We start from the raw sequence: 49,585 nt of genomic DNA, 5'->3' as shown, positions 1-49,585 counted from the left end.
GTCCTGCGGGACTACCCGAACATCCGCTGGCACTTCACGCACAGCGGCGGGGCACTGCCTTTCCTGGCCTACCGGCTCGCGACCCGGCACTCGGCCTTCCCTCCGTTCAACGAGGTGCTGCCGGAAGGCCCCCTCACCTACATCAAGCGGATGTTCTTCGACGACGCACAGGCGTTCACCGCCGCGCAGTTGGAGCCGCTGTCGTCCCTCGTGCCCGCCGACCACATCATGTTCGGCAGCGACTGGCCGGCGACCCGCCACCTCTACGCGGCCGACAACGTCGAGACGATGCCCTTCCTCAAGGGCAGCCTGCCGCATCTCAAGGCAGGCGACCCCGAACCGACCGTCGACGAGATCTACAGCCGTCGCCGGCGGATCGCTCTCGAACGAACCAACGCCCTCGAACAGTTCCCGAAGCTGAAGGCGCGCATCCGCCGCTCAGGCTCGCGCTGACCTGTGCCCAGAGCGCCGGCGGACCGGGGAGGCCGTCGACACAAGCCCCGACATCACAGTCACCGTACGCTGGCCCCTCCTCCCTCTCCCTACCTCGGCGACGGAAAGTGAGCGCGATGAGTACGCAGCGGGTTCTGGTCGTCGATGACGAGCCCAAGATCCGCATGACCGTGCGCGGTTACCTGGAGGCGGACGGGTTCCACGTCGTCGAGGCCGCGGACGGGCCCTCCGCCCTGCGGGCCCTCACCCGCGACCGGCCGGACCTCGTGGTGCTCGACGTGATGCTTCCGGGCCTGGACGGATTCCAGGTCCTGCGCCGCATCAGGGAGGCGAGCCGGATCCCGGTGATCATGCTGACCGCCCGGGACGAGGAGGTCGACCGGCTGATCGGCTTCACCACCGGCAGCGACGACTACGTCACCAAGCCGTTCAGCCCCCGCGAACTGGCACTGCGCGTACGCGCCATCCTGCGGCGCACCGACAGCCGGTCCGAGGCGGACCGCGAGGACGGCGTGCTGCGCTTCGACGGACTGACCGTCGACCCCGGGACACGGACCGTGCTGGTCGATGCCGACCGGACGGTGGAGCTGTCCGCCCTCGACTTCGATCTGCTGTTCGCGATGGCCCGTGTCCCCGGGCGGGTCTTCACCCGGCGCGGCCTGCTGGCCCGGGTGTGGGGCGATGACTTCTTCGGCGACGAGCGCGTCGTGGACGTGCACATCCGCACGCTGCGGCGCGCGCTGGGCGACGACGCGGGCGCACCCCGGTTCGTCGGGACCGTCCGCACCGTCGGCTACCGGTTCATCGGGCGCCCCGCCTAGCGGCCAGGAAGGACACCCGCCCATGTCTGCCTCCCGCTTTCCGGCCCACCACCGGTCTCGTGCGCGGCTGCGCCGGATCAAGGAGCGTCTGTCGCTGCGCAACCGGCTGGTGCTCTCGCACGTCATGGTGCTCCTGCTGGCGCTGACGGCCATGGCGGCGGTCAGCGCGCTGATCGAGGTGTGGCTCGGTTTTGCCGACATCGAAGGCGATGTGGTCCTGCAGGTCGGTCTGTTGTTCGGAGGGGCCGCGGCCTTCCTTGCGTCCGTCGCCCTGTCGCGGTTCCTGCTGCGTCCGCTCGACCGGGTGCGAGCCGCCACGCGCCGACTCGCCGAGGGACACTACGACGACATCCTCGAACTCCCCAGCGAGCCGGGCCTGGCGGCGCTGGTCAAAGACGTCAACACGCTGGCGGCCGCCCTCGCCGACACCGAGCGCCGGCGCGCCCGGCTGATCTCCGAGGTCGCCCACGAGATGCGCACCCCGATCACCATCCTTCGCGGCCAGATCGAAGGCATCGCCGACGGCATCTTCGTCCCCGACGAGGCGATGTTCGCCTCCCTCGCCGATGATCTCGACCGGCTGCAGCGTCTGGCCGGTGACCTCTCCAGCCTGTCCCGGGCGGAGGAGGGTGCCTTCGATCTTCGCCGCGAGTCCACCGACGTGGCCATGCTGGCCCGGAGCACGGCCGAGCGACTGCGCCCCCAGTACGACGACCAGAAGGTGACCCTCGCCGTTGACGCGGGTACACCCGTCGCCGCTTTCTGCGACCCGGACCGGATCACTCAGGTCCTGGTGAACCTGCTCGGCAACGCACTGGCCGCGTGCGATCGGCACGGGCATGTGGCGCTGTCCGTGCACAGCGAACCGTCGCCCGGGCACCGCGTGATCGTGCGGGTCACGGACGACGGCATCGGCATCGCCGAACACGACCTGGAGCGCATCTTCCACCGCTTCGAACGCCTTGGGCATCCCGGCCGATCCGCTGCGGCCGGCGGCAGCGGCATCGGTCTGACCATCGCCCGGGGCGTCGCCCGGGCCCACGGGGGAGACATCACCGCGGAATCCGACGGGCTGGGCAAGGGAGCGACCTTCACCTTGCGCCTACCGCAGGATGCTCACTGACAGCCGGTCCACGAGTGCGTCGGGGCGCATGGCCGTGGTGGATCGGTCCGCCCGACCCGGTCAGGGGCGTGCCCGTCCCGCCCCGCCGGGTGGCGACGATCTCCGCCGCGATGGACAGGGCCGTCTCCTCGGGTGTGCGGGCACCGAGGTCGAGTCCGATCGGCGACCGAAGCCGCGCCAACTCCCGTTCCGTCAGGCCCGCTTCGCGCAGCCGTCGGTCCCGGTCGGCGTGCGTGCGCCGTGAGCCCAGCGCGCCGACGAAGGCGGCCGGCATCCGCAGGGCCGCTTCCAGCAGGGGTACGTCGAACTTGGCGTCGTGGGTGAGCACGCACAGCACCGTGCGCGCGTCGGTCGCGGTGCCGCGCAGGTAGCGGTGCGGCCAGTCGACCACGACCTCGTCGGCCTCCGGGAAGCGGGTTGTGGTGGCGAAGACGGGGCGGGCGTCGCACACGGTCACGTGGTACCCGAGGAACTTGCCCACCCGTACGAGGGCCGCGGCGAAGTCGATCGCCCCGAAGACGATCATGCGGGGCGGCGGCACACTCGACTCGACCAGCAAGGTCACTCCGCCGGGACAGCGCGAGCCTCCCCCGGACTCCGTCCGGGGGGACCCCCATCTCGCTCCGCGCGCCGACAGTTCGACCGTGCCGGTGCGGCCGGCGTCCAGCAGCGCGCGGGCTTCACCGGCCGCCGTACGGTCCAGCTCCGCGTGCCCGCCGAGTCCGCCTTCGTACGAGCCTGCCCCGGACCCCGGCCGGGAGGGCCCCGCTCCCGCTTCGCGCGGCCGCACCAGCACGGCGTTGCCGAGGAGTTCGGCGGGGCCGCGTACGACGCGGGCGAGGGCGGCCGGCTCGTCCCGCGCCGCGGCCGACAGGGCCGACCGGAGCACCGGCCGCGCCGGCGCGTCCCTGCCGACCGGGGTGACCATGATGTCGATGATCCCGCCGCAGGTCAGCCCGACCGCAAAGGCGTCCTCGTCGCTGTATCCGAACCGTTCGACGACCGTCTCGCCGTCCCGGAGGGCCTGGACGCACAGGTCGTACACCGCTCCCTCCACGCAGCCGCCGGAGACCGAGCCGATGACCGTGCCCTCGCTGTCGACGGCGAGGGCGGCGCCGGGGCCACGCGGGGCGCTGCCGCCGACGGCCACGACGGTGGCGACGGCGAACGCGCGGCCCTCCTCGGTCCAGCGGTGCAGTTCCCCGGCGAGGTCAAGCACGGACGCCTGCCGTCAGGACGCGGTCGGGGCGGATCGGCAGGTCCCGGTGGCGTACGCCGGTCGCGTGCCAGACCGCGTTGGCTACGGCCGCGGCGGCGCCCACGATGCCGATCTCGCCGATGCCCTTGATGCCGACCGGGTCGTCGGGGTCCGGGTCGTCGATCCAGTCCGCCTCGATGGCCGGGACGTCGGCGTGGGCGGCGACGTGGTAGCCGGCGAGGTCGGCGCCGTAGTGGCTGCCCAGGGCCCGGTCGCGGACCGCCTCCTCGTGCAGGGCCATGGAGATGCCCCAGGTCATGCCGCCGACGAACTGGTTGCGGGCGGTGAGCGGGTTGACGATCCGGCCGGCCGCGAAGATGCCGAGCATGCGGCGCACGCGGACTTCACCGGTGGCGGGGTCCACGGCGACCTCGGCGAACTGGGCGCCGAAGGAGTGCCGTTCCTTCTGGGCGAGGGCGCCGATGGCCTCGGTGGTGTCCGACCGCACGGTGATCCCCTCCGGCGGGATGTCGGCGCCGAGGGCGAGCCGTTCCCGCAGTTCCCCGGCGGCGATCGTGACCGCCCAGGCCCAGGAGCGGGTGCCCATGGAGCCGCCGGCGATGAACGCGGGACCGAGGTCGCTGTCGCCGATGATTACGCGGATGTGTTCCGGTGTGGTCTCCAGGGCGTCGGCGGCGACGAGGGTGAGTGCGGTCCGGGCGCCGGTGCCGATGTCGGCGGCGTTGATCCGCACGGTGTAGGTGCCGTCCGCCTCCGCCGTCACCGCCGCCGTGGACGGGCCGGCGCCCGCCGGGAAGGAGGCCGCGGCCGTGCCGGTGCCGAGCAGCCAGCGTCCCTCGCGGCGCAGGCCGGGGAGCGGGTCGCGGTCGGCCCAGCCGAACCTGCGGGCACCTTCCCGGAAGCAGGCGATCAGATTGCGTCCGCTGAACGGCAGCCCGGACACCGGGCCCGTCTCGGGATCGTTGCGGGCGCGCAGTTCGATCGGGTCGAGGCCGCACTTCACGGCGAGTTCGTCCATCGCCGACTCCAGCGCGAACGACCCCGGTGCCTCGCCCGGCGCGCGCATCCAGGTCGGGGTCGGCACGTCGAGCCGTACCAGCCGGTTGGCGGTGTGGTGGGCGTCGGCGCCGTACATGGTCCGGGCCGGTCCGGCGGCCGACTCGATGAACTCGTGCACGGTGGAGGTGGCGCTCAGGGAACGGTGCTCCAGCGCGCGCAGCCGGCCGTCGGCGTCGGCGCCGAGCCGCAGACGCTGCCGGGTGGGGCTGCGGTAGCCGGCCAGCGAGAACATCTGCCGCCGGGTCATGACCACCCGTACCGGACGGTGCAGTTCGGTCGCGGCCATGACGGCGGCCACCTGGTGGGCGCGCACGCCCTTGCTGCCGAAGCCGCCGCCGACATGCTCGGAACGCACCCGGACCGAGGCCGGGTCGAGCGAGAACATCTTCGCGAGTTCGCTCGCGACCCAGAAGGTGCCCTGGTTGGAGTCGACCAGTTCGAGTCGGCCGCCGTCCCAGCGGGCCGTCGCCGCGTGCGGCTCCATCGGGTTGTGATGCTCTTCCGGGGTGGTGTACTCGGCGTCCACGACGACCGCGGACGCGGCGAGTTCGGCCTCCAGGTCGCCTTTCTCGATCACCGCCGGAATGTGGCTGTCGACCGTGTACGCGTCGGGGTGCTCGCCGGTGAAGTCGACGTCGTGCGGCTCCTGTTCGTAGTGCACCACCAGCGCTTCGGCGGCCTCCCGGGCCTGTTCGGAGGTCTCGGCGACGACCAGCGCCACCGGCCAGCCCGCGTGCGGCACCCGGTCGTGCTGGAAGACGGTCGCGGTCGGGTCCGGGACGCCCAGCAGACCGACGTAGCCGGTCTCGACCCGTGGGGCGTTGCCGTGGTGCAGGACGGCGATCACGCCAGGCATGGCGAGGACGTCGGCGGTGTCGATGGAGCGGATGCGGCCACGGGCGACCGTGGACAGCGCCAGCCAGCCGTACGCGAGGTCGGCGAACGGGATCTCACCTGCGTAGCGGGCGGCTCCGGTGACCTTGTCGCGGCCCTCGACGCGGGTGTGCGCGGTGCCGACGGCGTTCTCGCGTGCTGTGGGTGCGGTGGTCATCGGGCGGCCTCCTCGGCGAGTTCGGTCAGCACGGCCACGACGAGGTTGCGCATGAGGGTCACCTTGTATGCGTTGTGCAACAGCGGTTTCGCGGCGGCGAGTTCGGCGTCCGCAGCGGCGGCGAAGGTCCCGGCGTCGGCCGGCGCCCCGGTCAGGACGCGCTCGGCCTCCGATGCCCGCCAGGGCCGGGACGCGACCGCCCCGAAGGCCAGGCGCACCTCGCGTACGACGCCGTCCTGGACGTCGAGTGCAGCGGCGATCGAGCCGATGGCGAAGGCGTACGAGGCACGCTCGCGCACCTTGCGGTAGCGGGAGCGGGCGGCCACCGGAACGGGCGGCAGGGTGACGCCGGTGATCAGCGCGCCCGGCGGCAGCGCGGTCTCGCGGTGCGGAGTGTCACCGACCGGCAGGTAGAAGTCGGCGAGGGGCACCTCGCCCGGGCCGTCGGCGGTTTCGTACGAGACAACCGCGTCGAAGGCGGTCAGCGCGACGCCCATGTCCGAGGGGTGGGTCGCCACGCAGTGCTCGGAGGCGCCCAGGATGGCGTGGTTGTGGTGCTCGCCCTCGATCGCGGGGCAACCGCTGCCGGGTACACGCTTGTTGCAGGGCTTGGTCGCGTCGGTGAAGTAGCCGCAGCGGGTGCGCTGGAGCAGGTTGCCGCCGACGGTGGCCATGTTGCGCAGCTGCCCGGAGGCGCCGGCCAGGACGGCCTGGGCCAACGCCGGGTAGCGGCGGCGGACTTCGGGGTGGGCGGCGAGGTCGCTGTTGGTGACGGTCGCGCCGATGCGCAGGCCGCCGTCCGCCGTCACCTCGATGTCGTCCAGCGGGAGTTCGCGGACGTCGACCAGGCGGGCGGGCCGCTCGACGCCGGTCTTCATCAGGTCGACGAGGTTGGTGCCGCCGGCGAGGAACCGGGCGTCGGGGTCGGCGTCGAGCAGGGCCAGGGCCCCGGAGACGTCGGGGGCCCGGTCGTAGAGGAACTCCCTCACGCCGCCGCCTCCTCGGACTTCGCTTCCGCCGCCCGGGCCACAGCCTGGACGATCGAGACGTACGCGCCGCAGCGGCACAGGTTGCCGCTCATCCGTTCCCGGATCTCCTCGGCGCTCAGGGGCGGTGGTCCGGCCTCGGGGCGGACGTCGTCGGTGACGGCGCTCGGCCAGCCGGCCGCGTGTTCCTCGATCACCGCGATCGCCGAACAGATCTGGCCGGGGGTGCAGTAGCCGCACTGGTAGCCGTCCAGGTCGAGGAACGCCTGCTGCACCGGGTGCAGCCGGTCGCCCTCGGCCATGCCCTCGATGGTGGTGATCTCGCGCCCTTCGGCGGCCACGGCGAGTTGCAGACAGGACACCGCCCGGCGCCCGTCGAGCAGTACCGTGCAGGCGCCGCACTGCCCCTGGTCGCAGCCCTTCTTGGTACCGGTCAGGTCGAGGCGCTCGCGCAGGGCGTCGAGCAGGGTGGTGCGATGGTCGACGGGCAGGGTGTGCTTCTCGCCGTTGATGTTCAGGGTGATGTCGCTGGACGTGGACGGTGGGGCTGGGGCCATGTTCAGCCTTCTTTCACGTGTCCCGGACACGTCGGGGCGTCGGTCCGACGCTAGAGTGAGCTCAAGCGGACAACTGTCCGCCATCGGTCCGAACGTAATGGACAACTGTCCGTTTCTCAAGGACCGCTTTCGGACACGAGCCGGCGAGGAGGACGAGTGCGGCAGAAGAGCGACCCGCGCCTGCGCTCGGACGCGCAGCGCAACCGCGAACGCATCCTGGAAGTGGCCCTCGCCGAACTTTCCCGGGCCGCCGACACCCCACTGAGCGCGATCGCCAAGAAGGCGGGCGTCGGCCAGGGCACGTTCTACCGGAACTTCCCCAACCGCGAGACGCTCGTCCTCGAGCTCTACCGCCACGGGGTGCAGCAGATCGCCGACTCCGCGTCCGAGCTGCTGGAGACCAGGGAACCCGACCAGGCGCTACGGGCGTGGATGGACCACCTCGCCGGGTTCGCGATGACCAAGGCCGGCCTGGCGGAGGCGATCCGCCAGGCCACCTCGTCGGGGAAGGCGGCGAAGCCGGGCCACACCCCGGTGACCGACGCGGCCGACCTCCTGCTCCGCGCCTGCGAGGAGGCCGGCACGATCCGTCCCGACGTCACGGCCGACGACTTCATGCTGGCCATCGCCGGCCTGTGGCAGCTCGCCCCGCACGATGACTGGCAGTCGAGGGCGAGGCGCCTGCTGGACATCGTCATGGACGGGTTGCGCGCGGGGGCACCCGGACGCCGGGATCTGTCCGGCGGATCAGGCCGACTGTAGGGGACGGTGCCCAGCAGCGATGCAGGGTGCGCCGGCGTCGCGCGGGGACCGGCCGGCCAAGGGCGGTGATTGCTGCTCCGCCGAGGATCAGGCCAGTCCAAGAAGCGCTTCGGCGTGGCCGGCCAACGGCGAGTTCACCCCGTCTCACGTGAGTGTAGACAGCCGGCAGACCGCCCCCTGCGCAGTCGGTTCAGTCCACGGCGGGACGGGCGAGGCCGTGGTCGTAGGCGAAGATCACGGCCTGGATGCGGTCACGGGCGCCGATCTTGGCCAGGACACGGCCGACATGCGTCTTGACGGTGGACTCGGACAGCACGAACCGCGTGGCGATCTCCCCGTTGGTCCAGCCTCTGCCGACGGCCACGAGGATCTCGCGCTCACGGTCGGTCAGCGAGGTGAGCCTCGGGTCCTCGGCGGGGTCGGATCGGTGCGAGGGGACGTACTGGGCGAACTCCTCGAGGAGGCGGCGGGTCAGGGCGGGCGCGATGACGGCGTCGCCGGAGGCGACCGCGCGGATCCCGGCGAGGAGTTCCTCGGGGCGCGCGTCCTTGAGGAGGAACCCGCTCGCGCCGGCCCGCAGGGCGGCGTGGACGTACTCGTCGAGGTCGAAGGTGGTGAGCACGAGGACGTGGGAGCGGCCGCCGGCGGCGACGATGCGGCGGGTGGCCTCGATGCCGTCCATGCCGGGCATGCGCACGTCCATCAGGACGACGTCGGGGCGCAGTTCGGCCGTCTTGCGGACCGCTTCGGCGCCGTGGGCGGCCTCACCGACGACGTCGGTCTCGGGGACGGAGTCCAGGAGCAGGTGGAAGCCGTAGCGTTGCAGCGGCTGGTCGTCCACGATGAGCACGGTGGTCATCGGTCACCGCCGCTTCCCGGCGTGAGGTCGAGGACGGCCTCGACGTTCCATCCTGCGCCGGCCGCCGGTCCCGCGCTGACGGTGCCGCCGTACAAGGCCGCTCTCTCCCGCATGCCCACCAGGCCGTGTCCTTCCTCGTTCGGCGGTCCGGACTGTGCGGCCGGGCCGGTGTCCTGGACCCGGATGGTCAGCCGGCTGTCCTCGACGAGGATCGCCAGGTGGACCCGGGTGTCGGTGTCGGCGTGCTTCAGGGTGTTGGTGAGGGCTTCCTGGACGATGCGGTACACCGTCAGCTGCACCCCGCTGTCCAGGGCGTCCACCTCCCCGGAGGTCCGGTAGACCACGTCCAGCCCGGCGGCGCGCACCGTGGCGCACAGCGCTTCGATGTCCGCGATGCCGGGCTGCGGGCTGAGTTCGGGCCCGCGGGACGGACCGGCGCCGTCCTGACGCAGCACACCGAGCACCCGCCGCAGCTCGCCGAGGGCCTGTCGGCCGGTGTCACCGATGAGCTGCAGGGCCTCCTTGCCCCGCGCGGGCTGGAGGTCGCTGGCGTAGGCGCCGGCGTCGGCGAGGGTGATGATGACGGACAGGTTGTGGCCGACGATGTCGTGCATCTCCCGCGCCACACGGGTGCGTTCGGTGGCCGTGGCCAGTCTGCTGCGCTGGTCGCGCTCGATCTCCAGCCGGGCCGCCCGCTCGCGCAGTCCGGCCAGTTGGGCCCGGCGGATGCGGACCATCAGGCCGAGCGCGAGGGCCGCGGTCGCCGTGCTCAGCAGGAAGAACAGCGCGTCCCACACGGACACGGCCGCGGACGCGCGCACCGCGACCAGCGCCATGGCGCCCACCGTGACCGCACAGGCCCAGGGCAGCTGCCGCAGCCGCCCGTGCAGGGCCAGGCTGTACAGCGCGATCAACAGGGCGACGTCCGCGCGCATCGCGGCGCCCAGGGACCACTGCAGGACGAACACCGCGGCGATGACGGCGAACGCCAGGAGGGGTTTGCGTCGCCGCCACAGCAGGGGCAGTACCAGTCCCGCCTGGAAGACCAGGATCCCCGCGACGGGCAGGTGGGTGAAGGCGAGCCGGAAGCGGGGCGGGCTGTCGCCGTCGTCCACACTGCCGTGGATCAGGTCGGGCAGGCAGAACATCAGGAAGACCAGGACGACGACCGCGGTGTCCAGTACCCACGGACGTATCCGGTCGGCATGGCGCAGCCGCTGGCCGCCCCGGGACAGTCGGGCGACCAGCGGTCCCATCCCGCCGAGGTCATCGGTGGCCACGGACGTCACCTGTCCATGATGCGGGCGTCAGACGTCACTGCGCACGAGCCGGTACGCCGCGCCGCCCAGCACCAGCGCCGTCCAGCACAGGAACACCAGCAGCCCGGCGCCCGGCGACAGGGTCGTGGAGTCGTGGGTCAGGGAGAACATCGCCTGCCCCGCGTTGGACGGCAGGTAGGGGCTGATGCCGTCCTGCCAGGAGCTGGGCAGCAGGGAGATCAGGCCGGGGATCAGCATCAGGGCGGCCACCAGGACCGAGATCCCGCCGGCCACGGACCGCAGCAGTGCGCCCAGGGCGGTGCCGATCACCCCGACCAGGCCGAGGTAGAGCCCGGCGCCGAGCAGACTGCGCAGGACACCGGCGTGCGAGAAGCCTATGGCCGCGGGCGTGCCGGAGACGATGCCGCCCCCGATCACAAAGGCGACGAACGCTCCCAGCGTGCCCACCGCCAGAGCGACCAGCCCGAACACGGCCGCCTTGGACCACAGCACGGGCAGTCGGCGGGGCACCGCCGCGAGGGTCGAGCGGATCATGCCGGTCGAGTACTCGCCCGCCGTGACCAGTACGCCGAGGACGCCCAGGGCCAGCTGGGCGAAGTTGGTACCGAAGAGGGACAGGCTCACGGTCGTCGAGTCGGCGAAGTCCCGGTCCAGGTTGCCGGAGTCGATCCCCGACTTGTAGCGGCTCGCGGCGATGAGGCCGAAGGCCACCAGGAACAGCAGGCCCAGGCCCAGGGTGATCCAGGTCGAGCGCAGGGACCACAGCTTGGCCCATTCGGAGGCCAGCACGCGCCGTCCGGTCACGCGGTAAGCGGGGCGGGGGCGGGTGGCCCGGGGTTCCTCGGTGGTTGCGGTGAGGGTGCTCACGCGGTCCTCCCGAGGGCGTCGATGCCGGTCGTGGTGCCGTGGTACTCCACGGCATCCCTGGTCAGGTCCATGAACGCCTCCTCCAGCGATACGGTCCGCGGGCTCAGCTCGAACAGCGCGATCCCGTGCTCAGCGGCCTTGAGGCCGATTTCGCGGGCGCTCACCCCGGTCACCTGCAGTTCCTCGGAGCCGACGTGGCCGGTGACGTCGACGCCCGGCCCGGCCAGCACGTCCCGCAGCCGCGCCGGGTCCTGTGTCGCCACCTTCACCGTGTCGCCGCCCGCCTCGCGGATCAGGTCGGCCACCGTGGTGTCGGCGAGCAGCCGGCCGCGCCCTACGACGATCAGATGGTCCGCCACCAGGGCCATCTCGCTCATCAGGTGCGAGGACACGAACACCGTCCGGCCCTCGTCGGCGAGCCCCTTGAGGAGGTTGCGGATCCAGAGCACGCCCTCCGGGTCCAGCCCGTTGACCGGTTCGTCCAGCATCACCGTCTGCGGATCGCCCAGCAGGGCCGCGGCGATGCCCAGCCGCTGGCCCATGCCGAGGGAGAAGGCACCGGCCCGCTTCTTCGCCACGCTGTCCAGTCCCGAGAGGCCGATGACCTCGTCGACCCGGCGGCCCGGAATGCCATGGGTCAGCGCGAGGGCTTTGAGGTGGTTGTACGCCGAACGGCCCGGATGGATCGACTTCGCCTCCAGGAGCGCGCCGACCTCCTGGAGCGGCGCCTGGTGGCGGGCGTAGTGCTGACCGTTCACGGTGACGGAGCCGCTCGACGGTGCGTCCAGGCCGACGATCATGCGCATGGTCGTGGACTTGCCCGCCCCGTTGGGGCCGAGGAAGCCGGTCACGGTACCCGGCTTCACGACGAAGTCCAGGCCGTCGACGGCCGTCTTCTCCCCGTACCTCTTGGTCAACTGCCGTGAGTCGATCATTCGCGCTCTCCCTCTGGGCTCCGGCGTCCGTCGCTTCCGACGCCACACCGGCCACGCTAAGCGGCGAATCAGCCCGACCCGGTGGTACCGGGGGGCTGATGTACGCCGTACGCGTGGTACCGCGGTACTACGCGCCCACCTGCGGTGCTGTCCGGCGACGCCCGCCGACGAGTCAGTCCGACTTCTCGCCGCTCTCGGTCCGGATCCTGTCGAGGGCGCCGGCGAGGGCTCCTGCCATGGCTCCCTGCGGCCTGCCGAAGGTCGAGGCGGAGAACCGGGCGGGGCCGGTCTTGGCGGTGAAGGAGTGCGCGTAGGCGAACTCCTTCAGCCCCTCCTCCCCCTGCTTGCGCCCGTAACCGCTGTCGCCGCGACCGCCGAACGGCACCGCGGGGTTCATGGAGAAGACCAGTGCGTCGTTGATGCTGGTCATTCCCACGCGGAGGCGACGGGCGATGGCTTCTCCGCGGTCGCGGCTGAAGACGGCGCTGCCGAGCCCGTACCGGCCGGCGTTGATGTGGGCGACGGCCTCGTCGACGTCGGCGACCTTGATGACGGCCAGCGTCGGCCCGAACGTCTCCTCCGTCGCCGCGAGGGCGTCGGTGGCCACTCCGACCAGGACGGTGGGCGTGACATAGCGGTCGCCCACCGCGCCGAGGCCGCCTACGGTGGCTGTGGCGCCGCGCTCCAGAGCGTCCTGGATGTGTTCGCGGATGATGGAGGTCTGGCTCGGCAGCGGAACCGGCCCGATCTCCGCGTCCTCGTCGCTGCCGACGCGTACCCGCCCGGCGAGCGCGCTGATCTTCGCGACGAACTCGTCGTGCACCGACTCGACGACGTAGGCCACTTCGAGACTGATGCAACCGTGCCCGGTGTTCTGCATGGCGCCCCACACGACGTGAGCGGCGGCTTCGTCCAGGTCGGCGTCCTCCGCGACGATGACGCCGTCCTTGCCGCCGAGTTCCAGGAGTACAGGGGTCAGGGTCTGAGCGCATTGGGCGGCCACCGTCTTGCCCGTGGCGACACTGCCCGTGAACGCGAGCTTGTCGAGGCCGGCCTCGATGAGCGCCTGGCCCGTGGCCCCGTATCCGTTCAGGTTCTGCAGGACGGCCGGCAGGTCCGGAACGGCACGCTGCCAGGTTCGGACGAGCCATTCGGCGACGCCGGGCGTGATCTGGCTGGGCTTGAGGATCACGGCGTTCCCGGCCGCGAGCGCGTCGACGAGGATGGCCGCGGGAGTGAGCAGGGGGAAGTTCCACGGGCCGATGACGCCCACCACGCCGTACGGCTGGTACTCGACCCACGCACGCTGGTTGGGCGTGGTGGGGCTGGCCGGAACCTCCCGGCGCCCCAGGACGCGTGCGGCGTTGTCGGCGGCGTACTGCACGTGTTCGAGCGTGCCGAGCACCTCCACGCGGGCGTCGTCGAGGGGCTTGCCGTTCTCGGCGTGGATGAGCGCGGCGCCCTCCTCGCCGCTCAGGGCTATCTCCCGCCGCCACGCGCGCAGTCGCTGCGCGCGGCCCTCGAAGCCGAGGTCCCACCAGGCCCCGGTGACCGAGCGTGCGGCGGCGACGGCCGCGGCGGCTTCTTCCTCGCCGGCCACGGGGTACCGGGCGAACTCGGCTCCGGTGGCCTGGTCGATGGTGACGACCTCGGTCGCGTCGTATCCGATGACGCCGTCACGTGTGATCGTCGGGACGTTGTCGGTCATGGGTCTTCCCCTACTCAGATGATTGAGAACGTGTGCCGTGCCGAACGTTCGACACCTGGGCACCGGTGGCCGCGGAGCCGGAAGCGCTCTCGGCGGGCGGGCGGACGTGGCGCAGCCGTCGGAAGGCGACCCACGGCCGGGTCGGGGGCGCCGAGGAGGCGCCCGCTTCTACGCGCCGGGGGTGCGGTAGCGAGCCGCCAGGGTGGGCTGGTTGCCACCGGTGAGCAGCGCGGACTCCGCGGTCAGCAGGGCGTCGAGGGCCGCCGCCTGGTCCTCCAGACCGGGGGCGCACACGGTCTCTCCCAGACGCAGCCCGACGAGGCTGGCCGAGGCGACGTCCTGCGGGGTCATCGCCCAGGGGATGTGGTGGCCGGCGCCCTGGTTCCACTCCGTGGCCACGACGCCGGGCAGCAGCACCTGCGTACGGATGGGCGTGTCGGCGAGTTCGCCTGCGAGGGTCCGGGTGAAGGCGACGGTGGCGGCCTTCGCCGCGGCGTAGAGAGTGCGTCGGGGTGCGCGGGAATCGGCGAGGCCCCCGCTGAAGGCCAGCAGCGAGGCCACCGTGATGATCGCGCCTTCGCCGGCGGCGAGCATTCCGGGAAGCGCGGCGCGGACCAGCCGAACGGGGGCCACGGCGTTGAGGGTGAGCAGGCGGTCCACGTCGTCCGGGTCGACGTCGACGAGCGGGGCGTAGCCGCCGGCGCCCGCGTTGCTGATCAGCAGGCGCACGTCCCCCGCGGCGAGGCGGCCGGTGACAGCGGTGATGCCGTCGTGGGTGCCGAGATCGGCGGGCAGTACCTCCACGGCCGCGCCCCGGGCGCGGAGCCCTTCTGCGAAGTCGCCGAGCCGGTCCGCGCGGCGCGCCACCAGGACGAGGTCGTGGTCATCCGCCAGCAGACGGGCGTATTCGGCGCCGATACCGGAGGAAGCGCCGGTGATGAGGGCCATCGTTCGTGTCATACGTCGAGCATGTCTCAAGCGTTCACGCACTGTCAAACGTTTGATGCTTGTGAAGTGTCGTACTCTTTGGCGGGTAATACGTGATGACGATGAACCCGTGGGCCTCGGCGCGCTCGACCGCGTGACCTGGGCATTGCGCCGCGCGGAGCTGGCGGTGCAGACACTCAAGGAACAGCGGCTGCGCCCCCTCGACATGGCCCCTGCGCACTACACCCTGCTGATGTCGGTGCACAGCGAACCAGGGCTGGCCGGCGCGGAGTTGGCCCGCCGCTTGAACGTCACCCCCCAGGCGGTCGCCTCCCTGGTGGCCCGCCTGGAGGGCCGCGGCCAGTTGGAGAGGCGCGAGCACCCACGCCACCGGCACGTGCAGGAGCTGCACCTCACCGACGCCGGACGGGAAGCGCTGCGCGCGGCAGACCAGGTGATCGCCGACATCGAGCGCCACGTCACCGAGGGGCTGGGACAGGCGGAGAGCGCGCAGCTGCGGACGCTGCTCGACCAGGTGAGCAAGACGGTGCGCAACGCCTGAGCCCGTCGGCCGGCGGGCCACGGTTGTGGTGACGGCACGCGTGCAGCCCATCGGGACTCGCGCGTCGGCGGCCACGGTCATCCGCACGAAGCCACCGATGCGGCCGGGGGCGCTTACGGGACGAGGACGATCTTCCCCGTCGTATGCCCGGTCATGATCTGCCGATGCGCCGCGGCGGCTTCGCGCAGCGGATGGCCGGCGGCGATCAGGACGCGCAGCCGCCCGGCCCCCGCGGCTTCGGTGAGCTGCAGGCGCGCGGCGGCGCGGACTTCCGTGCCGGGGTCCGCGCCGGGCCCGCCGCCCAGGAGCCTGATACCGGCTCGGGCCCCGCGTTCGAACGCCGCGACGGTCGCGATGCGGGACCGGTCCGCCACCAGCTCCACCGAGACGTCCACCGCCTCGTCGGTGCCCACCAGATCGGCAGCCGCGTGGACGCCCTGCGGCGCTGCCGCACGTACCCGGTCCGCCAGACCCGGCCCGTACGCGATCGGAATCGCCCCCAGGTCGCGCAGGACGTCGTGCTTGACCGGGCTCGCCGTCCCCAGCACCCTCGCGCCGCGCTCGACGGCCAGCTGCACGGCCATCAGGCCGACGCCACCGGCGGCACCGTGGATCAGCACCGAGTCGTTCTCACGCAGACCGATCGCTTCGAGGACATGCACAGCGGTGACGCCCGTGACCATCAGTCCTCCGGCCTGTTCCCACGAGAGAGCGGCGGGCTTGGGCACCACCGACGAGGCCGGGACGACGAGTTCGGCCGCATACGCGCCGGGCGCGCGGTACGCGATCACCTCGTCGCCGATCCGGACCGGACCCGCGGGGCCGGTCGCGTCGGCACCGACAGCGGTCACCACACCGGCCGCTTCGGCGCCGAGCCGCATCGGCAGATTCGCCGGATCGGTTCCGAAGACGCCGCTGTACATCTTGTGGTCGAAAGGGTTGACGCCGACGGCACGGACCGCGACGCGCACCTGACCCGGCCCGGGCTCCGCCACATCGACATCGATCACCGACAGCACCTCGGGACCACCGTAGGCACGCGCTACTACCGCTTCGCTCATGTCATAGGACAACGCGCCACCGGAAAGCCCGATTCCCCTTTTCGGATTTTTTTGATCGGAGCGCTCCGCTCCGATAGATTGGATGATCGATCACCTGACGCGGAAGGACCCATGAACGTCACAACAAAGCCCACGGCCCTGGTGACCGGCGGCAGCCGGGGAATCGGCGCCGCCACGTCCCGGGCGCTGGCAGCTCGCGGCTACCGCGTGGCCGTCAACTACTTCTCCCAGCGCGCGGCGGCCGACCAGGTGGTCAAGCGCATCGAGGCCGACGGCGGCGAGGCCTTCGCCGTGCAGGCCGACGTGTACGACCCCGTCCAGGCGACCGAACTGCTGGAGCGCTCCGCGGTGGAGGGGCGCCTGGACGTCCTCGTCTGCAACGCCGGCGCCCGCTTCACCCCCACTCCTGTGCAGACCCTCGCCTGGGACGACTTCAGGACGAAGGTGACGGCCGAACTCGCATCCGTCTACACCCTCACCCAGCGGGCACTGGAGGTCATGGGAGCCCAAGGCCACGGCCGGATGGTGTACGTCTCCAGCGCCGTGGCCGATGGTCCGCCGGCCCCGGGCATGGCCGCCCACGGCACCGCCAAGGCCGCCCTCAACACCTTCGCCCGCTTCGTCGCCCATGAGGCCGGTCCGCTCGGCGTCAACGTCAATGTCGTGGCACCGGGTTACGTCCGCACGGAGAGCAGCGCGGGCATGCCGCAGGAGTTCCAGCGGCGGCTGGCGGAGAACACGCCCCTGGGGCGGGTCGCGGAGCCGGAGGACGTGGCCCGGGCGATCGTGATGCTCGTCGGCGAGGAGGCCGCCTTCGTGACCGGCGAGGTGATCACCGTCGACGGTGGGTACGGCCTGGCCCGCCGGTAGGGGAAAATGCCTGTCCATGGGTGACACGCAGACCGGCAGACCGCGCGGCCGCCGACGGGAGGCGGACCGCAACGACGCCCGCCTCATGCAGGCCGCGCGCGAAGTCTTCGCCGAGCTCGGCTGGGACGCCCCCGTCTCGGAGATCGCCCGCCGGGCGGGCATCGGCATGGGCAGCCTCTACCGCCGCTACCCCAGCAAGGAACTGCTGGCTCAGCGGATGCGGATCCTGGGGATGGAACAGCTCGTCGCCCAGGCCCGCACGGCTCTCGCCGAGGAGCCCGACCCCTGGACGGCCTTCGCCCGCTTCCTGCGGGACGCGCTCTCGGACCAGGGGGCGGGCGGTCCGCTCCTCTCCCTGGTCGGTGGCCGGCTGCCGGCCACCGACGAGACCGTGGCGGCCGCCGAGCAGCTCCGGGCCGCCCTCGACGACCTCGTGGACGGCGCCCACCGCGCAGGAGTGCTGCGCGGCGACTTCACCTCCGCCGACGTCCCCTTGCTCCTCGAACACCTCACCGCACGGATCCCCGTCACCGACGAACGCGCCACCACGCTCCACCTGCGGTACCTGGACCTGGTCCTCGCCGGGTTGCGCACGCCGGCCGTCGACGGTCCCACCGCGTTGCAGAGCCCGCCCCCGGACTGGGCGGAACTCAGCGCACTGTGGAACGCCTCAGGGGGCTGAGCCCGGCGCCCCCAGGCAACTGGCCGGCGACTCAGTGCTCCGCAGCGGCGTCACATGGCCAACTGCCCCTCCACGGTGACGGCCACCTGGCCGGGAAGATCGCGGCCGCCGAGGGTCCCTACCGCAACCATGGCCGCCACCCGCCGTCTTGACCATCGCCGACCGACCGAAGTCCGCGCGGCGCGGGGGCCCTCAGGCCGCCAACAGCGCCGCCAGGGCGCGGTCCATCGCGGCGTTGAACTCCTCCGGCGTCAGCGGCAGACGGGACTTGACGTCCCGACTCCACTGGTCGGCGAGGACCTCGGCGGAGCCCGCCTCGACACCGTCGAGCGCCGCGTCGGCCAGGTCCGACGGAGCGATCTTGTCCACGGGCCAGCCAGCCGCCATGTCGGTGTCGGCCAGGCCGAGGTGCACCGCTGTGACGAGCGTGCCCTGCTCGGCGAGCTCCAGTCGGACGCCGTTGGTCATGGCCCAGGCGCCGGCCTTGGTCAGGTGGTAGGCATTGGCGCCCTTGCCCCCGAACCACGACATGGCGGAGAGGACGTTGACGATCGCGCCCCCGCCGTTCCTGGCGAGCGCCGGCAGAAACTCCCGGACCATTCCCAGGTGGCCGAACATGTTGGTCTCCAGCTCGTGCCGCACCGCGTCCAGCGAACCGGTCACCAGGTCGGTCCCCGTACTGATTCCCGCGTTGTTGATGAGCAGCGAGACGTCCGGGGCGGCCTCGGCGGCGGCCCTCACGGATGCGGGATCGGTGATGTCGAGGGGCAGCACCTCGACCCCGGGCAGGTCCACGGTCTCCGGTCGGCGGGCCGTCGCGTAGACCTTGCGGGCGCCCCGTTCGAGCAGGCGCTGGGCCACCGCGACGACGGCCTTCTTGCCGGCCAACTGCGAGGTGGAGCCGTCGATGGTGAAGGCCCAGCCGAAGGTGAAGACCTTGTCCTGCCACTGCTGGAAGACGATCACATCGTGCTCGGCCAGCAGCGCCTGCTCTGCGGCGACGTCGATCTGGAAGTCGGGGTAGGTGGCGTAGAGGTCGTGCACGGTGACATGGGCCAGATCGCGCACGGCGTCCACGAGCGCCGCGTTGGCCCTCGACTGGGACAGATCGGGGTGGCCTACGACAAGAAGAACCTTGGACATGAGGAGAAGCCTCTTCAGTGATCAGTGAAATGGGTGAACGGAGGCGGGTCGGGCGGTGTGACAGGCCGGGACCTTCGCCGGCCGAGCCGGGAACGGCTGTCAGCGGTCAGTGGTCAGTGGTCGATGCTGGACATGTTGGCCTCGTCGTGGCGTTCGCCCGCGGCCGGTGTGAGGTTGTTGAGGCGGTCGAGCTGGGCGGGGGTGAGTTCGACGGCCTCGGCGGCGGTGTTCTCCTCGACGCGGGTGACGCGGCGGGTGCCGGGGATGGGGGCGATGTCGTCGCCGCGGGACAGCAGCCAGGCCAGGGCGGTCTGGGCGGGGGTGGCGCCGAAGCGCCGTGACTACGGCTGCCGGCATGGCGTATCGACGCATGATCGTCCTTCTGGCTCTGGTGATCACGGCGCCGACGGGCGCCGTGAAGGGGCGGGAGACCGGCTGCACAAGCAGCGCCGTTCCGGACCGTTCACACCGCCGTGGGCGATGCACCACCCACAAAACCGGTTGTCACCGGCGCATGGGAGTCCCTGATGAGGGGGTCACTGACAGGGACCCCCAAGCCGACGGAAGCGCCACAATCACCACCGAGCAGCAACAGCCCTCCGAAGGCGCTCCGGGGGCTGTCGGCGCGTCGAACCACAGCAGATGGGAAGGTTCTGACCAGCTCTTTCGCAGATGTACTTCCGCCTGGCAGAAGCGCCCCTTGCACGGCAACCGCAGCCGTCAGGAACCTGTACCCACCGCGGCACGCGGAGCGACGACGCCCCGCCGACAGGGACGGGAATCCTCGGAGGCAGTCAGAGGCAGCGGTCTCCACAACCTCCCTCCGAGAGACCTGAGTTGACGAAGCGGTCACGGCCGTCCTGCGTACCGAGGGGCACTCGTCGTGTCGGAAGGCCCGGACGACGAGGCTCGTGTCCTGTCCAAGGGCCTGGGCGTCGCGGACGGTCCGCGTGAGATTTTCCGCCGGGCGACCGAGAGAACCCCGACGAGCCTGCGCGACACCGCGCGCCTGACACCCATGACAGGGAAGCGCTTCGACGCAAGGCCTTTCGGACTCGGTGCGCTGTCCATACGGATCAGCCCATTCTCTCCGTCGCCGGGCTGCGCTAGGCTCCCGCAACGTGTCGAAGCGCTTCGACGTTGCGTTGACGCCGCCGACATGAGGGCAGGCCTTTCGACTCGATGGAGAGCTCTATGCCGAGTTCAGCCGGTTTCACTCGCCGCCAGGCCATGACGACCTCCGCGGCCCTCGCCGTCGCGGCGTTGTCCACCCCCTCGGCCGCCCAGGCCGCCGCCCGGTCCGCTGGTTCCGCCGCGTCCGCGCTGGACGTGGTCGCAGACATGCAGCCGGGCTGGAATCTGGGCAACACCTTCGAGGCCATCGGCGCCGACGAGACGGCCTGGGGCAACCCGCGGGTGACCCGGGCGTTCCTCCGCAGGCTGAAGGCGCAGGGCTTCAGGAGCATCCGGATCCCGGTGACCTGGGGCCAGCACGAGGGCCCGGCCCCGGCCCACACCCTCGACCCGAAGTTCCTGGCCAGGATCAAGGAAGTGGTCGACTGGGCCTTGGCCGATGGTTTCCACGTTCTGATCAACATGCACGGTGACGCGTGGCAGTGGGTGCTGAACATGCCGGCCCAGCATGACGCCGTCCTGGCCCAGTACACGGCAACCTGGCGGCAGATCGCGGCCGCCTTCAGGGACGAGCCGCGCCGACTGCTTTTCGAGAGCATCAACGAGCCCTTCTTCAACGGCAGTTCAGGCGACGAGCAGAACGCCGTTCTGATGAACGAGCTCAACACGACCTTCCACTCCGTTGTGCGCGCGACCGGCGGAGGCAATGCCGACCGGCTGCTCGTCATGCCGACCTTGGGGGACACCCCGGATCAGGCCAAGATCGACAGCCTGCTCGCCACCTTCGCCGCGCTCGACGACCCGAATCTCGTGGCCTCGGTCCACTACTACAGCTTCTGGCCCTTCAGCGTGAACCTCGCCGGCTACACGACCTTCAACGCGGCCACCCAGCAGGACCTGACCGACACGTTCGATCTGGTCCACAAGGCCTTCGTGGCCAACGGGATCCCGGCTGTCGTCGGTGAGTACGGGCTGCTCGGCTGGGACTCCGGCCCCGGCACGGTCGAGGAGGGAGAGACGCTCAAGTACCTCGAGTATCTCGGCCACTACGCGCGATACCGGGGCTTGACCACGATGCTGTGGGACAACGGCAGTCGCTTCAACCGCCGCACCCTGCAATGGAACGACCCGAGCCTCTATGCGCAGATACGGTCGAGCTGGACCGGGCGCTCCGGCACCGCCTCCACCGATCAGCTCTTCGTGCCCAAGGGCAGGACCCCGGCGGACGCGACGATCACGCTGAACCTCAACGGCACCAGGCTGACGAGGATCGATGTCGGCACCCGTCATCTGATCCGGGGGGTGGACTACACCGTCAGCGGCAGCACGCTGACGATCGCGGCGGCGACGCTCGGCCGGCTGACCGCGTCGCAGGAGCACGGCACGAATGCCGTCCTGTCCCTCCGGTTCACGGAAGGAACTCCCTGGGCCGTCAACGTCATCACCTATGACAAGCCGGTGCTGACGAGCGCGACGGGTACGACGGCCTCGCTGGTGATACCCACCGCGTTCAACGGGGACAAGCTGGCGACCATGGAAGCCGTATACGCCGACGGCAGCCCCGCCGGCCCGCAGTCCTGGACGACGTACAAGCAGTTCAACGTGGCCTTCACGCCGGACTACACCGCGGGCACCATCACCTTGCCGACCGCGTTCTTCGGGGAGGTCACCGACGGCGCCACCGTGACCCTGACCTTCTACTTCTGGAGCGGGACGCGACTGACGTACACGGTGACCAGGTCCGGCACCGCGGTCACCGGCACCTCCGCCTGACATCGGGCCCATCGGGAAGTCGCGAGGCTGCGAGTCCCTGAGCACCGAGGGCACCTGCGGCACCAACGGCGACCAGTCCCCGTACTACTGGCCCGTCCTGCGGGACGCCACCCGAGCGGGCATCGCACGCCTGAAGTGAAATGCTCAAAACATTGCAAGGTGGAATAATCTGCTTAAATCGGGAAACACCGTCATTGATGTCCCCCCACTGACCGTGAAAAGGCGGATCGACCATGTCGAAGAAACCACATTCGTCCGAACCACCGCACGGAAGGGGTCCCAGCCGGCACGAGGGCACCGGACAGCACGGCTGGTCGCCCGATGTGGACGAGACGCGCCAGCAGGACAACCCGAGCGCCGAGCGCTCCTTCCGTGCCGAGCATGCCGGCAAGCCCGGTCCGGGCCGGACGAAGTCCGCCGAGGAGACGAAGTCCGTCCCCGGTGACACGGTCAAGAGCCCGAACGCGAGCGGCGAGGAGTACGGCGACGCGGACGAGAAGGGCAGGCGCGACACCGGACACAAGGGTCGCTCCCAGCGCCCCAGCGGCACGAAGGACGCTGCGGCCAAGACCGGCGTGGACCCACAGGATCCGCCGTCCGGGCGCTGACCGGATCAGCCCTCCGATCGGGCCCGGGCGGCAGGTCCTCGGCGAACGACGACCCTGTCAGCAGATCCGCGGCAGTTGCTCCCCGATCGGCAGATCGACCACCCGCGTCCCTCCCAGGCCGGTCCGCGCCACGACCATGCCGGGATGCTCCTCCACGGCCTCGCCGATGATCACGGAGTCCGCGCCCAGAGGATGGGCGCGCATCGCCGCGAGGACGGCGTCGGCGTGCTCGCGCGGGACGAAGGCCACCAGCTTGCCCTCGTTGGCGATGTACATGGGGTCCAGTCCGAGAATGGCGCAGGCGTTGGCCACGGCCGGCGGGACCGGGACGTCGCGCTCCTGGATGACCACCCCGGTCCCGGAGGCCTGAGCGATCTCGTTGAGCGAGGCCGCCAGGCCGCCCCGGGTGGGGTCGCGCAGGACGTGCAGATCAGAGGTGACGGCGAGCATGGTGTCGACCAGGCCGCCGAGCGCCGCGCAGTCGCTCTTGATCTCCACTCCGAACTCCAGTCCCTCGCGTACGCTCATGACCGCCACCCCGTGGACGCCGATGGCGCCGCTGACGATCACGACGTCGCCTGGGACGACCCGCTCAGGGCGCAGATCGACGCCCGCCGGGACGAGACCGATGCCCGCGGTGTTGAGGTAGATCCCGTCACCGTGGCCGGCCTCCACCACCTTGGTGTCCCCGGTGGCCACCTCCACACCGGCGGTGCGCGCGGCCGCCCCCAGAGCCTCGGACACCCGAGTGACCACATCCAGCTCGACGCCCTCCTCCAGGATGAACCCGCAGGAGAGGTAGGCGGCGCGGGCGCCGCTCATGGCGAGGTCGTTCACGGTGCCGTTGACCGCCAGGTCACCGATGCTGCCGCCGGGGAAGAACAGCGGCCGCACCACGTAGGAGTCGGTCGAGAACGCCAGCCGGGCACCGCCCAGCGACAGGACGGCGGCGTCACCCAGCTGGGCGAGCACCTCGCCCCCGAAAGCGGGAGCGAAGATCTGCTGGACCAGTTCGGCGGAGAGCACTCCGCCGCCGCCGTGGCCCATGACGACCCGCGGCCGGTCCCGCAGCGGCGCCGGACACGTCCACGCCTCGACGTCCAGGGCGGGGACGGGGAGATCGGTGGTGTCAGACAACGGGGGTCGCCTCCTGGGCCTTGGTGGCGGGCATGTCCAGCCGCCGGTAGAGGTAGTACGCGGCGCAGGCTCCCTCGCTGGAGACCATGGTGGCCCCCAGCGGCGTACGAGGCGTGCACAGCGTGCCGAAGGCCTCGCACTCGTGCGGCTTGAGCAGCCCCTGCAGGACCTCTCCGCTGCGGCACTCGGCCGGCTCCTGGGTGCGGATGCCCTCGACGGAGAAGCGGTGCTCGGCGTCGTAGGCGCGGTACTTCGGCGCCAGCCGCCAGCCGCTCTGCGGAATCACGCCGATGCCGCGCCAGGCGCGGTCGGTGACCTCGAACACGTCCTCCAGCATGGCCCGGGCGGCCGGGTTGCCCTCCGCGCGAACGGCACGGGCGTAGGCGTTCTCGACGGTGTGCTCACCGCGTTCCAGCTGCCGGACGGTGCGGCGCACGCCTTCGAGGATGTCCAGCGGCTCGAAGCCCGTCACGACGATCGGCACCCGGAAGCGCTCCGCCAGTTCCGGGTACTCCTCCATGCCCATCACGCTGCAGACGTGGCCGGCCGCGAGGAAGCCCTGCACCCGGCAGCTCGGCGACGACATGATGGCCTCGATGGCAGGCGGTACGCGGACATGGGACACCAGCATGCTGAAGTTCCCGATGCCCAGCTTCCGGGCCTGGTGGACCGTCATGGCGTTGGGGGGAGCGGTCGTCTCGAAGCCGATGCCGAAGAACACCACCTCGCGGTCCGGGTTCTGCTGGGCGATCCGCAGCGCGTCGAGCGGTGAGTAGACGACGCGCACGTCACCGCCCTCTCCGCGGACCTGGAACAGGTCCCGTCCGGTGCCCGGCACCCGCAGCATGTCACCGAAGGAGCAGAAGATCACCTCCGGCCGGGAGGCGATCTCCAGTGCCTTGTCGATGACCTCCAGCGGAGTCACGCACACCGGACAGCCGGGTCCGTGGATCAACTCGACCTTGTCCGGCAGGAGTTGGTCGATTCCGTGGCGGATGATGCTGTGTGTCTGCCCTCCGCACACCTCCATCAGGGCCCACGGCCTGGTCACCGTGGCGTGAATGTCGTCGAGGAGCCGGCGTGCCAGCTCCGGGTCCTGGAACTCGTCGATGTACTTCACTTGTTGCGCACCTCTTCCACCGGTTCCGAGCCCGCCGCCTCCGCCGCCGCCGTTTCCCAGGGGTCGCCGAACTCCTCCTGCAACAAGCCGAGTTCGGCGAAGAGTTCGAGCGTCTGCCGCGCCGACTCCTCGTCCAGCCGTTGCAGGGCGAATCCGACGTGGACGATGGCGTACTCGCCGACCTGGAGGTCGGGCAGATACTCCAGGCACACCTCCTTGACCACGCCGCCGAAGTCGACGGTGGCCATCCGGGTACCGTCCCGCTCCTCGATGTCCAGCACTCTGCCGGGTACCGCCAGGCACATGAGCCTCTCCTCGCTGTGGTCGCGCGTTTGCTCAGTCGGTGGGAGTGGGACTGGGGGTGGCGCGTGCGGCCACCATCAGTTGGCCCAGCGCCAGACCACCGTCGTTGGGCGGCACCAGGTGGTGCCGCAGGACCGTGAAGCCGTCCTCGCGCAGGGTGGCGGCACAGGCCGAGGAGAGCAGCGTGTTGGCGAACACGCCTCCCGTCAGGGCGACGGTGTCCAGCCCGTGCCGCTCTCGCGCCCGCGCGCACATCCGGTGCACCAGGCCGGTCACGCCCCGGTGGAAGCGCGCGGCGACCAGGGCCGGCTCGACACCCACGCGCAGGTCGCCGACGATCGCCGCGAGGACGGGTGCCGGATCGGCCCGTACGGCGCCGTCCCGGCTCTCCTCGGACGCGTGCAGCGCGAAGGCGTACGCGGTGGTGTCGTCGGCGGGTGCGCGCAGAGCCGCCCCTTCCAGTTCGACGGCGGCCTGTGCCTCGTATCCGGCTCGATGGCACACCCCGGCGAGAGAGGACACCGCGTCGAAGAGGCGGCCCATGCTGGATGTGGGCACACAGTTCAGTTCGCGCTCCAACTGCCTTTCCAGGACGTGGAGTTCGTCGGCAGGACAGGCGGTCGTACAGGCGAGGTCGTCGGACCAGTCGATCCCGGCCGCCCTCAGGTGGGCCAGCGCCATGCGGTACGGCCGGCGCACCGCGGCGTCGCCACCGGGCAGGGGAACATACGCGAGATGTCCGAACCGGGTGAAGCGGTCGTAGTCGGCGAGCAGGAACTCCCCGCCCCACACGGCGCCGTCGTCGCCGTGGCCGGTGCCGTCGAAGGCGACGCCGATCACCGGCCGGGTGCCGTCCAGTCCGTGCTCGGCCATGGCGGCGGCGATGTGCGCGTGATGGTGCTGGACGCGTACGACGGGCCGGTGCGACGCGTTCCGGTCGGCCCATCCGGCGGAGCGGTAGCCGGGATGCCGGTCGGAGACCAGGGTCCCGGGGCGCACCCCGGTAATGGACTCCAGCTGCGCCACCGCGCGCTCGAAGACCCGCTGTGTGCCTACGTCGTCCATGTCGCCGATGTGCGCCGACAGCCAGGCCTGACGGCCCGCCCCGAGACAGAAGGCGTTCTTCAGGTCTCCGCCGACGGCGAGGGCCGGCCGCACGGGCAGCGGGAGGGAGACCGGCAGCGGGGCGTAGCCACGCGAGCGACGGATCACCAGTGGCTCCCCGTCGCAGACGCGGACCACGGAGTCGTCGCACGGGACGTGGATCGGCCGGTCGTGGGTGAGCCAGGCGTCGGCCAGGTGCGCGAGTCGCTCCAGCGCCTCGTTGTCGTCGGTGACGATGGGCTCACCGGACAGGTTGCCGCTGGTCATGACGAGCAGCCCAGGGCCGTCCGGGTCGCCGGGCAGACCGAGCAGCAGATGGTGCACGGGCGTGTAGGGCAGCATCACGCCGAGGTCGGGGCTGCGGGGTGCCACGGCCTCGGCGGGCCGGGGCTCCCCGCCGGCGGGCGCACGCCGCCTCAGCAGGACGACCGGCCTGGCCCGGTCTTCGAGGAGGTTCCGCTCCGCCGGGCTCAGCCGGACGAGGTGACGGACATCGTCCGCGGTCCCGGCCATGACGGCGAACGGCTTGTCCCCGCGCGCCTTCCGCCGGCGCAGGAGAGCGACCGCCTCCTGGTTCGAGGCGTCGCAGGCCAGGTGGTAGCCGCCCAGGCCCTTCACGGCGAGGATCGCGCCCCGCTTCAGCAGCGCGCGGGCCTCGGTGACCGGGTCCTCCCCCTCGACCTCGCTGAGCCTTTCCTCCTGGGCGAGGACCAGCTTCAGACGGGGCCCGCAGGCCGGGCAGGCGACCGGCTGCGCGTGGAACCGGCGGTCGGCCGGATCCGCGTACTCCCGGGCGCAGTCGGGGCACATCGCGAAGCCGGCCATGGTGGTGTTCGCCCGGTCGTACGGCACGCCGGTGACGATCGTGAAGCGCGGGCCGCAGTGAGTGCAGTTGACGAACGGGTGCCGGTAGCGCCGGTCCGCCGGGGCGGCCAACTCGGCGAGGCAGTCGGCGCAGGTGGCGGAGTCGGGGGAGACCAGGGTGCGGGCCGGTCCGCCGGTGCGCGAGGTGAGGATGGTGAACCCGGTGCCGCCGATGGGCGGCATCTCCCGGTGGTGGACGGCCTCCACGCGGGCCAGCGGCGGCGCCTGGGCGGCGATCAGGTCGCAGAACCGAGCCACGGCCGAGGCGTTGCCCTCGACCTCCGCGACGACGCCCTCCGGGGTGTTGGTCACGTGTCCGGCCAGGGCGAGTTCGGTGGCAAGGCCGTAGAGGTAGGGCCTGAAGCCCACGCCCTGTACCACACCCCGGACGGTGACCCGGCGGCGTCGTGGGGTGCTCTCGGCGACGGCGGTGGGAGCCTGCGGACCGCTCACGAGTGGGTGTGGGCCATGGTGCCGGTGGCCTCCGGGTGCGGGTGCGCGTGAGTGTGCGGGTGAGGCTGGCGGGTCATGACCGGTGAGTGGACAGGTGTCCCGTCCATGGCGGCCAGCGCCCGGTCGAGCAGCGCGCCGACCCCCAGCCCCCGGCGTGCCGACGTCAGGACCACCTCGACTCCGGGGTTGACCTGCTCCACATTCGCGCGGAACGCCGTCTCGTCGAACTCGACGGCCTCCGCGATGTCGGTCTTGGTGACCACCACGAGGTGGGCGAGGCCGAAGGCGGTGGGGTACTTGAGTGGCTTGTCCTCGCCCTCCGTCACGGAGGCGAGGGTGACCCTCAGGGTCTCCCCCAGGTCGTAGGAGGCCGGGCAGACCAGGTTGCCGACGTTCTCCACGAACAGCAGCCGGGTGTCGTCGGGCAGCCACCCGTCCAGGTGCCCGGCGAGCATCCCCGCCTCCAGATGGCACAGTCCGTCGGTGAGTACCTGCTTGACGGGGACCCCCGAACGCGCCAGCCGGGCCGCGTCGTTCTCGGTGGCCAGATCGGCGCTCAGCGCCGCGACGGGAACGGCCCGCTCCCGTGCCCGCAGCAGTTCGCGCTCCAGCAGCGCGGTCTTGCCGCTGCCCGGACTGGACAGCAGGTTGACGAGCGCGATGCCTCGAGCCGCGAGCTGCGCGCGCAGTTCGTGGGCGCTCGCGTCGTTCTTCGCGAGTACGGCCTGCCGCAGGTCGACGACACGACACATGGTTCAGCGCTCCTCGGAGATCGGTTCGCGGGTGGGCGTGTGCGGGGGGCCGAGGCCGTCCTCCCAGTGCACGTCGACGATCTGCAGTTCCCGGCCCGCGAGCAGGTCGGTCTGCGTACCGCCGCACGCGGGGCAGGTCAGCCGGGGCGGCATGCCGACGGCCCATTCGTGTGAGCACGGGGTGCAGCGGGCCCGCCCCGGCACCGCTTCCGTGATCAGTTCGGCGCCTTCCAGCAGGGTTCCGGCGCAGGCCAGTTCGAAGGAGAAGGCGAGTGCGTCGGGTACGACTCCAGCCAGTTCGCCCACCTGGAGCCGTACCGATCGCACCGCCGTGACGTCTTCGGCCCGTGCGGCGGCCTCTTCCACCTGGTCGACAACGGCCAGCGCGATGGACATCTCGTGCATGGTTGCCGTCCTTCCGTCTGCGGCTGCCTCCGGTCGGCCTTCATTAGAGACGCGCGCGGCCGGGTCGCACGGCCCGGCACGCCGTGGCCGGCCGGCGGGTACGCCGTTCGACGCAACCGCGCGGCGCACCGGCGGCGGGTCCGATTCACATCCGTCTGATGCGCAGGTAGCGCCTCAGGTCGGGAAGTACCTCGACGACTACAGCGACCATGGCGGCGACGGCCGCTCCGCCGATGACGATCTTCTTCATCCCGTCTCTCCTCATGTCGGAGCCTCAGCGGTTGAGGCCTGTGCCACGGACGGCTCGCCGTCCCGCAGCAGCTCTTCGATCAGCCGGACGGCCTTCGGTACGGCGTCGGACACCGGCGGGCTGAGACCGATGCCCTCATCCACCGAGGCCGGTTCGCATCCCACGACCAGGACGCGGCGTGGTGGCTCGCCGCCGGTCCCGGCACACAGGGTGCCCAGCAGTGCCAGGACGGTGTCGGGGGTCATCCGGTGGCCGTCCAGCGCGGGGGCGGCGGGTGAAGGGCTCCCTCCGCCGACGTCGTGCTCGATCACGTACAGCGTGCCGGGGGCTTCGCCGCGTGCCGTGGCGTCCACGAGGACGAGGGTGTCGTAGCCGTCCAGCAGCTGATAGGCGAGGTGCACCCCGCGCACCCCGATGTCCACGACCTCGATGTGTCCGGGCAGGTCGTGCTCGGCGAGCCGGCGGGCGGTCTCCACGCCGAAGCCGTCGTCCCCGAGGAAGACGTTGCCGATGCCCGCCACGAGCGTCCTTGGACCTGGCGGTGGGGGAAGGTTCATACGTCGTCCTCCAGCGGTGTGACCTCGTCGGGCTGGAAGTACAGGAACCGTCCCTGCTCACGGCGGACGTCGGCGCCCGGGTCGCCCTCGACGGTGACCGCCAGGTGCACCCCGCCGTCCACGTCGTGCAGCACCGCTTCGACCTTCGCGGTGCGGCCCCGCAGGAAGATGTCCTGCGCGTCGGTGCGGCGCAGGCCCGGGTGCAGTTCGACGCGGCTGCCCTGGCCCACCGACCGGCCGTCCACGACCACCCGGTCCTGCGCCGGGTCGAAGCCCACGTCGCTCGCAGGGTCCCACCAGGGGGTGTCCGGCCGCATCACCCCGTATTCGTCGGGGAAGCCGGCGTCCGGAGCGGCGGGGCCGGGACCGGTCACCTCGCGCAGGCTCCGCACCGCCCCGTGCAGACGCTCCAGTACCTCGGGCGGCATCGAGTCCGCCAGCTCGATCACGGCGGCCGCCCGCTCGTCCGTACCCCGGGCCTCGCGTTTCTCCTCGTCGGTGAGTGCCGCGGTGCGCAGCGCGAGGATCTCGTCGATCTCCAGGGCGTCGTAGAGCGCGCCGGGGCTCTCCGGCGCGATGGCCGGATGGTCCTCCAGGATGATCGGCGAGGACAGCACGAGGTCGGCGCGGCCGGGTTCGCCGGCGAGTACGGGCCAGGTGTGCAGGTTGCGGCAGGCGGCGACCGCGCCCTTGGCCCACTCGGGGGGATCGGTCATCGAGAGGAATGATCCGGCGCTGAGGGCCATGAGGAGGTGGGTGGCCACCAGGGAGCGCGGCAGCGCCGCCTCCCGGTCCGCGCCGCGGCCTTCTGGCGGTGTCCAGTCGCTGGTGTTCTCGACGACGGCAGTCAGCCGCAACACCCGGTAGGGGCCGTCGAGTTCGCGGGCGGACAGCCGTACGGTCCCGCTGATCTCCTCGCACCGCCGCACCAGTCGGCCGACGGCGCGGCCGGCCTCGTCCAGGACCGGCTCGGTGTCCTCGCGGGCGGGGAGCCGGAAAGGATGCGTGACGCCGTCACCCAGGAGCTCGTCCACCGCGGCGACCACCTCGACGCGCTCCTCGCTTCCCTCGTCCCAGGGCACCAACACCCGGTCGTCGAGGCGGAGTTCGGGCACGGTGTCGAAGCCGCCGTCCGGACGGGCCCGCTGCACCGTGCGCCGTCGGGCGTGCAGGAAGCGCACCTCGACCGAGAGGGTCGCCCCGGCCTTCGGTTCCATCAGGCATTCGGTGTGCTGGAAGTCGTTTTCCTCGCACTCGGTGCCCCAGCCGGGCGGCACGAGCACACCGAACTGCCAGCGCAGCCGGTTCTTGGCCGCCGAGGCGCGGTAGGGGTAGAGCACATAGCCCTCGAAGAGGACGGCGTCGGCCACCTGCCGGGCGAGAGCGAGGCGCTCCTCGGTCTCGGGGGCGAACGCGGTCACGGTCACGGATCGGTCCTTCCGGTGGTGGCGGTGAGGGCGCGCAGCGGGTCGTGCGCGGGCGGGTCGGCACCCCTCTCCAGCAGCGCCGCGACGGTCGCCTCCCAGGAGGGCAGGGCGTGCCGGGAGCGGTAGGCGAGGAGGGCGTCCATGGTGTCGCGGGGCAGCCGGATCCAGCCGCAGCCGGGGAAGTGCTGCTCGACCATCTCTCGCCAGGCGGTGACGGGCATCCGGAAGGCCGCCTCGCGGTCCCACGGGACGGGCTCCACCTGGAAGCCGCCGTCTCCGGTGAACGCCGTACCGGAGAAGAGCATCAGCAGGGGGACCTCGCCGTCGGTGAGGGCGGTGAGGTAGCGGGTGGCGGCGATGTCCATGTCGTAGGTGCAGGGCACGACGAGGTCGGTCTCGATCTCCCCGGTGAAGCTCGGGACCATGACCGAGACCTGGGCGAACTGCACCGGCTGGAGCGTGCTGCCCCAGCGTGAGCGCTCGCCGAAGAGGTCCGCGAGGCCGTCGGCCTCGGCGGGCTCGTAGCCGCGGCGGGCGGGTTCGATGCGGATCTGGCAGCGCAACGCGAGGGCGTGCACGCGCGCGTTGTCGCCGGCGGTGACGCGCAGCCGGAAGACGAGGGTCGGTCCGGCGGCGTACTGGTCGGCGCGGACGCCGGTGCAGGCGAAGGAGAACGCGGTCACGGGTGACCCACCTCGCCCAGGGGCCGGACGCGTCGCGCGACGTCCGCGAAGAACGCGTCCAGCGCGGCGCGGGCTTCGGCTCCACCGTCGAAGCCCTGCCACAACAGGCGCATACGGCCGACGAGTTCGTAGCAGATGTCGATCGGTACGAGGTGGCACTCGAAGCGGCCGTCGGTGCGGCGCAGCAGCAGCGCCTCCACGTCGGGTTCGAGCAGTTCGGCGAGGCGGCTGCCGCCGAGGACGTCCGTCCACGTGGCCGGTTCGAGTTCGCTCTCGGTGGCTCCGGCCGGGCTCGGGTAGAGGGCGACCAGCCGGTCGAGCGCCGCGTTGCGGAAGAGGAAGGCGACGCCGACCGGGATCTGCAGCGCCTCCCACGCGCTCTCGTCGAGGCGGTGTCCGGGGTCGGTGAGGTAGCGGGCCGGGACCGTACGGAAGCGGCCGGCGGCGGCGCCCGGCTGCTCCATCAGCAGCGCGCACGGTGGGCAGGCGCAGACGAGGGCGCGTTTCTCGGTGTCGACGAGATGACGGTGGCCCGCCTCCACCGCCACGGCGCACAGCTCACACCGTTCGGGCTGCGGAGGCCTCTCGGTGAGGAACCTCCGCAGGCCGGGCGTGCGCGTCGCCGGGGACGCCGTCATCGGGCCCCCGTCGGTGCGGTGCCGATCTGGAGGAGCGTCGGCCCCGCGGGGGCGGTCTGTACGTCGACCGCTCTGACCTCCGGTGCGAAGCAGGCGAGCGCTGCCTCCGCGGCCTCCCGGGCACCCGCGCCGGAGCCGCAACCGCAGCCGCCGGCCTCCCGGGCCCGCACCGTCAGGGTGCCGCTCTCCTCGTCGAAGCCCACCACCTCCAGGGTGTGTTCCGCGACCCCGTCGAGGGCGCGGGCGATGCGGGTGTCGCGGTCCTCGGGGTGCAGGTCGTGCAGGACGAGCAGGCTCGCGACCAGGTCGTCACCCAGGAGGCGTGCGGCTGCTTCGCCGGGAGCTCCGGACAGCAGGTGGAGGATGCGGGCGAGGCCGGCACCGTAGAAGTCCATGAGGGACCGGACGAGTTCCTCCGCCGCCGCGGCGGCGGCCGGGTCGCCGCTCTCGGCCAGCCTGTCGAGGATTTCCTCGACCCGGCGCCCGGTCTGCTCCGTGGAGCTGACCGGGCTCATCCGCCCAGTCCGCTCAGGCCGGTGGGCACGTGCATCGACTTCACCGTCTTGCCGCCCCCGACGTACATGTGGACGCCACAGGGCAGACAGGGGTCGAAGCTGCGGACGGCGCGCATGATGTCGATGCCCTTGAAGTTCTCCGGGGTGTTCTCCTCGAAGATGGGCGTGTTCTGCACGGCGTCCTCGTACGGGCCGGGCGTGCCGTAGGTGTCCCGGACGCTGGCGTTCCAGGGGGTCGGCGGGTACGGGTGGTAGTTGGCGATCTTGCCGTCCCGGATCACCATGTGGTGGGAGAGGACACCGCGGACCGCCTCGGTGAAGCCGACACCGATGCTCTCGTCCGGAACCTCGAACTTCTCCCAGGTCTGGGTGCGTCCGGCACGGACCTCCGCCAGTCCCTTCTCCGCGAAGTGCAGGGCGACGGCGGCGGCGTACGCCTGGAAGTACGTGCGGGCGCGGTTGCGCTCCAGCGCGTTGGACCACTTCGGGATCTTCCACTCGAAGGTGGTCTCCGGCTTGGTCATGGTGCGGGGCAGGTTGATGACCACGCTCTGGCCGGTGGCCTTGACGTACCCGATGTCGACGAGACCGGACAGGGCGGTCGACCACAGGCGGGCGATGGGGCCGCCGCCGGTGTCCAGGGCGAGGTGGTCCTTGCCGTCGAACCAGCGCGGGGACATGACCCAGCTGTACTTGTCGTCGAAGTTCCGCTTCTGCGGGGTGGGGATGGTGTGCTGGTTCCACGGGTGGCGCGGGTCCACCGGGTTGCCGAGCGGGTCGTGGGTGACGAACTGCTCCTGCCCCTGCCAGTCCTCGTAGTAGGAGCTGCCCAGCAGGATGCGGATGCCGAGGTTGATCTCGGTGAGGTCGTTGGTGACGAGCTTGCCGTCCACGATGATGCCGGGCGTGACGAACATGCGCCGGCCCCAGTCGGTCATGTTGGCGTAGGTGAAGTCGCAGTACTCGGGGTCGTTGAGCGCGCCCCAGCAGCCGAGCAGGACACGTCGGCGGCCCACTTCCTCGTACCCGGGCAGCGCCTCGTAGAAGAAGTCGAACAGGTCGTCGTGGAGGGGCACGACGCGCTTCATGAACTCCACGTAGCGCATCAGCCGACTGAGGTAGTCGGTGAAGAGCTGCACGGAGGCGATGGTTCCGACGCCGCCCGGATAGAGCGTGGAGGGGTGCACATGGCGGCCCTCCATCAGGCAGAACATCTCGCGCGTGTAGCGGCTGACCTGGAGGGCCTCGCGGTAGAACTCGCCCTCCAGGGGGTTGAGCGAGCGCATGATGTCGGCGATCGTGCGGTAGCCGTGCTCCGCGGCGTGCGGGGCCTCGGTGCGCTCGGCGAGTTCGAGGACGCCGGGGTTGGTCTCCTTGACCATCTTCTCGCAGTAGTCGACCCCGACCAGGTTCTCCTGGAAGATGTTGTGGTCGAACATGTACTCCGCGGACTCGCCGAGGTTGATGATCCACTCGCCGAGGTGCGGGGGCTTCACGCCGTACGCCATGTTCTGCGCGTACACCGAGCAGGTGGCGTGGTTGTCACCGCAGATGCCGCAGATGCGGCTGGTGATGAAGTGGGCGTCGCGGGGGTCCTTGCCGCGCATGAAGACGCTGTAGCCGCGGAAGACCGACGAGGTGCTGTAGCACTCGGCGACTCGCTTCTGCTTGAAGTCGATCTTCGTGTGGATGCCCAGGCTGCCCACGATCCGGGTGATCGGGTCCCAGGCCATCTCCACCAGGCCGCTGCCGTCGCCGGCCGCCTTCGTCGTCGGTGCCATCTGTGTGCCGTGCCCTTCGTTGCGCGGGAGGTTCGGGTGGGGGGTGCATGCACGAGAACGGGGAGCGGGTCAGCCGCGGCGATTGCTCACCACGGGGGTCGGTATCCGGTGGTGATCCTGTCTCCGGGTTGGCGCCACTTGGGCTCCTTGTCCACCGTCTTTGCGGTGATCGACCGCAGCTTGCGGACCACGGCGCCGTACGCTCCGCTGGCGTTGCTCGACACCTTGGCGCCGGGCGGCTCGTCCATGAACGGCATGAACTTGTCGGGGAAGCCGGGCATGGTGCAGGCGATGCAGATGCCACCGACGTTGGGGCAACCGCCGATCCCGTTCATCCAGCCGCGCTTGGGCACGTTGCACTTGACGACCGGGCCCCAGCAGCCGAGCTTGACCAGGCACGTCGGCGAGTCGTACGACAGGGCGAACTGGCCCTGCTCGTAGTAGCCCGCGCGGTCGCAGCCCTCGTGCACGGTGGCCCCGAACAGCCAGGTCGGGCGCAGCTTGTCGTCCAGCGGGATCATCGGGGCGGAGCCGGCCGCCTGGTAGAGCAGGTAGGTGAGCGTCTCGGAGAAGTTGTCGGGCTGGATCGGACAGCCGGGGACGCACACGATGGGGATGCCCGCGTGGGACTTCCAGTCCCAGCCGAGGTAGTCCGGTACGCCCATCGCGCCGGTCGGGTTGCCCGCCATGGCGTGGATGCCGCCGTAGGTGGCGCAGGTGCCGATGGCGACGACCGCCAGTGCCTTCGGGGCGAGCCGGTCGATCCACTCGCTGGTGGTGATCGGCTGGCCGGTCTCCGGGTTGTCGCCGAAGCCGCACCAATAGCCCTCCGGCTTGATCGCCTCGTTGGGAACGGAGCCCTCGACGACCAGGACGAACGGGTCGATCTCGCCCCGCTCCCCCTTGAAGAACCACTCGATGAACGTGTCCGAGCCGCCGACGGGACCGCACTCGAAGTCGATGAGCGGCCAGTGGACGGCGATCTTCGGAAGGCCCGGCAGCACACCGAGCACGATCTCCTCGATGCTGGGCTGCATGGCCGCCGTCAACGCGACCGAGTCACCGTCGCAGCTCAGGCCCGCGTTGATCCAGAGAATGTGGATCGTGGGTGTCTCGTCGGCGGGCGCGCCACTCGCGTCCGCAGCGTCGACCGTGTCCGGCGTCGCCTCAGTCATGGGACCGCCTCCTGGGGAGGTTAGGGATGAAAGCCCAGATTTCGACCATCGCTTTTCTTCGTATCAGCCGTTCGGTCGTGATGAGACGCCGAAGGGGGCCATTCCGGTGACATCCGCGGCAGAGGGGGGCGGACCGGTTTGCGCAACCTGGGCGGAACCGAGGTGCGGCGGGGTGCACGCCGGCCGCTCCTTGTGGACGAAGGAACGGCGCAGCGAGTGGTACGGGGCGTCCGGGTCGTCGAAGGTCCGGCGCATACGGGCCAGCTCCTGCTCACGGAAGCCGGCCAGCGGGGTCACGCTCTCCAGCCGGTCCAGCTCCGTCTTCTTCGCGGTGATCCGTGACGCCGTCGCCGGCAGTGACGCCAGACGGGCCGCCAGGCCGCCGACCTCCCCCGCGAACGCGTCAGGACCGCAGTCGACCACCCGGTCGACGAGCCCGAGGCGCAGTGCGCCCGCCGAACTCACCGGCAGGGCCTCGGACATGAGCCGTTCGGCCGTCGCGGGCCCCACCTTGCGGGGCAGGGTGTGCGTCCAGTACTCCGAGCCGTACAGGCCCATCAGGCGGTAGTGAGGGTTCAGTACGGCGCCCGAGCGGCACCACACCTCGTCGGCCGCCAGGGCGAGCATCACCCCGCCCGCCGCGGCGTTGCCCGCGACCGCCGCCACCACCAGTCGGTCCGTCGTGGTCAGGACCGCCTCGACCAGATCGTCGATGGCGTTGATGTTCGCCCAGGACTCGGCAGCGGGGTCGTCCGCGGCCTCGATGACCCCCAGGTGGATCCCGTTGGAGAAGAAGTCCCGTTCGCCGCCCAGCACCAGTACGGACGTGGGCCGCTCGCACGCCTCCCGGTAGGCGTCCAGCAGACGTCGGCACTGCTCCGTGCTCATGGCGCCGCCGGGGAAGGAGAACGAGAGGAAGCCGACGTTCCCGTCCTCCCGGTAGTGGATGTCCGTCCAGGTACGGTGCCGCACCTCGGGCAGCGGGGGCAGGGCATGATCGGGCAGGGGCGGCAGCAGGTCGCCCAGTGCCATCACGGCAGGCAGTTTGTACGTGGGCGGCTGCCCGGGCACGCGCCGGGGCCGCAGCTCGGGGATCCACACGGCGCCGTCCTTGGTGGCCCGGCACACCGCCCCGGCCCTGGTGGCCAACAGCTCGCCCGGGCGGCCGCGCAGCACGCTCTCGGGATGACCGCCGTGCAGATACCACTCACGGCCGAGCAGGACGTCCAGCACACCGGGCTGGGAGTCCGCCGCTCTCAGCTTGCGCAGTACGTCCTGCGTGGAGTCCTCGGCCCAGTCGATTCGCCGGACGCTCTGGTCGAGGTAGGGACGGGGGCGCAGGCGGGCGTCCGGCGGGGGTGCCACGTCCTGCTTGCGCGGTACGTGGGTTCCGTCGGCGAAGCGCTCCACCGCGAGCAGAACGGCCTCGAGGGCGGCGTCGGCGATCTCGCCCCGGTACAACTCGCTCTTGGACACCGGAGGGACCCGGCACGGTACACAGGCCCACACGTCACCGGCGTCCATCTCCCCGTCGGCCTGCAGGACGGTGACGCCCCACTGGTCGACGCCCTCGTGAATCGCCCAGTCCAGGGAGGAGGGGCCGCGGTCCCCCACGGGCCCGGGATGGACGACGAGGCAGGTGTGCGCTGTCCATACCTCCTCGGGAATCGCCGTCTTCAGCATCGGCGCCACGACGAGCTGCGGTGCATGCCGCCGCACGGTTTCGGGCAACGGGCTGCCGGGCAGGGCGAGTTCCACCGCCACGGTGTGGCCTCGGTCGCGCAGCTCGGCGTGGACACGCTGGGTGAGGCTGTTGAACGCACTGGCCAGTAGCAGGATGTGCACGGCTGCCTCCGGGACGGACGAACGGCAGGCAGGGATGGCCGCCGGACACGATCCTCGGGCAAGGCGGCCCGCCGTTCCCGACGACAGGCGGTGGGATCATCCGAAAGCGGGCGCCGATCCGCCGTCCGGCCTCACTGGCCGCGACCGACGGAGCCACTGATGATCACATGCGTCGCAGCCCGCTGGTGATGCGCTCCCACCGGGAGCGGGTGGCACCGAAGTGGGTCTCATGTGTCCAGATGTGGGTGCACGACCGGCACTGCAGGTGGAGCAGGCTGCCCACGTGGGACAGCAGGTAGCGCCAGTGCTCGGAACAGGTGCGCCCCTGCTCGCAGGTGGCGCACCCACGACGGTCGTCGCAGTTCGGGCAGGCCACCCAGGCGCGCCGCCCGATGTCCGCCTGCGGGTCAAGCGGCAGCATCGCCCCCGCCTCTCCGCGGCAGCACGCCGGCCGAGACCAGATCGTCGTACACGCGCTGTTGCTCCGCGCTCAGGCCGGAATACAGCAGCTCATACGCCGCTTCCTCACCGCGCAGCGCGGCGACGGGATCCCAGTCGGGGCCGAGAGCGTCCAGGACATGAGCGCGCCGGAGCAGTTCATGTGAGCTCAGGTCGATGTCCAGGTCGACCGTCGGGAGCGGGTCGCCTGGAACGGCGCGGCCATGAGAGGACATGGGACCGAACGTAGGCAAGCGCTTCTCGCCCAGGCAAGAGCAGGTGGGAGAAGTCACAGCAGGCCCGCGCCCTCGGAGGAGGTCCGGTGGCGACCCGCACATGCCAGGTGGGCGGCCACAGGGCAACCATGGCGACCCACCAGCAGACGCCGCACTCGCGATATCCAGGGGCCGCTCCCATCCACGAGCCAGGCGACGGCGAACGCGGGGATGCCCATCCAGGCGGCGAGCATTTTGGTGAGGAATCCGCACCCGATCAGGAAGTGATGTCACTTCCCCAGACGAGCACCCGCCCTGAACAGGCGTTTTCCCTGGCCCCTTCCGTGGGGCGGAAGAGGTATTGCGGTGTCGCGACACCCTTCCGGACGATGTCGTCATCACCCAACGACGGGAGCCGCAGCCATGCCGCATACGACGAGTTTCGCCAGGAACCAGTGGTACAGCTAGCGCACCTTTCTGACCTGCGCTTGTGTGGGGGCGATGAGGCTGTGACCTGCTAGGACGGGTTGCAGAGGCGAGCGGAGCCAGTCAGAGGAAAACACTCCGATTCGACCCCGGTTCGACCCGGGCCGCTCAGAGGCAGTCAGAGGCATCAGCCCCTGAAACTGGCCTTTGAGGGACCCGAGTTGACCGGTGTGGATCACGAGTGGGCCACTCTGACGGTCCTCTGTTTCGATCTCGGTCGAGCTGCGATGGGGACGCCTACCTCCGCTCGGAGCCAGTCGTACGAGGGCCTCCAGGACGGCCGTCCTGGAGACCTTGCTGGCGCCGATGGAGGTCGGTTCCGGATGCCGCCCGTGGTTTTAGCGGGCCTGGGTGGCGTCCACGTCTTTGCGAGACGACCCCACCGTGCCAGAAAGCATCCACCAGCCACTCCCCCAACGACACGTCACCCACCTCCGCGGCCCCCTGGGCCTGTCCCGACTGCCGTCAGCTGCGGCCGATCTGATCCTGCTCGGCGACCTCACCGGCCGCTACGCCGCCGGCAGTTACAGCCGACTCGCATCCGATCGTCGAAGCCTGGTCCTGCGTGGGGACCGTCAGGGCGCGGCCGAGCACGGGCACCGGATCACCGCGGCCATCGCCTGCCACGTCGCCCGCGTCGGCGGCAACGTCGACCAGCTGACGCAACTCCTGCTGCACCCCGAGCACGAAGGCGGACGACACACCCGCGGCATCGCGTTGCGGTCTGGGCAGACGCGCGCCCTGGACTACATCCGCCGGGTCTGGAACAGCGCTGTCCAGACAGTCAGCGCCACCTTGGCGCTGGGCTCGCGGCACGACGCGTTCGAGGTTCTCGCCGCGCTGCGCGGCCGCATCGAGACCACGCCCTGGCGTGGGGAGCGGGGACGGACCGCGCTGCGGGTGCTGCGCGCGCATCTGAACTTCGCCGAGATCGCAGGCGGACTCCTGCACCACGCCAGCGAGCGCCAGACCGCCGAAGAGGCGGGCATCTCCCGCACGACACTGCGGGCCGTCTACGACACGATCCTGAAGCCGGGAGGCTGGCTGCGCCGGCTGCGGGTCGGCCATGGCCGGGAGGGCTCGACCTGGTACCTCAACCACGGCAACCTGCGCGGTCACGGTGCCCCGGTACGGCTGTCTCGTTCGTGGACCACTCAGTTCCCCCCCGACCCGGCACTTGAGGAGTGGACCACCCCTGAGACGGCCACGACGGCCGACATCGACTCCACCGTCCTCGGCCATCTGATGGGCCACGACGCCTTCACCCACCACGGCCTCGGCAGCGCCGCCCTCATGCTCATCAGCGCTCTGCACGTACGCCAGGATCAGACGGTCGGCGAACTCGTCGGTACCGCCTCAGTCTCCCGCGCCACCACCTACCGGACACTGAATCGCCTCGCCGACCACGGACTCGTCCAGCGCACCGGAGAAACCTGGGCACTCGCACCCCGTGCACTGAAGGGCTTCGGCATCCCCCTCGCGGACGCCGACACCGGCCACATCGCAGCGCTGGCAGTGGGCTGGGACACGGTCGCTGAGCAATACGGCACCAACGGCGTTGGGGCCAGGCGGAAGGACCTGCACGCGGCCGAACGTGTGGTCTACCAGCAGGCACTGGATCGGCTTACGGAGCACCGCACCAGGGCCGTGGTCATCGTCCGCAACGGCCGCCAGGTCCTGGTCCCAATGCCGCGTCCCGACGAGATCCCGCCGACCTGGCACACCCCGGACGGACGCGTCCTCGACCCGGTCACCGGCCGCCCGGCCGCCGACTGGCGGGTCGCCACCGACGGCCGCCTGATCCTCATCACCCCATCGGACCAACGCAGTTACGACGAACTGGCCGCCGCCCATGCCGAAGCCCTCAGCGAATGGGAGTCCGTCGCATGAAACCCCCTCCCCCAGTCACCTCCGATGCGAGCGAGGCGGTGACGCCCGAGTCCCTGCGTAAGCAGTACGAGTCCGGTGCCACGGTCGACGAACTGGTCGCTGCCAGCGGCCTGTCCTACGGCACGGTCCTCAACCGGCTGCACGACGCCGGGACCGTGATGCGCACGTCGTGGCAGACCCGCAGGATGCGCCAGGACCCACAAGCCCGCAAGCGACTCGCAGCCCACCTGCGCACCCTGTACGAGCAGCACGGCGCAACCCTCACCGAACTCGCGGCAGCTGCAGGTGAGTCGAGGCGTGCTGCCCGGGGTCTGCTGATCGAGGCCGGCGGCAGCGTGCGCACCACGCAGCAAACGCTGACTATGCGCGCCGCAGGACGGGCCGCCGAGCGACACAAGCTCGCGCTGTCCCTGCGCGCCCGGTACGAAGCCGGCGCTTCCGTGCCAGACCTTGCCAAGGACTCCAACTATTCCGTTGCCACGGTCTACCGGCTTCTTCACCAGGCGAAGACCCGCATGCGGTCCCAGCACCGACATGGCCCTACTCCTGGCGAGGGGAAGCAGCCGTGACCGGCCCAGACCTGTCCGTCGCTCGTCGTGTCGGGCATGCCGGTCAGCTGCCGACTCAGCCACGACGCCATTCCCGGCACAGCCGCGCAGCTCGCGCCCCGCCACCAGTCCGCCGCCCACGTGCGCCGCCACCCGCGGCACCAACCAACACCCTTCTGCTTCCTGGAGATTGAACACACGTGAACGAAAACACCCGTCACAAGACCCTGGACGCGGCTAAAGCCAGCGTCTGGGACGCCTTCGTCATCGTTGTCGGCATGCTCAAGGGCGGCACCGGCAAGACCACCTCCGCCTGGTTCATCGCCCTCTACTACGCCGTCGTCCTCGGCCTGCCCACACTACTGCTGGACGCCGACCCCACCAGCCAGTCCGCCTACGACTGGTTCAAAGTCGCCCAAGCCGAGGGCTTCGTCATCCCGGCCAACCTGGCGGTCGAGCGGTACCCCTTCGACGACATCGCCGAGTACATCCGCACCCAGCGCACCGAGTTCGGCGCGATCGTGGTCGACGCCGGCGGCGGCATCGCCCGCATCTTCCACGAGGCTGTCACCGAGGCGAACCTGCTGCTCGTGCCGGTCGCCCCCACCAAGATCGAACGCCGCAAGCTCGTGGCCACCTTCGACGAGGCCGAACGCGCCGCCGCCCGCAACCCCCACGACGTCACCGCCCACGTCGTCATGGTCAAAGCCGACGACCGCACGTCGCTGCCCCGCACCGCCAAGGACCAACTCCTGCAGCCCGATGAAGGCCAGGGCATCGGCCCCGACCGCGACGAACCCTTCCCCCTCGCCGAGACCACCATCCACTCCTGGGTCCACTACATGGAGGCCTTCGGTGAGATCCCCACCGAACTGAGCGAGTACGCCGAGCTGATGAAGGAACTCACCGCATGAGCGAGAACAACGACAGGCCCAAGCCCCCGCCCCGCCGCACCGGCCGCACCCTCGGCGGCGCCAAGAAGACCACCCCTCCCCCACCGCCGGGCGCCGAGCTCACCCCCGAGCAGATCGCCACCGAAAAGACCATCCCCCAGGACGAATTCCGTCCCGCGCCGGCGAGCGAGCCCCAGGTCCAGCCAACTACCTCCACAGCTCCCATCGAGGAGTCGGCACAGGATCGCACCGAGACGGTGCCCAAAGCGGCGCAGACGCTCGTCGAGCCGACCGTCGAAGCCGCGCCGAACGCCCCTGCGCGGGAGACGGCTAACAGCCAGTGGGCTCCCCCGGCCACCACCGCCCGACAGCCGTGGCAGCCTCCCGCAGGGGAGCCGGTGGAACAGCAGATGCCGCCCACGGACCCAACTGCTAAATCCACGGCACTTACGGTCCCGCCCATACAGCCCCACGAGCACGCTTCACACTATGGGCCGGCTCATGCCCCGGCCGCGTCTACTGCCGCGACCCCGCTCGCAGAAGTGGCCATCCGCCCGACAAGCGCTCCCGTAGCAGGCACTACCTCGTTTCCAGTGAGGACAGAGGCACCGGGGCTTCAGCAGGAACAGAGCGGGCGCCCGGAAACAGCCCCCAGCGAGGGAACGCCGTGGACTCACGGCCCCGGCCGCCCCAGGGACATCCCCGAAACGGCCGTCATCCTCAACCAGCGCATCATCACGCGCGAGAGCCTCGACTCGTCCGTACCGGCCGCGCTGAAACTGAAGCGGCGGATCAAGCGCTTCGCGCTGGACAACGAGCTCGATCATTTGCCGCTCGGGGACATCGTCGCCGTGGCGATGGACGAGTGGCTTAGCACCCGAGGCTTCTGACCATCCGATCCGTTCGCCTCCGAGCAGGGCTGGGTGGACGCGATTCCGCGTCCACCCAGTCGACTATTCCACTAGCCCAATAGTCGACTAGCCGGATCACTACTCGCCTAGTCGCAGCCACCGGAGCGCACCATGCCCGATTACACCCACCACATCCGTCTGCTGCGCCATCTCTCCGACGCCCTCGAAGCCCACTCCGACCCCAACGACGACCCTTTCGCTCCGCACGCCGACACCCGAGCGATCATCGCAACGCGCCACATCGGCCGAGGGCAGCTCAACTACTCCGTCCCCGAAGCTCTCCAGCTCCAACGCCGCATCCACCGCTACAACGCCGACAGCGGCATCCCCCACGGCGACATCGTCGCCATAGCCCTCGACGCCTTCCTCCGCGCCAAGGGCTACCCACCAGAGCCAGCTCCGCCTACTACCTAACCTCGTGCTTTCATGAGCGTGCACTGGTTCGTCCGGACACGATCTTGCGCTGGCATCGCGATCTGCTGAGGCGACGGCATGCCGCGACCTGCGTGCCGAAGCGTCGCGGGAGCCCGCCGACCGTTCGTTCGATTCGCACTCTGGGGCTGCGTCCGGCGCGTGAGAACAGCTCGTGGGGTATCGCCGGATCCATGGCGAGCTTGCGGCGCCGGGCATCAAGGTCGCTGCCTCTACGGTCTGGTAGATCCTCGGCGAGCACGGCATCCCGCCCGCACCCGAACGCCAGGGCACGGCTGGGCACTCTCGACAGGCTCCACGGTTTCCAACTCCACGGCGGTGTCGGTCACTTGACATCTCTCCCATGATCGTCAGATCCGCCGTTAGATTTACACTCCATGTTGCGTGAAGGACGGCGCTGCGGCGGGCAGCAGCACGATAGTGCTAGCGGTCGCTGTGATCATGTTGTTCCCTGTCAGGGATGATCTCAACACTCATCCGGCGTCCAACCGTTCGAAGGCACCCGCTGCATAACCATCCTTCGAGTGTGACGGATGTTGGTTCCAGTCGGGCTGGGGCTGCCAGCAGCGTCCATGCGAGTTGGTGATCAGTGCGCTCCGCAGTCGATGGACGACTCCTGGCGGCCTTCCCGGCCGTGCGGCGTTGACGGATGTGCGGAGAAAGGGCCAGATGTCTCTCCACCCCGTCAACCCTGTTACCAACGTCTATTGAGGGTTGCTTGCCGCCAGGTCGTTAAGCACCGCGTTGACTGTGGACCAACAGAGGTCGGCCGTGTCGAAGTCTGCGCTGTGTTTGGCTCGCTTCTCCGCAAGGGGGTGGACGAGATTGCGGTAGGTCCGCAGCAGGTCTGAGGCCATTTTTGCGTCTTGGTCGATCCACTGGTTGGTGTGGGCGTGCTGGATGAGGTCCTGCAGCCGTGTGTCGCGGGCGGGCCGGGTCAGCGGCGTGGTCGCGGGCCTGACGTCCGCGGCGTGGACGAGGACGCCTTCGAGGAGGCTCCCGAGCATGATGACGGCGGAGGTGTAGGCGCCGTGTTCTTGGCAGATACGGGCTTCGTCGAGGCGTAGTTGCACGGCGCGGGCCAGGTCGGGGTCGGAGACGATGTCGGTGATGGCGACCTTTAGTTCTACGCGCTGGGGGCGAGGGGGTTCGTCGGGGTCGTACTCGATGAGGAGCGGAGTGCCCTTGCGGTATTCGACGCGGCGGCCTTCGAGGGCGAGGACTTCCTGGAGGCGTTGGATGACGGCGTCGTAGTCGGCGAGTTGTTGTTGGTATTCGCGCCGGTCGGCCAGGCGCAGGATGATGCGCTCGGTGTCCCCCGCCTGGTCCTCCTGCCGTTCGCGCAGGATGGTGTGGACCCAGTGGTGGCGTGGGCTGCCGTCGTGGTCGGGGACGTCTTCCCAGCCGGCCCGGCGGAGGAATGGAGCGAGTTCCCAGCCTGCTCGGCGTTTCATGCCCGGCTCGTCTCCGCAGATCATGGCGGCGAGTTCTTCGAGCGTGGTGTCGTCGAAGTTGTCCATGTCAGTGTCCCTCGCTGTCTTCGTCCGGCTCGCCGTCGTAGAGGTCCGTGTCTTCGTCGGGCTCGGTCTCGGCCAGGCCGACCGGAGTCCAGGTCGGGTCTGTCAGCGCGTCGTCGTCGGTTGTCTCGCGGGCGGTGCGCGGGTGGATGCCCAGCTCGGTCAGGCGTTCCCACAGTGGTTCCAGGGCCTCTTCGGGTGAGAGGTCGAAGGCGCTGCTGCGTATGCGCCAGAACGTCCAGCCGGCACGCCGTAGCTCCCGCTCACGCTCGGCGTCGTCTTGGATCTGCTGGGGGGTGGAGTGGTAGGGGCTTCCGTCGCACTCGACTGCGAGGCGTCCGTGGTCTCCCGTGACGACGAGGTCGATGCGTTTTCCGTTGACTTCCCACTGGGGTACTACGTCGTAGCCGCGTTCCTTGATGCGCAGGAAGACGCGCTGCTCGAAGAGGGAGTCGAAGGGCGCGCAGTGTCGGTCTGCGCTGACGTTGGTGGGCTGGTGGGGGTGTGTGTAGGGCGGGGGTGGGCTGACCATGTAGGTGAGCAGGGAGCGGCGTAGGTCCTTGCTGCTGAGCTGGTCGGCGGTCATGGAGTGGAAGAGCCACATCTGGTCGCGGGCGCGGCTGGCGGCCACGTTGAAGCGTCGTTCGTGGTTCCGGCCGGTTGCGGCGATGGCGTTGGCTCCGTCGACGACCATCGACAGAAGGATGACGTCGCGCTGGTCTCCCTGGAACTGCTCGGGCGTGCCGACCTGGATGCTGTGGCATTCGCGGGCCGATATGTCGATGCGCTGGTCGACGAGGTTCTGTACCAGGCGTGTCTGGTCGCCGTGGCGCAGGATGATCACGCCGATACTGCGGTCGGCGTAGGCGGGGTCCTGGGTGAGGCGGTGCAGTTCGTTGACGACAGCCTCTGCCTCCGGCCGGTTGATGAGTTTGTCCCGGCGTCCTTCGCAGTGACCTTCGGGCACGTGGACGACCTTCAGCGGCGGGAGGCGGTCGGAGCCGTGTTGCCGCAGCAGGACGAGCTGCTTGTCGGGATAGAACTGCATGGAGGACCACTTGATGATCTCCGGCATGCACCGGAAGTGCTCGGTGAGACGGATCACTTCGGTGAAGCGGGACTGCAGCAGGTCGTACAGGTTGGACTTGGGGTCGAAGCCTTCACGCTGCCAGGGTTCGAGGGCGGCCATGCGTTCGTCGAAGATCTGGGTGATCCGGTCGTGCTTGCTGCCGGTGTAGAACGGGGCGCACTGCCGGTCGTCTCCCACGACGATGATGCGCGGCGCGAGCCAGAGCAACAGCACTCCGTCCAGACCCACTTGGCTTGCTTCGTCGACGATGACGACGTCGAAGGAGTCCGGTTCGGGGCTGATCGTTTCCGCTACGCGGTTCAGCGGCGTGATCCACGCCGGTACTGCTCCTTGTGCTGTCTGCATGGCTGAGCGTGCGTGGCGCTGGTGGCGTTTGCCGTACTCGGTGGTTCCCTGGCCTGCGTTGGCTACGGCGCTGGCGTAGGCGGCGAGGGCTTGTTTGTGTTTGGTGGTCATGCGGCTGACGCAGTGATGTGCCGCCCGGTCGCAGACCAGTTGTTCCACCAGGTCGTGCAGCCGGGCTTCGATCTGGGCCAGTTCGCCTTCGAGTTGTTCTTCGCATCCCTGGAGCAGGTGCGCTTCCAGGAAGTCCTGGGCCTGGCGCCAGGACCAGGCGTGGGGCAGGACGGCGAACCGGGAGCGCCAGTGCGAGGCGAGGGGATCGCCGGTGAAGTCCTTGGCGAGATCGGGATGGGCCTCGGCAAGGCACTGGAAGAGTTTCCCGGTCTCGCGCCGGTCTGCCTCACGCTGGTACGCCGCGGCCAGCGCATCCACCGCCAGCGCGTAAGCCTGCGCGTCACGGGCCGCTGCGGCATCCGCCGCGCGCTGGAGCTCTTCGACGCCATACGGGTGGGGTTGCGGAAGGCTTTTGAGGATCTCTTCGAAGCACTGCGTGGCGGTTTCGACGTGCAGGAGCTGGCGGGCCTGGAGGGTGGCCTGGCGGATGTCGCGCCGCTGCTCGGCGGTGGTGACCGGCATGTGGATGCCGTCGGCCAGCAGGGTTGCGTGGACCTGGCGGATGACCTGTACGCAGGTGTCGATGGCCTGCAGAACGACGGCCCGGTCCAGGAGCTCGGAGATCAGCAGTTCGGCGGCGTCCTGTCCGACGGCCGATCCGACTCCGGTCCACCGCCCGCGCAGGGTGCGGGCGTGGGCGCGCATCTCCAGATGGCGTACGACCGCGGTGATGTGCTCACTGCCGGCGGGCGCCATGCCTTCTACCCGGCACTGTTCGAGGAGGAAGCGGGCTTGTTTGACGACAGCCGGCCGCGGCCATCGCGTGTTCAGTGTTCCGGTGCGCAGGACGTGCTGCTCCAGATTGCGGCCCGCGATCAGGAGCTCCTTCTCCTCGCTTTCGGAGAGGCGGGGGATCTCCACTTCCAGGAAGGAGGCGGCGGCTATCTCGTCATGGGTCTGCTGCGCACGCTGTGAGGCGTTGCGGATGCTGTCCCACAGTTGCTGCCATCGCTGGGCGATGCCGTCCTGCAGGGCGCGTGTGGACCAGGTGTCCGCCTGCCAGGAGGTGGGGTCCGCGGACAGGCCTACTCTCTGCAGAGCCTGCTGGGCTCGGTCGAGCAACGTTTCCAACGCCGTGAGTCCCGTATCGCCGTGGTCCGCCAGCGCCTGTGCGAGGGGTGTGACGGGCTCGGGACCGAGAGCCTGTTCAGCTGCCTGGAGTTCCGTGATGCGGCGGGAGACGTCCGCTGGAGCGGGCAGACTGGCCGGGTCGGGGCAGTACTGGAGGTGGGCGTCGAGGATTCCGGGGCCGTGCTGGGTGACGAGGAGCCACAGCCGCTGGGCCTCGTCCGTGGTCAGCGGCGGGATCTGCGCGGCCTGGGCGTCCAGGGGCGGCAGCCACTGGTACTCAGCTCCGCCCTGCTCCACTGCCTTCACGATGTCGTCGAGCCGCCCCCGGTATCCGGGGGCGATCTCGGGATGCTCGTACCACTCGACTTCACGTACCTGCCGCAGGCGGTCGCGGACTTTGGCCTGCTGGGCCATGAGCTGGCGTCGCTGGGTCTGCTGATCGTCAATGCGCTGCTGGAGTCGATCGAGGTTCGTTGTCGCGTTCAGGTGTGCCAAGGCGCCCAGTGACTGGCTCAGATCGGAGTTCCCGCCCTGCCACTGATCGCTCTGGATCACGCACATGCTGCGCAGCTTGGCCGGAAGCTGGTCGCGCAGCACCTTCAGGGCCTGGCTCTTCGCGCTGGTGACCAGGACGCGCTTGCCGTCGGCGAGGAGCGCGGCGATCAGGTTGCTGATGGTGTGTGTCTTTCCGGTGCCCGGCGGGCCCTGGACCACGACGCTCGTATCGTGCTGCAGTCGGTCCAGGACATCGCGCTGGGCAGCGTTGGTGATCATCGGGAACAGCGGGTCCGGTCCCAGTGCCGGCGGCACGGAGCCGCTCCTGCTCCCCCAGGCCGTCCTGTGCTCCGGTTCGAGGTCATACAACAGCTGTGCGAGCCCCAGAGGAGCTTGTGCTCCGGGACGTTTCAGCGCTCGGGCGATGCTCTCGTAGAAGCCGAGCACGGAGCGCTGGCCGTGCTCGCGCAGGATGAGCGCGGGCGCATGATGCAGTGACCGCACCTGGGGTTCGGCGGTCAGATCGGGGTGCTGCCCGCTGGGGTCGAACGGGAGCACTCGGTCGACCCCGAGAAAGCCCGCTGCGCCCACGAGCGCACGGCTTGTGCCGCCCGGTCCGACAGTGGGTGGAAGGGGACGTCCTCGACAGCGGAGCGCACGACCCCCAGCAGCTCCGACGTGTAGCCGTCGGACTCACTGAGGAATTCGGTGTCTTCCAGGCGCCCGGGGTGATCCGGCAGCAGAGAAACGGTCACGTTGATCGACGCCGGCTCCACAGTCAGGGTCACCGGTGTTGTCACGATGTGCCGGCGGACCCGGGCCGAGGGACGATCGGCCCCGAGCTGCAAGAGACCTACAGCCAGGACTACTTCGAAGGTGTCACTGTCCTGATCGACCTTCTTGGCCATCCGGTACAGACGCTGGTGCAGTCGCCGCTGCGGCTCGGCCGCCAGTTCCTCCTGCGACCATCGCATCCACTTTACGGCCCATGCCTCGTACGCCTTGCGTTCTGCGGAGCTGCCGCTCTCCAGCGCCAGCTGGTCTTCCTCCCCACTAGCCTGGACGTCGTCGGCCAGTTGACGCTCATTCGACGTGTCGTCAACCAGTTCGGGAGGCTGCGGACCCGCCGTGGCGGCGGCCTCGGCGGACACCCTGCCATGCAGGATCGTCGGCAGCTGCGGTGCTTCCTTGGGCGGACGGTGCTTGACGACCATGATGCGAGGGTCGGCGTCCACAGCGCGACGCACGATCCCGTCGGGGGCTTCCACGAGCCACACCGTTTCCGGGTACTTGGCACAGTCCCGGATGGTCTTGGAGATGGCGCCCCGCACCAGCTCCTGCAGACAGTCGATCAATACGCGAGTGTCGCGGACGGCTTTGGGATCGCTGCCATCTCGTACTGCCGGGCGGGCCATCACTTCCCCCAAATGCCTACCACTGTGGCAAGCCTTTCAGGATCCATGGCCGCTGCACACCACGCAATGTGATGGGACGCGCGCACAACCAATTCCGGACATGATGACGGTCCGGTGTGCCTCTTGAGGGGCCTCGCGTTTTCCGGACAGGCTTCTGACCGTTAATTTTACGCGGCGATTCGCAACTTCTCATACTCGGCATGGACTTCACGCGGAGGG

46 protein-coding genes and 3 pseudogenes are annotated in these 49,585 nt (G+C 70.3%); 15 read left to right on the top strand and 34 right to left on the bottom strand.

Annotated elements, in window-relative coordinates:
• From ACIRP7_RS42685 to ACIRP7_RS42675, 3 genes are all read left to right on the top strand, one after another.
• Positions 1 to 453 (top strand): amidohydrolase family protein (locus ACIRP7_RS42685; protein WP_403671505.1); only part of this gene is annotated, 453 nt, incomplete at its 5' end.
• Between the two features lie 116 nt (positions 454 to 569).
• Positions 570 to 1,274, top strand: coding sequence for a response regulator transcription factor (locus ACIRP7_RS42680; RefSeq protein WP_403671502.1), 705 nt, complete (start codon positions 570 to 572; stop codon positions 1,272 to 1,274).
• A gap of 22 nt (positions 1,275 to 1,296) precedes the next feature.
• Entirely contained in the window at positions 1,297 to 2,397 is a 1,101-nt protein-coding gene (locus tag ACIRP7_RS42675) for a sensor histidine kinase (RefSeq protein WP_403671499.1), read from the top strand.
• On the opposite strand, the gene ACIRP7_RS42670 is transcribed toward ACIRP7_RS42675, so the two are convergent.
• From ACIRP7_RS42670 to ACIRP7_RS42655, 4 genes are read right to left on the bottom strand one after another with little or no spacing between them, the layout of a single operon-like run.
• Positions 2,366 to 3,616: an XdhC family protein gene (locus tag ACIRP7_RS42670; RefSeq protein ID WP_403671496.1), complete on the bottom strand. Its 1,251-nt coding sequence runs from the start codon at positions 3,614 to 3,616 to the stop codon at positions 2,366 to 2,368. The two genes, ACIRP7_RS42675 and ACIRP7_RS42670, sit on opposite strands and share 32 nt — an antisense overlap.
• Positions 3,609 to 5,726 carry a xanthine dehydrogenase family protein molybdopterin-binding subunit gene (locus tag ACIRP7_RS42665; protein ID WP_403671493.1) on the bottom strand — a complete coding sequence of 706 codons (2,118 nt, stop codon included), beginning with the start codon at positions 5,724 to 5,726 and terminating at the stop codon, positions 3,609 to 3,611. Before ACIRP7_RS42665 ends, ACIRP7_RS42670 begins: the two co-directional genes overlap by 8 nt.
• Positions 5,723 to 6,715, bottom strand: a complete 993-nt coding sequence (locus ACIRP7_RS42660) for an FAD binding domain-containing protein (RefSeq protein WP_403671490.1) — start codon at positions 6,713 to 6,715, stop codon at positions 5,723 to 5,725. Before ACIRP7_RS42660 ends, ACIRP7_RS42665 begins: the two co-directional genes overlap by 4 nt.
• Positions 6,712 to 7,269 (bottom strand): 2Fe-2S iron-sulfur cluster-binding protein, encoded by a 558-nt coding sequence (locus tag ACIRP7_RS42655; RefSeq protein ID WP_403671487.1) that lies wholly within the window; start codon positions 7,267 to 7,269, stop codon positions 6,712 to 6,714. The genes ACIRP7_RS42660 and ACIRP7_RS42655 overlap by 4 nt, the downstream gene beginning before the upstream one ends.
• Before the next feature lie 156 nt (positions 7,270 to 7,425).
• Between ACIRP7_RS42655 and ACIRP7_RS42650 the strand changes: the two genes are divergently transcribed.
• The gene (locus tag ACIRP7_RS42650; protein ID WP_403671484.1) at positions 7,426 to 8,031 is read left to right on the top strand and encodes a TetR/AcrR family transcriptional regulator; all 606 of its coding nucleotides are present in this window, start codon (positions 7,426 to 7,428) and stop codon (positions 8,029 to 8,031) included.
• Positions 8,032 to 8,221: 190 nt separating this feature from the next.
• Here the strand turns inward: ACIRP7_RS42650 and ACIRP7_RS42645 are convergent, their stop codons facing one another.
• The 6 genes from ACIRP7_RS42645 to ACIRP7_RS42620 all read right to left on the bottom strand — a co-directional run bounded on the left by ACIRP7_RS42645 (position 8,222) and on the right by ACIRP7_RS42620 (position 14,640).
• Positions 8,222 to 8,890, bottom strand: a complete 669-nt coding sequence (locus ACIRP7_RS42645) for a response regulator (protein ID WP_403671481.1) — start codon at positions 8,888 to 8,890, stop codon at positions 8,222 to 8,224.
• Complete coding sequence (locus tag ACIRP7_RS42640; protein WP_403671478.1) at positions 8,887 to 10,170, bottom strand: sensor histidine kinase; 1,284 nt, start codon at positions 10,168 to 10,170, stop codon at positions 8,887 to 8,889. The genes ACIRP7_RS42645 and ACIRP7_RS42640 overlap by 4 nt, the downstream gene beginning before the upstream one ends.
• Before the next feature lie 27 nt (positions 10,171 to 10,197).
• Positions 10,198 to 11,037 (bottom strand): ABC transporter permease, encoded by an 840-nt coding sequence (locus ACIRP7_RS42635; RefSeq protein ID WP_403671475.1) that lies wholly within the window; start codon positions 11,035 to 11,037, stop codon positions 10,198 to 10,200.
• Positions 11,034 to 11,972 (bottom strand): ATP-binding cassette domain-containing protein, encoded by a 939-nt coding sequence (locus ACIRP7_RS42630; RefSeq protein WP_403671472.1) that lies wholly within the window; start codon positions 11,970 to 11,972, stop codon positions 11,034 to 11,036. The genes ACIRP7_RS42635 and ACIRP7_RS42630 overlap by 4 nt, the downstream gene beginning before the upstream one ends.
• Before the next feature lie 172 nt (positions 11,973 to 12,144).
• Positions 12,145 to 13,680, bottom strand: coding sequence for an aldehyde dehydrogenase family protein (locus ACIRP7_RS42625; RefSeq protein ID WP_403671469.1), 1,536 nt, complete (start codon positions 13,678 to 13,680; stop codon positions 12,145 to 12,147).
• Positions 13,681 to 13,848: 168 nt separating this feature from the next.
• On the bottom strand, positions 13,849 to 14,640 hold the full coding sequence (locus tag ACIRP7_RS42620; protein ID WP_403671466.1) for an SDR family NAD(P)-dependent oxidoreductase: 792 nt from the start codon (positions 14,638 to 14,640) through the stop codon (positions 13,849 to 13,851).
• Between the two features lie 97 nt (positions 14,641 to 14,737).
• Between ACIRP7_RS42620 and ACIRP7_RS42615 the strand changes: the two genes are divergently transcribed.
• Positions 14,738 to 15,169 carry a MarR family winged helix-turn-helix transcriptional regulator gene (locus tag ACIRP7_RS42615; RefSeq protein WP_403671463.1) on the top strand — a complete coding sequence of 144 codons (432 nt, stop codon included), beginning with the start codon at positions 14,738 to 14,740 and terminating at the stop codon, positions 15,167 to 15,169.
• Positions 15,170 to 15,282: 113 nt separating this feature from the next.
• Here the strand turns inward: ACIRP7_RS42615 and ACIRP7_RS42610 are convergent, their stop codons facing one another.
• Entirely contained in the window at positions 15,283 to 16,230 is a 948-nt protein-coding gene (locus ACIRP7_RS42610) for a zinc-binding alcohol dehydrogenase family protein (protein ID WP_403671459.1), read from the bottom strand.
• Between the two features lie 111 nt (positions 16,231 to 16,341).
• Here ACIRP7_RS42610 and ACIRP7_RS42605 point away from each other — a divergent pair, with 111 nt between their 5' ends.
• Together ACIRP7_RS42605 and ACIRP7_RS42600 are read left to right on the top strand one after the other, a co-directional pair.
• Positions 16,342 to 17,100 carry an SDR family NAD(P)-dependent oxidoreductase gene (locus ACIRP7_RS42605; RefSeq protein WP_403671456.1) on the top strand — a complete coding sequence of 253 codons (759 nt, stop codon included), beginning with the start codon at positions 16,342 to 16,344 and terminating at the stop codon, positions 17,098 to 17,100.
• A gap of 16 nt (positions 17,101 to 17,116) precedes the next feature.
• Positions 17,117 to 17,782: a TetR/AcrR family transcriptional regulator gene (locus ACIRP7_RS42600; protein ID WP_403671454.1), complete on the top strand. Its 666-nt coding sequence runs from the start codon at positions 17,117 to 17,119 to the stop codon at positions 17,780 to 17,782.
• Positions 17,783 to 17,974: 192 nt separating this feature from the next.
• On the opposite strand, the gene ACIRP7_RS42595 is transcribed toward ACIRP7_RS42600, so the two are convergent.
• The 3 genes and pseudogenes from ACIRP7_RS42595 to ACIRP7_RS42585 all read right to left on the bottom strand — a co-directional run.
• Positions 17,975 to 18,691, bottom strand: coding sequence for an SDR family oxidoreductase (locus tag ACIRP7_RS42595; RefSeq protein WP_403671508.1), 717 nt, complete (start codon positions 18,689 to 18,691; stop codon positions 17,975 to 17,977).
• 6 nt (positions 18,692 to 18,697) lie between these two features.
• Positions 18,698 to 18,925: pseudogene (locus tag ACIRP7_RS42590) on the bottom strand (NAD(P)H-dependent oxidoreductase); the annotation flags it as partial.
• A 113-nt stretch (positions 18,926 to 19,038) separates the two neighbouring features.
• A pseudogene (locus ACIRP7_RS42585) lies at positions 19,039 to 19,254 on the bottom strand (aldo/keto reductase); the annotation flags it as partial.
• A gap of 865 nt (positions 19,255 to 20,119) precedes the next feature.
• Between ACIRP7_RS42585 and ACIRP7_RS42580 the strand changes: the two are divergent.
• Positions 20,120 to 21,832, top strand: coding sequence for a cellulase family glycosylhydrolase (locus ACIRP7_RS42580; RefSeq protein WP_403671451.1), 1,713 nt, complete (start codon positions 20,120 to 20,122; stop codon positions 21,830 to 21,832).
• Between the two features lie 233 nt (positions 21,833 to 22,065).
• On the top strand, positions 22,066 to 22,440 hold the full coding sequence (locus tag ACIRP7_RS42575; protein WP_403671449.1) for a hypothetical protein: 375 nt from the start codon (positions 22,066 to 22,068) through the stop codon (positions 22,438 to 22,440).
• 57 nt (positions 22,441 to 22,497) lie between these two features.
• On the opposite strand, the gene hypE is transcribed toward ACIRP7_RS42575, so the two are convergent.
• The 17 genes from hypE to ACIRP7_RS42490 all read right to left on the bottom strand — a co-directional run bounded on the left by hypE (position 22,498) and on the right by ACIRP7_RS42490 (position 38,123).
• A complete protein-coding gene (gene hypE / locus ACIRP7_RS42570) occupies positions 22,498 to 23,577 on the bottom strand; it encodes a hydrogenase expression/formation protein HypE (protein WP_403671446.1) in 1,080 nt (359 codons plus the stop codon).
• On the bottom strand, positions 23,570 to 24,697 hold the full coding sequence (gene hypD / locus ACIRP7_RS42565) for a hydrogenase formation protein HypD (RefSeq protein ID WP_403671443.1): 1,128 nt from the start codon (positions 24,695 to 24,697) through the stop codon (positions 23,570 to 23,572). The genes hypE and hypD overlap by 8 nt, the downstream gene beginning before the upstream one ends.
• Entirely contained in the window at positions 24,694 to 25,002 is a 309-nt protein-coding gene (locus ACIRP7_RS42560; protein ID WP_079072410.1) for a HypC/HybG/HupF family hydrogenase formation chaperone, read from the bottom strand. Before ACIRP7_RS42560 ends, hypD begins: the two co-directional genes overlap by 4 nt.
• Positions 25,003 to 25,033: 31 nt before the next feature.
• A complete protein-coding gene (gene hypF / locus ACIRP7_RS42555; protein ID WP_403671439.1) occupies positions 25,034 to 27,421 on the bottom strand; it encodes a carbamoyltransferase HypF in 2,388 nt (795 codons plus the stop codon).
• Positions 27,418 to 28,173, bottom strand: coding sequence for a hydrogenase nickel incorporation protein HypB (gene hypB / locus ACIRP7_RS42550; protein WP_403671436.1), 756 nt, complete (start codon positions 28,171 to 28,173; stop codon positions 27,418 to 27,420). Before hypB ends, hypF begins: the two co-directional genes overlap by 4 nt.
• A 3-nt stretch (positions 28,174 to 28,176) precedes the next feature.
• Entirely contained in the window at positions 28,177 to 28,578 is a 402-nt protein-coding gene (locus ACIRP7_RS42545) for a hydrogenase maturation nickel metallochaperone HypA (protein WP_403671433.1), read from the bottom strand.
• A gap of 145 nt (positions 28,579 to 28,723) precedes the next feature.
• Positions 28,724 to 28,828, bottom strand: a complete 105-nt coding sequence (locus tag ACIRP7_RS42540; protein ID WP_371563411.1) for a DUF6893 family small protein — start codon at positions 28,826 to 28,828, stop codon at positions 28,724 to 28,726.
• Positions 28,829 to 28,839: 11 nt separating this feature from the next.
• Positions 28,840 to 29,385 carry a hydrogenase maturation protease gene (locus ACIRP7_RS42535; protein ID WP_403671430.1) on the bottom strand — a complete coding sequence of 182 codons (546 nt, stop codon included), beginning with the start codon at positions 29,383 to 29,385 and terminating at the stop codon, positions 28,840 to 28,842.
• Complete coding sequence (locus ACIRP7_RS42530) at positions 29,382 to 30,812, bottom strand: hypothetical protein (RefSeq protein WP_403671427.1); 1,431 nt, start codon at positions 30,810 to 30,812, stop codon at positions 29,382 to 29,384. The genes ACIRP7_RS42535 and ACIRP7_RS42530 overlap by 4 nt, the downstream gene beginning before the upstream one ends.
• The gene (locus ACIRP7_RS42525; protein ID WP_403671424.1) at positions 30,809 to 31,495 is read right to left on the bottom strand and encodes a DUF6084 family protein; all 687 of its coding nucleotides are present in this window, start codon (positions 31,493 to 31,495) and stop codon (positions 30,809 to 30,811) included. Before ACIRP7_RS42525 ends, ACIRP7_RS42530 begins: the two co-directional genes overlap by 4 nt.
• A complete protein-coding gene (locus ACIRP7_RS42520; RefSeq protein ID WP_403671421.1) occupies positions 31,492 to 32,133 on the bottom strand; it encodes a DUF5947 family protein in 642 nt (213 codons plus the stop codon). Before ACIRP7_RS42520 ends, ACIRP7_RS42525 begins: the two co-directional genes overlap by 4 nt.
• Entirely contained in the window at positions 32,130 to 32,648 is a 519-nt protein-coding gene (locus tag ACIRP7_RS42515; protein ID WP_403671419.1) for a hypothetical protein, read from the bottom strand. Before ACIRP7_RS42515 ends, ACIRP7_RS42520 begins: the two co-directional genes overlap by 4 nt.
• On the bottom strand, positions 32,645 to 34,429 hold the full coding sequence (locus ACIRP7_RS42510) for a nickel-dependent hydrogenase large subunit (RefSeq protein ID WP_062047154.1): 1,785 nt from the start codon (positions 34,427 to 34,429) through the stop codon (positions 32,645 to 32,647). Before ACIRP7_RS42510 ends, ACIRP7_RS42515 begins: the two co-directional genes overlap by 4 nt.
• An 86-nt stretch (positions 34,430 to 34,515) precedes the next feature.
• Entirely contained in the window at positions 34,516 to 35,604 is a 1,089-nt protein-coding gene (locus tag ACIRP7_RS42505) for a hydrogenase expression protein HypE (protein WP_403671416.1), read from the bottom strand.
• A gap of 63 nt (positions 35,605 to 35,667) precedes the next feature.
• The gene (locus ACIRP7_RS42500) at positions 35,668 to 37,449 is read right to left on the bottom strand and encodes an enoyl-CoA hydratase-related protein (RefSeq protein ID WP_403671413.1); all 1,782 of its coding nucleotides are present in this window, start codon (positions 37,447 to 37,449) and stop codon (positions 35,668 to 35,670) included.
• A gap of 163 nt (positions 37,450 to 37,612) precedes the next feature.
• Positions 37,613 to 37,870, bottom strand: coding sequence for a hypothetical protein (locus tag ACIRP7_RS42495; RefSeq protein WP_381333657.1), 258 nt, complete (start codon positions 37,868 to 37,870; stop codon positions 37,613 to 37,615).
• Positions 37,857 to 38,123: a DUF6400 family protein gene (locus ACIRP7_RS42490; RefSeq protein ID WP_403671409.1), complete on the bottom strand. Its 267-nt coding sequence runs from the start codon at positions 38,121 to 38,123 to the stop codon at positions 37,857 to 37,859. The genes ACIRP7_RS42495 and ACIRP7_RS42490 overlap by 14 nt, the downstream gene beginning before the upstream one ends.
• A gap of 849 nt (positions 38,124 to 38,972) precedes the next feature.
• Here ACIRP7_RS42490 and ACIRP7_RS42485 point away from each other — a divergent pair.
• From ACIRP7_RS42485 to ACIRP7_RS42460, 6 genes and pseudogenes are all read left to right on the top strand, one after another.
• A complete protein-coding gene (locus ACIRP7_RS42485; RefSeq protein ID WP_403671406.1) occupies positions 38,973 to 40,478 on the top strand; it encodes a transcriptional regulator in 1,506 nt (501 codons plus the stop codon).
• Positions 40,475 to 41,047 (top strand): helix-turn-helix domain-containing protein, encoded by a 573-nt coding sequence (locus tag ACIRP7_RS42480; RefSeq protein ID WP_403671403.1) that lies wholly within the window; start codon positions 40,475 to 40,477, stop codon positions 41,045 to 41,047. Before ACIRP7_RS42485 ends, ACIRP7_RS42480 begins: the two co-directional genes overlap by 4 nt.
• 179 nt (positions 41,048 to 41,226) lie before the next feature.
• On the top strand, positions 41,227 to 41,940 hold the full coding sequence (locus ACIRP7_RS42475) for a ParA family protein (RefSeq protein WP_403671400.1): 714 nt from the start codon (positions 41,227 to 41,229) through the stop codon (positions 41,938 to 41,940).
• On the top strand, positions 41,937 to 42,809 hold the full coding sequence (locus ACIRP7_RS42470) for a hypothetical protein (protein WP_403671397.1): 873 nt from the start codon (positions 41,937 to 41,939) through the stop codon (positions 42,807 to 42,809). The genes ACIRP7_RS42475 and ACIRP7_RS42470 overlap by 4 nt, the downstream gene beginning before the upstream one ends.
• 132 nt (positions 42,810 to 42,941) lie before the next feature.
• Complete coding sequence (locus ACIRP7_RS42465; protein WP_403671394.1) at positions 42,942 to 43,244, top strand: hypothetical protein; 303 nt, start codon at positions 42,942 to 42,944, stop codon at positions 43,242 to 43,244.
• Between the two features lie 11 nt (positions 43,245 to 43,255).
• Positions 43,256 to 43,485 (top strand): annotated as a pseudogene (locus ACIRP7_RS42460) (integrase); the annotation flags it as partial.
• Between the two features lie 481 nt (positions 43,486 to 43,966).
• On the opposite strand, the gene ACIRP7_RS42455 reads toward ACIRP7_RS42460, so the two are convergent.
• Genes ACIRP7_RS42455 through ACIRP7_RS42445 form a run of 3 tightly spaced genes read right to left on the bottom strand, consistent with a single transcriptional unit; the run spans position 43,967 to position 49,306 of the window.
• A complete protein-coding gene (locus ACIRP7_RS42455; RefSeq protein WP_403671391.1) occupies positions 43,967 to 44,782 on the bottom strand; it encodes a hypothetical protein in 816 nt (271 codons plus the stop codon).
• Position 44,783: 1 nt separating this feature from the next.
• Positions 44,784 to 48,509, bottom strand: coding sequence for an AAA domain-containing protein (locus ACIRP7_RS42450; RefSeq protein WP_403671388.1), 3,726 nt, complete (start codon positions 48,507 to 48,509; stop codon positions 44,784 to 44,786).
• Positions 48,470 to 49,306 carry a hypothetical protein gene (locus ACIRP7_RS42445; RefSeq protein WP_403671385.1) on the bottom strand — a complete coding sequence of 279 codons (837 nt, stop codon included), beginning with the start codon at positions 49,304 to 49,306 and terminating at the stop codon, positions 48,470 to 48,472. Before ACIRP7_RS42445 ends, ACIRP7_RS42450 begins: the two co-directional genes overlap by 40 nt.
• Between the last annotated feature and the right edge of the window lie 279 nt (positions 49,307 to 49,585).

Source organism: Streptomyces sp. NPDC102270, from assembly GCF_044766405.1.
Classification (GTDB): Bacteria; Actinomycetota; Actinomycetes; order Streptomycetales; family Streptomycetaceae; genus Streptomyces.
The sequence above is the reverse complement of the archived record's forward strand: the minus strand, read 5'-3'. Positions and strand labels throughout refer to the sequence as shown.

Excerpts from the sequence above, each read along its gene's own strand:
- ACIRP7_RS42680 (WP_403671502.1), top strand. The coding sequence starts at position 570 with ATGAGTACGCAGCGGGTTCTGGTCGTCGATGACGAGCCCAAGATCCGC.
- ACIRP7_RS42675 (WP_403671499.1), top strand. The coding sequence starts at position 1,297 with ATGTCTGCCTCCCGCTTTCCGGCCCACCACCGGTCTCGTGCGCGGCTG.
- ACIRP7_RS42665 (WP_403671493.1), bottom strand. The coding sequence starts at position 5,726 with ATGACCACCGCACCCACAGCACGCGAGAACGCCGTCGGCACCGCGCAC.
- ACIRP7_RS42655 (WP_403671487.1), bottom strand. The coding sequence starts at position 7,269 with ATGGCCCCAGCCCCACCGTCCACGTCCAGCGACATCACCCTGAACATC.
- ACIRP7_RS42645 (WP_403671481.1), bottom strand. The coding sequence starts at position 8,890 with ATGACCACCGTGCTCATCGTGGACGACCAGCCGCTGCAACGCTACGGC.
- ACIRP7_RS42630 (WP_403671472.1), bottom strand. The coding sequence starts at position 11,972 with ATGATCGACTCACGGCAGTTGACCAAGAGGTACGGGGAGAAGACGGCC.
- ACIRP7_RS42625 (WP_403671469.1), bottom strand. The coding sequence starts at position 13,680 with ATGACCGACAACGTCCCGACGATCACACGTGACGGCGTCATCGGATAC.
- ACIRP7_RS42620 (WP_403671466.1), bottom strand. The coding sequence starts at position 14,640 with ATGACACGAACGATGGCCCTCATCACCGGCGCTTCCTCCGGTATCGGC.
- ACIRP7_RS42610 (WP_403671459.1), bottom strand. The coding sequence starts at position 16,230 with ATGAGCGAAGCGGTAGTAGCGCGTGCCTACGGTGGTCCCGAGGTGCTG.
- ACIRP7_RS42605 (WP_403671456.1), top strand. The coding sequence starts at position 16,342 with ATGAACGTCACAACAAAGCCCACGGCCCTGGTGACCGGCGGCAGCCGG.
- ACIRP7_RS42600 (WP_403671454.1), top strand. The coding sequence starts at position 17,117 with ATGGGTGACACGCAGACCGGCAGACCGCGCGGCCGCCGACGGGAGGCG.
- ACIRP7_RS42580 (WP_403671451.1), top strand. The coding sequence starts at position 20,120 with ATGCCGAGTTCAGCCGGTTTCACTCGCCGCCAGGCCATGACGACCTCC.
- ACIRP7_RS42575 (WP_403671449.1), top strand. The coding sequence starts at position 22,066 with ATGTCGAAGAAACCACATTCGTCCGAACCACCGCACGGAAGGGGTCCC.
- ACIRP7_RS42560 (WP_079072410.1), bottom strand. The coding sequence starts at position 25,002 with ATGTGCCTGGCGGTACCCGGCAGAGTGCTGGACATCGAGGAGCGGGAC.
- hypB (WP_403671436.1), bottom strand. The coding sequence starts at position 28,173 with ATGTGTCGTGTCGTCGACCTGCGGCAGGCCGTACTCGCGAAGAACGAC.
- ACIRP7_RS42545 (WP_403671433.1), bottom strand. The coding sequence starts at position 28,578 with ATGCACGAGATGTCCATCGCGCTGGCCGTTGTCGACCAGGTGGAAGAG.
- ACIRP7_RS42540 (WP_371563411.1), bottom strand. The coding sequence starts at position 28,828 with ATGAAGAAGATCGTCATCGGCGGAGCGGCCGTCGCCGCCATGGTCGCT.
- ACIRP7_RS42535 (WP_403671430.1), bottom strand. The coding sequence starts at position 29,385 with ATGAACCTTCCCCCACCGCCAGGTCCAAGGACGCTCGTGGCGGGCATC.
- ACIRP7_RS42520 (WP_403671421.1), bottom strand. The coding sequence starts at position 32,133 with ATGACGGCGTCCCCGGCGACGCGCACGCCCGGCCTGCGGAGGTTCCTC.
- ACIRP7_RS42515 (WP_403671419.1), bottom strand. The coding sequence starts at position 32,648 with ATGAGCCCGGTCAGCTCCACGGAGCAGACCGGGCGCCGGGTCGAGGAA.
- ACIRP7_RS42510 (WP_062047154.1), bottom strand. The coding sequence starts at position 34,429 with ATGGCACCGACGACGAAGGCGGCCGGCGACGGCAGCGGCCTGGTGGAG.
- ACIRP7_RS42505 (WP_403671416.1), bottom strand. The coding sequence starts at position 35,604 with ATGACTGAGGCGACGCCGGACACGGTCGACGCTGCGGACGCGAGTGGC.
- ACIRP7_RS42495 (WP_381333657.1), bottom strand. The coding sequence starts at position 37,870 with ATGCTGCCGCTTGACCCGCAGGCGGACATCGGGCGGCGCGCCTGGGTG.
- ACIRP7_RS42490 (WP_403671409.1), bottom strand. The coding sequence starts at position 38,123 with ATGTCCTCTCATGGCCGCGCCGTTCCAGGCGACCCGCTCCCGACGGTC.
- ACIRP7_RS42480 (WP_403671403.1), top strand. The coding sequence starts at position 40,475 with ATGAAACCCCCTCCCCCAGTCACCTCCGATGCGAGCGAGGCGGTGACG.
- ACIRP7_RS42470 (WP_403671397.1), top strand. The coding sequence starts at position 41,937 with ATGAGCGAGAACAACGACAGGCCCAAGCCCCCGCCCCGCCGCACCGGC.
- ACIRP7_RS42465 (WP_403671394.1), top strand. The coding sequence starts at position 42,942 with ATGCCCGATTACACCCACCACATCCGTCTGCTGCGCCATCTCTCCGAC.
- ACIRP7_RS42455 (WP_403671391.1), bottom strand. The coding sequence starts at position 44,782 with ATGGACAACTTCGACGACACCACGCTCGAAGAACTCGCCGCCATGATC.